At 60.1% G+C, this 56,370-nt stretch carries 56 protein-coding genes and 1 other RNA gene (2 of these 57 only partly in view); 29 read left to right on the top strand and 28 right to left on the bottom strand.

Annotation, left to right across the window (positions count from 1 at the left end):
* Nucleotides 1-143 carry the 3' end of a class I SAM-dependent DNA methyltransferase gene (locus AC1DM5_RS08880; protein WP_477818344.1) on the top strand. Its footprint begins 472 nt before the window's first position, so 143 of the gene's 615 nt are visible here — the last part of the coding sequence; the start codon falls outside the window, past its left edge; its stop codon occupies nucleotides 141-143.
* Nucleotides 144-200: 57 nt separating this feature from the next.
* Here AC1DM5_RS08880 and glmM read toward each other — a convergent pair whose 3' ends face one another.
* From glmM to ybgC, 11 genes are all read right to left on the bottom strand, one after another.
* Nucleotides 201-1,553, bottom strand: coding sequence for a phosphoglucosamine mutase (glmM, locus tag AC1DM5_RS08885; RefSeq protein ID WP_477818343.1), 1,353 nt, complete (start codon nucleotides 1,551-1,553; stop codon nucleotides 201-203).
* Nucleotides 1,554-1,796: 243 nt separating this feature from the next.
* Nucleotides 1,797-3,728 (bottom strand): ATP-dependent zinc metalloprotease FtsH, encoded by a 1,932-nt coding sequence (ftsH, locus tag AC1DM5_RS08890; RefSeq protein ID WP_007827042.1) that lies wholly within the window; start codon nucleotides 3,726-3,728, stop codon nucleotides 1,797-1,799.
* A gap of 97 nt (nucleotides 3,729-3,825) precedes the next feature.
* Nucleotides 3,826-5,229 carry a tRNA lysidine(34) synthetase TilS gene (gene tilS / locus AC1DM5_RS08895; RefSeq protein ID WP_477818342.1) on the bottom strand — a complete coding sequence of 468 codons (1,404 nt, stop codon included), beginning with the start codon at nucleotides 5,227-5,229 and terminating at the stop codon, nucleotides 3,826-3,828.
* 11 nt (nucleotides 5,230-5,240) lie between these two features.
* Entirely contained in the window at nucleotides 5,241-6,239 is a 999-nt protein-coding gene (ybgF, locus tag AC1DM5_RS08900; RefSeq protein ID WP_477818341.1) for a tol-pal system protein YbgF, read from the bottom strand.
* Nucleotides 6,240-6,397: 158 nt separating this feature from the next.
* Nucleotides 6,398-6,925, bottom strand: coding sequence for a peptidoglycan-associated lipoprotein Pal (pal, locus tag AC1DM5_RS08905; protein ID WP_477818340.1), 528 nt, complete (start codon nucleotides 6,923-6,925; stop codon nucleotides 6,398-6,400).
* 158 nt (nucleotides 6,926-7,083) lie between these two features.
* Nucleotides 7,084-8,391, bottom strand: a complete 1,308-nt coding sequence (tolB, locus tag AC1DM5_RS08910) for a Tol-Pal system beta propeller repeat protein TolB (protein ID WP_477818339.1) — start codon at nucleotides 8,389-8,391, stop codon at nucleotides 7,084-7,086.
* 22 nt (nucleotides 8,392-8,413) lie between these two features.
* The gene (locus tag AC1DM5_RS08915; RefSeq protein ID WP_477818338.1) at nucleotides 8,414-8,857 is read right to left on the bottom strand and encodes a cell envelope integrity TolA family protein; all 444 of its coding nucleotides are present in this window, start codon (nucleotides 8,855-8,857) and stop codon (nucleotides 8,414-8,416) included.
* Nucleotides 8,858-10,003, bottom strand: a complete 1,146-nt coding sequence (locus AC1DM5_RS08920; protein ID WP_113309289.1) for a hypothetical protein — start codon at nucleotides 10,001-10,003, stop codon at nucleotides 8,858-8,860.
* Nucleotides 10,004-10,011: 8 nt separating this feature from the next.
* Nucleotides 10,012-10,467 carry a protein TolR gene (gene tolR / locus AC1DM5_RS08925; RefSeq protein WP_113323797.1) on the bottom strand — a complete coding sequence of 152 codons (456 nt, stop codon included), beginning with the start codon at nucleotides 10,465-10,467 and terminating at the stop codon, nucleotides 10,012-10,014.
* A 14-nt stretch (nucleotides 10,468-10,481) separates the two neighbouring features.
* The gene (tolQ, locus tag AC1DM5_RS08930; RefSeq protein WP_113295393.1) at nucleotides 10,482-11,201 is read right to left on the bottom strand and encodes a protein TolQ; all 720 of its coding nucleotides are present in this window, start codon (nucleotides 11,199-11,201) and stop codon (nucleotides 10,482-10,484) included.
* A 402-nt stretch (nucleotides 11,202-11,603) separates the two neighbouring features.
* The gene (gene ybgC / locus AC1DM5_RS08935) at nucleotides 11,604-12,053 is read right to left on the bottom strand and encodes a tol-pal system-associated acyl-CoA thioesterase (protein ID WP_477818399.1); all 450 of its coding nucleotides are present in this window, start codon (nucleotides 12,051-12,053) and stop codon (nucleotides 11,604-11,606) included.
* A 118-nt stretch (nucleotides 12,054-12,171) separates the two neighbouring features.
* On the opposite strand from ybgC, the gene AC1DM5_RS08940 reads away from it, so the two are divergent.
* The 4 genes from AC1DM5_RS08940 (at nucleotide 12,172) to AC1DM5_RS08955 (ending at nucleotide 16,026) form a co-directional block, all read left to right on the top strand.
* A complete protein-coding gene (locus AC1DM5_RS08940; protein ID WP_477818337.1) occupies nucleotides 12,172-13,392 on the top strand; it encodes an NAD-dependent epimerase/dehydratase family protein in 1,221 nt (406 codons plus the stop codon).
* A 67-nt stretch (nucleotides 13,393-13,459) separates the two neighbouring features.
* Nucleotides 13,460-14,284 carry a glycosyltransferase gene (locus tag AC1DM5_RS08945; protein ID WP_477818336.1) on the top strand — a complete coding sequence of 275 codons (825 nt, stop codon included), beginning with the start codon at nucleotides 13,460-13,462 and terminating at the stop codon, nucleotides 14,282-14,284.
* A complete protein-coding gene (locus AC1DM5_RS08950; RefSeq protein ID WP_477818335.1) occupies nucleotides 14,281-15,195 on the top strand; it encodes an NAD-dependent epimerase/dehydratase family protein in 915 nt (304 codons plus the stop codon). The genes AC1DM5_RS08945 and AC1DM5_RS08950 overlap by 4 nt, the downstream gene beginning before the upstream one ends.
* A gap of 39 nt (nucleotides 15,196-15,234) precedes the next feature.
* Entirely contained in the window at nucleotides 15,235-16,026 is a 792-nt protein-coding gene (locus AC1DM5_RS08955) for a hypothetical protein (RefSeq protein WP_477818334.1), read from the top strand.
* Here AC1DM5_RS08955 and AC1DM5_RS08960 read toward each other — a convergent pair.
* A complete protein-coding gene (locus AC1DM5_RS08960; RefSeq protein ID WP_477818333.1) occupies nucleotides 16,023-17,090 on the bottom strand; it encodes an FUSC family protein in 1,068 nt (355 codons plus the stop codon). The two genes, AC1DM5_RS08955 and AC1DM5_RS08960, sit on opposite strands and share 4 nt — an antisense overlap.
* Nucleotides 17,091-17,148: 58 nt before the next feature.
* On the opposite strand from AC1DM5_RS08960, the gene AC1DM5_RS08965 reads away from it, so the two are divergent.
* The 4 genes from AC1DM5_RS08965 (at nucleotide 17,149) to AC1DM5_RS08980 (ending at nucleotide 20,034) form a co-directional block, all read left to right on the top strand.
* Nucleotides 17,149-17,610, top strand: a complete 462-nt coding sequence (locus AC1DM5_RS08965; protein ID WP_477818332.1) for a MarR family winged helix-turn-helix transcriptional regulator — start codon at nucleotides 17,149-17,151, stop codon at nucleotides 17,608-17,610.
* A 67-nt stretch (nucleotides 17,611-17,677) separates the two neighbouring features.
* Nucleotides 17,678-18,265, top strand: a complete 588-nt coding sequence (locus tag AC1DM5_RS08970) for a 5-formyltetrahydrofolate cyclo-ligase (RefSeq protein WP_477818331.1) — start codon at nucleotides 17,678-17,680, stop codon at nucleotides 18,263-18,265.
* Nucleotides 18,266-18,268: 3 nt separating this feature from the next.
* Entirely contained in the window at nucleotides 18,269-19,093 is an 825-nt protein-coding gene (locus AC1DM5_RS08975; RefSeq protein WP_007827096.1) for a TIGR00282 family metallophosphoesterase, read from the top strand.
* Nucleotides 19,094-19,188: 95 nt separating this feature from the next.
* Nucleotides 19,189-20,034, top strand: coding sequence for an MBL fold metallo-hydrolase (locus tag AC1DM5_RS08980; protein WP_477818330.1), 846 nt, complete (start codon nucleotides 19,189-19,191; stop codon nucleotides 20,032-20,034).
* A gap of 30 nt (nucleotides 20,035-20,064) precedes the next feature.
* On the opposite strand, the gene AC1DM5_RS08985 is transcribed toward AC1DM5_RS08980, so the two are convergent.
* On the bottom strand, nucleotides 20,065-20,568 hold the full coding sequence (locus AC1DM5_RS08985; RefSeq protein ID WP_477974877.1) for a pyridoxamine 5'-phosphate oxidase family protein: 504 nt from the start codon (nucleotides 20,566-20,568) through the stop codon (nucleotides 20,065-20,067).
* A 173-nt stretch (nucleotides 20,569-20,741) separates the two neighbouring features.
* On the opposite strand from AC1DM5_RS08985, the gene AC1DM5_RS08990 reads away from it, so the two are divergent.
* Nucleotides 20,742-21,488: a YebC/PmpR family DNA-binding transcriptional regulator gene (locus tag AC1DM5_RS08990; protein ID WP_477974879.1), complete on the top strand. Its 747-nt coding sequence runs from the start codon at nucleotides 20,742-20,744 to the stop codon at nucleotides 21,486-21,488.
* Nucleotides 21,489-21,560: 72 nt separating this feature from the next.
* Here AC1DM5_RS08990 and AC1DM5_RS08995 read toward each other — a convergent pair whose 3' ends face one another.
* The 3 genes from AC1DM5_RS08995 to AC1DM5_RS09005 form a co-directional block, all read right to left on the bottom strand.
* Entirely contained in the window at nucleotides 21,561-22,562 is a 1,002-nt protein-coding gene (locus tag AC1DM5_RS08995; RefSeq protein ID WP_477818327.1) for an LLM class flavin-dependent oxidoreductase, read from the bottom strand.
* A gap of 100 nt (nucleotides 22,563-22,662) precedes the next feature.
* Entirely contained in the window at nucleotides 22,663-23,157 is a 495-nt protein-coding gene (locus tag AC1DM5_RS09000) for a GNAT family N-acetyltransferase (RefSeq protein WP_477818326.1), read from the bottom strand.
* Between the two features lie 7 nt (nucleotides 23,158-23,164).
* On the bottom strand, nucleotides 23,165-25,480 hold the full coding sequence (locus AC1DM5_RS09005) for a methyl-accepting chemotaxis protein (RefSeq protein ID WP_477818325.1): 2,316 nt from the start codon (nucleotides 25,478-25,480) through the stop codon (nucleotides 23,165-23,167).
* A 248-nt stretch (nucleotides 25,481-25,728) separates the two neighbouring features.
* On the opposite strand from AC1DM5_RS09005, the gene ruvC reads away from it, so the two are divergent.
* From ruvC to AC1DM5_RS09035, 6 genes are all read left to right on the top strand, one after another.
* Nucleotides 25,729-26,256 carry a crossover junction endodeoxyribonuclease RuvC gene (gene ruvC, locus AC1DM5_RS09010; RefSeq protein WP_477818324.1) on the top strand — a complete coding sequence of 176 codons (528 nt, stop codon included), beginning with the start codon at nucleotides 25,729-25,731 and terminating at the stop codon, nucleotides 26,254-26,256.
* Between the two features lie 12 nt (nucleotides 26,257-26,268).
* Nucleotides 26,269-26,883 (top strand): Holliday junction branch migration protein RuvA, encoded by a 615-nt coding sequence (gene ruvA, locus AC1DM5_RS09015; RefSeq protein ID WP_037103812.1) that lies wholly within the window; start codon nucleotides 26,269-26,271, stop codon nucleotides 26,881-26,883.
* Between the two features lie 70 nt (nucleotides 26,884-26,953).
* A complete protein-coding gene (gene ruvB, locus AC1DM5_RS09020; RefSeq protein ID WP_477974881.1) occupies nucleotides 26,954-27,991 on the top strand; it encodes a Holliday junction branch migration DNA helicase RuvB in 1,038 nt (345 codons plus the stop codon).
* Nucleotides 27,992-28,894 carry a metallophosphoesterase gene (locus AC1DM5_RS09025; protein ID WP_477818323.1) on the top strand — a complete coding sequence of 301 codons (903 nt, stop codon included), beginning with the start codon at nucleotides 27,992-27,994 and terminating at the stop codon, nucleotides 28,892-28,894.
* Nucleotides 28,895-28,898: 4 nt separating this feature from the next.
* Nucleotides 28,899-29,411 (top strand): NUDIX hydrolase, encoded by a 513-nt coding sequence (locus tag AC1DM5_RS09030; protein WP_477818322.1) that lies wholly within the window; start codon nucleotides 28,899-28,901, stop codon nucleotides 29,409-29,411.
* A gap of 110 nt (nucleotides 29,412-29,521) precedes the next feature.
* Nucleotides 29,522-30,085, top strand: coding sequence for a DinB family protein (locus AC1DM5_RS09035; protein WP_477818321.1), 564 nt, complete (start codon nucleotides 29,522-29,524; stop codon nucleotides 30,083-30,085).
* A 61-nt stretch (nucleotides 30,086-30,146) separates the two neighbouring features.
* Here the strand turns inward: AC1DM5_RS09035 and AC1DM5_RS09040 are convergent, their stop codons facing one another.
* The 6 genes from AC1DM5_RS09040 to AC1DM5_RS09065 form a co-directional block, all read right to left on the bottom strand.
* On the bottom strand, nucleotides 30,147-31,529 hold the full coding sequence (locus AC1DM5_RS09040) for a virulence factor family protein (protein WP_477818320.1): 1,383 nt from the start codon (nucleotides 31,527-31,529) through the stop codon (nucleotides 30,147-30,149).
* Nucleotides 31,526-34,132: a bifunctional lysylphosphatidylglycerol flippase/synthetase MprF gene (gene mprF / locus AC1DM5_RS09045; protein WP_477818319.1), complete on the bottom strand. Its 2,607-nt coding sequence runs from the start codon at nucleotides 34,130-34,132 to the stop codon at nucleotides 31,526-31,528. Before mprF ends, AC1DM5_RS09040 begins: the two co-directional genes overlap by 4 nt.
* A 202-nt stretch (nucleotides 34,133-34,334) precedes the next feature.
* Nucleotides 34,335-36,410 carry a mechanosensitive ion channel family protein gene (locus AC1DM5_RS09050; RefSeq protein WP_477818318.1) on the bottom strand — a complete coding sequence of 692 codons (2,076 nt, stop codon included), beginning with the start codon at nucleotides 36,408-36,410 and terminating at the stop codon, nucleotides 34,335-34,337.
* A 147-nt stretch (nucleotides 36,411-36,557) separates the two neighbouring features.
* Nucleotides 36,558-37,583, bottom strand: a complete 1,026-nt coding sequence (gnd, locus tag AC1DM5_RS09055; RefSeq protein ID WP_477818317.1) for a phosphogluconate dehydrogenase (NAD(+)-dependent, decarboxylating) — start codon at nucleotides 37,581-37,583, stop codon at nucleotides 36,558-36,560.
* A 239-nt stretch (nucleotides 37,584-37,822) separates the two neighbouring features.
* On the bottom strand, nucleotides 37,823-38,179 hold the full coding sequence (locus AC1DM5_RS09060) for a VOC family protein (RefSeq protein WP_477818316.1): 357 nt from the start codon (nucleotides 38,177-38,179) through the stop codon (nucleotides 37,823-37,825).
* An 11-nt stretch (nucleotides 38,180-38,190) separates the two neighbouring features.
* Nucleotides 38,191-38,673 (bottom strand): SRPBCC domain-containing protein, encoded by a 483-nt coding sequence (locus AC1DM5_RS09065; RefSeq protein WP_477818315.1) that lies wholly within the window; start codon nucleotides 38,671-38,673, stop codon nucleotides 38,191-38,193.
* A 56-nt stretch (nucleotides 38,674-38,729) separates the two neighbouring features.
* Here AC1DM5_RS09065 and AC1DM5_RS09070 point away from each other — a divergent pair, with 56 nt between their 5' ends.
* The 3 genes from AC1DM5_RS09070 to AC1DM5_RS09080 all read left to right on the top strand — a co-directional run bounded on the left by AC1DM5_RS09070 (nucleotide 38,730) and on the right by AC1DM5_RS09080 (nucleotide 40,730).
* A complete protein-coding gene (locus AC1DM5_RS09070; protein ID WP_477818314.1) occupies nucleotides 38,730-39,062 on the top strand; it encodes an ArsR/SmtB family transcription factor in 333 nt (110 codons plus the stop codon).
* 48 nt (nucleotides 39,063-39,110) lie between these two features.
* Entirely contained in the window at nucleotides 39,111-39,644 is a 534-nt protein-coding gene (locus AC1DM5_RS09075) for a helix-turn-helix domain-containing protein (protein ID WP_477974883.1), read from the top strand.
* 96 nt (nucleotides 39,645-39,740) lie between these two features.
* Complete coding sequence (locus AC1DM5_RS09080; RefSeq protein WP_477818312.1) at nucleotides 39,741-40,730, top strand: NAD-dependent epimerase/dehydratase family protein; 990 nt, start codon at nucleotides 39,741-39,743, stop codon at nucleotides 40,728-40,730.
* Nucleotides 40,731-40,843: 113 nt separating this feature from the next.
* Here the strand turns inward: AC1DM5_RS09080 and AC1DM5_RS09085 are convergent, their stop codons facing one another.
* Complete coding sequence (locus AC1DM5_RS09085; RefSeq protein WP_477818311.1) at nucleotides 40,844-41,674, bottom strand: aldo/keto reductase; 831 nt, start codon at nucleotides 41,672-41,674, stop codon at nucleotides 40,844-40,846.
* A 26-nt stretch (nucleotides 41,675-41,700) separates the two neighbouring features.
* Complete coding sequence (locus AC1DM5_RS09090; RefSeq protein WP_477818310.1) at nucleotides 41,701-42,894, bottom strand: MFS transporter; 1,194 nt, start codon at nucleotides 42,892-42,894, stop codon at nucleotides 41,701-41,703.
* Between the two features lie 116 nt (nucleotides 42,895-43,010).
* On the opposite strand from AC1DM5_RS09090, the gene AC1DM5_RS09095 reads away from it, so the two are divergent.
* Together AC1DM5_RS09095 and AC1DM5_RS09100 are read left to right on the top strand one after the other, a co-directional pair.
* Nucleotides 43,011-43,907, top strand: a complete 897-nt coding sequence (locus AC1DM5_RS09095) for a LysR family transcriptional regulator (RefSeq protein ID WP_477818309.1) — start codon at nucleotides 43,011-43,013, stop codon at nucleotides 43,905-43,907.
* A 115-nt stretch (nucleotides 43,908-44,022) separates the two neighbouring features.
* A complete protein-coding gene (locus tag AC1DM5_RS09100; protein WP_477974975.1) occupies nucleotides 44,023-44,511 on the top strand; it encodes a GrpB family protein in 489 nt (162 codons plus the stop codon).
* Nucleotides 44,512-44,571: 60 nt separating this feature from the next.
* Here AC1DM5_RS09100 and ssrS read toward each other — a convergent pair.
* From ssrS to AC1DM5_RS09115, 3 genes are all read right to left on the bottom strand, one after another.
* Nucleotides 44,572-44,730: non-coding RNA, 6S RNA (gene ssrS, locus AC1DM5_RS09105), on the bottom strand.
* A 59-nt stretch (nucleotides 44,731-44,789) separates the two neighbouring features.
* Nucleotides 44,790-45,167 carry a cell division protein ZapA gene (locus AC1DM5_RS09110; protein ID WP_477818308.1) on the bottom strand — a complete coding sequence of 126 codons (378 nt, stop codon included), beginning with the start codon at nucleotides 45,165-45,167 and terminating at the stop codon, nucleotides 44,790-44,792.
* Nucleotides 45,168-45,181: 14 nt separating this feature from the next.
* Nucleotides 45,182-45,457 (bottom strand): DUF4164 domain-containing protein, encoded by a 276-nt coding sequence (locus AC1DM5_RS09115; RefSeq protein WP_007826550.1) that lies wholly within the window; start codon nucleotides 45,455-45,457, stop codon nucleotides 45,182-45,184.
* A 333-nt stretch (nucleotides 45,458-45,790) separates the two neighbouring features.
* On the opposite strand from AC1DM5_RS09115, the gene tkt reads away from it, so the two are divergent.
* From tkt to AC1DM5_RS09150, 7 genes are all read left to right on the top strand, one after another.
* Entirely contained in the window at nucleotides 45,791-47,764 is a 1,974-nt protein-coding gene (gene tkt, locus AC1DM5_RS09120) for a transketolase (RefSeq protein WP_477818307.1), read from the top strand.
* Nucleotides 47,765-47,846: 82 nt separating this feature from the next.
* Entirely contained in the window at nucleotides 47,847-48,857 is a 1,011-nt protein-coding gene (gap, locus tag AC1DM5_RS09125; protein WP_113320869.1) for a type I glyceraldehyde-3-phosphate dehydrogenase, read from the top strand.
* Between the two features lie 81 nt (nucleotides 48,858-48,938).
* The gene (locus tag AC1DM5_RS09130; protein WP_477818306.1) at nucleotides 48,939-49,463 is read left to right on the top strand and encodes an N-acetyltransferase family protein; all 525 of its coding nucleotides are present in this window, start codon (nucleotides 48,939-48,941) and stop codon (nucleotides 49,461-49,463) included.
* A gap of 267 nt (nucleotides 49,464-49,730) precedes the next feature.
* Nucleotides 49,731-51,581, top strand: coding sequence for a potassium/proton antiporter (locus AC1DM5_RS09135; protein WP_477818305.1), 1,851 nt, complete (start codon nucleotides 49,731-49,733; stop codon nucleotides 51,579-51,581).
* An 81-nt stretch (nucleotides 51,582-51,662) separates the two neighbouring features.
* Nucleotides 51,663-52,865: a phosphoglycerate kinase gene (locus AC1DM5_RS09140; RefSeq protein WP_477818304.1), complete on the top strand. Its 1,203-nt coding sequence runs from the start codon at nucleotides 51,663-51,665 to the stop codon at nucleotides 52,863-52,865.
* Nucleotides 52,866-53,078: 213 nt separating this feature from the next.
* Entirely contained in the window at nucleotides 53,079-54,104 is a 1,026-nt protein-coding gene (locus AC1DM5_RS09145; protein WP_477818303.1) for a class I fructose-bisphosphate aldolase, read from the top strand.
* 160 nt (nucleotides 54,105-54,264) lie between these two features.
* On the top strand, nucleotides 54,265-55,185 hold the full coding sequence (locus AC1DM5_RS09150) for a PhzF family phenazine biosynthesis protein (RefSeq protein ID WP_477818302.1): 921 nt from the start codon (nucleotides 54,265-54,267) through the stop codon (nucleotides 55,183-55,185).
* Nucleotides 55,186-55,191: 6 nt separating this feature from the next.
* On the opposite strand, the gene AC1DM5_RS09155 is transcribed toward AC1DM5_RS09150, so the two are convergent.
* On the bottom strand, nucleotides 55,192-55,359 hold the full coding sequence (locus tag AC1DM5_RS09155) for a hypothetical protein (RefSeq protein ID WP_007826534.1): 168 nt from the start codon (nucleotides 55,357-55,359) through the stop codon (nucleotides 55,192-55,194).
* A gap of 175 nt (nucleotides 55,360-55,534) precedes the next feature.
* Between AC1DM5_RS09155 and AC1DM5_RS09160 the strand changes: the two genes are divergently transcribed.
* On the top strand, nucleotides 55,535-56,370 hold the 5' portion of the coding sequence (locus AC1DM5_RS09160) for an MFS transporter (RefSeq protein ID WP_477818301.1). Its footprint extends 445 nt past the window's final position; the window shows 836 of its 1,281 coding nt (coding positions 1-836); it begins with the start codon at nucleotides 55,535-55,537; the stop codon falls past the right edge of the window.

Raw genomic sequence — 56,370 nt, forward strand, 5'->3', positions numbered from 1 at the left:
TCGGTGAACCGCTTTTTCACAGCAGCCTCAGCCCGGATGAATATCGCGCCCTGCTCACCGAACACGGCTTTACAGTCGTCGCCCACAAGGCCGAAGACCCGGCCTGCGGCAATCACACCGTCTGGCTCGCGCAACGCCAATAAAAGTGCCAACAAAAAAGCCGGCACGAAGGCCGGCTTTCAATCCTTTTTGCGGCGCTTTCAGGCGGCGCTGCGTACGCTCGAAATCGTGCCGATGAGATCGTTGACGATACGCTCGATCTGCGCCCGGTCGTCGCCTTCCGCCATGACGCGGATCAGCGGCTCGGTGCCGGACGGCCGGATGACGAGACGGCCATTCTTGGAAAGCTCGGCTTCCGCATCGGCAATCGCCTTGACCACCCGCAGATCTTCCAGCGGCTTGCCGCCGGTAATGCGGACATTGCGCAGAAGCTGCGGCACCGGCTCGAAGCGACGGCAGATTTCGCTGACCGTTTTACCGGTACGCTTGACGGCCGCCAGAATCTGCAGGGCGGCAACGAGACCGTCGCCTGTTGTGCCGTAATCCGAAAGCACGATATGGCCGGACTGCTCGCCACCGACATTGTAATTGTGCTGGCGCATATGCTCGACGACGTAACGGTCGCCGACCTTCGTACGGGCAAGGCCGAGGCCCTTGTCCTCAAGGAAACGCTCGAGGCCAAGATTGGACATGACGGTCGCAACGATACCGTTGCCGCGCAGCTGCTGGCTCTCGGCCCAGCTTTCAGCGATAACGGCCATCAGCTGATCGCCATCGACGATCGAGCCGTTTTCATCGACGATGATGACGCGGTCCGCATCGCCATCGAGCGCAATGCCGATATCGGCGCGCACCTCGTCGACCTTCTTCTGCAGGGCGACCGGGCTGGTGGAGCCGCAATTCAGGTTGATGTTCGTGCCGTTCGGATCGTTGCCGATCGTCACCACGTCGGCGCCGAGCTCCCACAGAACGGCAGGCGCCACCTTGTAGGCCGCACCGTTGGCGCAGTCGACCGCGACGCGCAGGCCCTGCAAGGTCACGTCGCGCGGCAAGGTGCGTTTGACGTGCTCGAGATAGCGGTAGATATCGCCATCGACGCGCTTGGCTCGGCCGATTTCCTCAGCCTTGGCAAGCTGTCCCGATAAATCCTTGTCCAGCAGGTCCTCGATCTGCGCTTCGATGTCATCGGAGAGCTTGTAACCATCAGGACCGAAAAGCTTGATACCGTTATCTTGGTACGGATTGTGCGAGGCCGAAATCATCACGCCGATATCGCATCGCAGCGAACGCGTCAGCATGGCAACGGCAGGTGTCGGAATAGGACCGAGCAGGAACACGTCCAGTCCCGCCGCGGTAAAGCCGGCCACGAGGGCATTCTCCAGCATGTATCCCGACAGGCGCGTGTCCTTGCCGATCACCACACGATGACGGTGGGCGCCGTTACGGAAAATCGTCCCTGCGGCGATGCCGACCCGCATCGCAAGATCCGGCGTCATAGGGAAGATGTTGGCCTGACCTCGGATGCCGTCCGTCCCAAAATAGCGTCTTTTCATATGCACTCCTGCGCTTTCCGCGCGCCGTAGAAGCTTGCGCATTCCTCAAGCAAGAATCCGGCTTCAAAGATTGGCGCTGCGCCCGAAACCTTGATTCAGACTTGTCTTTAGTCAGCGGAATGCCACAAAACCGCGTAACCGGCACGTAAATTACCAAGAAAACTGATTATATCCTGTTACTAATATTAAAAGGGCCGGATTCCCTGTGGAAATCCGGCCCTTTAGGCAAATTCCTGTTCAATTTCAGTGAGGCTGCGGTTCCAGCCCACCCTCGGGTTCATCACCCTTGGAAGCAGGGCGCGCACCGGCCTTCGGCACGGCCGAGCCGCGGCTCGGAGGCGAATCATCGCCAAGATCGCGCGCAGGCTTTTCGCCACGGATCAGAGCCTTGATCTCTTCGCCGGTCAGCGTCTCGTATTCGAGCAGCCCTTCGGCGAGAGCGACGAACTCGTCATGCTTTTCCGTCAGGATCGTGCGAGCCTGCGTATAGGCCTCGTCGATCAGGCGGCGCACTTCGTTGTCGATCTTCTGCGCGGTCGCTTCGGAGACGTTCTTCGACTGCGAAACCGAATGACCGAGGAAGACCTCCTGCTGGTTCTCGCCATAGGCAACCTGGCCGAGCTCGTCGGAGAAGCCCCACTGGGTGACCATCGCACGGGCAAGCTTGGTCGCCTGCTCGATGTCGGAGGAAGCACCCGAAGTGATGTTCTCCTTGCCGAAGGTCAGTTCTTCGGCAACGCGGCCGCCCATCATGATGCAGAGGCGCGAGATCATCCACTTGTAGCTCATCGAGTAGCGGTCGCCCTCGGGAAGCTGCATGACCATGCCGAGCGCACGGCCACGCGGAATGATCGTTGCCTTGTGCAGCGGATCGGCGACGGCGACGTTCAGCGCGGTGATGGCGTGACCGGCCTCGTGATAGGCGGTGAGCTTCTTTTCCGCTTCGGTCATGGCCGAAGAGCGGCGCTCCGCACCCATCATGATCTTGTCCTTGGCGTCTTCGAATTCCTGCATGGTCACGACACGCTTGTTGCGGCGTGCGGCCATGAGGGCAGCTTCGTTGACGAGGTTCATCAGGTCCGCACCGGAGAAACCGGGCGTACCGCGAGCCAGAACCTTGAGATCGACATTCGGTGCCAGCGGAACGTTGCGGGCATGTACCTTGAGGATGCGCTCACGGCCAACGATGTCAGGGTTCGGAACAACGACCTGGCGGTCGAAACGGCCCGGACGCAGCAGCGCCGGATCGAGAACGTCGGGACGGTTGGTCGCGGCGATCAGGATGATGCCTTCATTGGCTTCGAAACCGTCCATCTCGACGAGGAGCTGGTTCAGCGTCTGTTCGCGTTCATCGTTACCGCCGCCGAGACCGGCGCCACGATGGCGACCAACGGCGTCGATTTCGTCGATGAAGATGATGCAAGGCGCATTCTTCTTCGCCTGCTCGAACATGTCGCGGACACGGCTTGCACCGACACCGACGAACATTTCAACAAAGTCCGAACCGGAAATGGTGAAGAACGGCACGTTGGCTTCGCCGGCAACCGAGCGGGCGAGCAGCGTCTTACCGGTACCCGGAGGGCCGACAAGCAGCACGCCGCGCGGGATCTTGCCGCCGAGGCGCTGGAATTTCTGAGGGTCGCGCAGGAATTCAACGATCTCTTCCAGGTCCTGCTTGGCTTCATCAACGCCGGCAACGTCATCGAAGGTCACGCGGCCATGCGCCTCGGTCAGAAGCTTGGCCTTGGACTTGCCAAAGCCCATCGCGCCGCGCGAACCGCCCTGCATCTGCCGCATGAAGAACAGCCAGACGCCAAGGATCAAGAGCATCGGCAGCAACGTTCCGAGATAGCTCAGGAAGCCGGAGGAACCATCGGTTTCCGGGCGCGCGGTGACAGCGACATTCTTGGATTGCAGGCGATCGAGCAGATTGTCGTCGATCACAGGCGAATAGGTCTGGAAGGTATTGTTATTCTCCAGATATGTTCCGGTCAGCCTGTTACCGGTGACCACGACATCCTTCACGCGGCCCGCATCGACCTCACGCAGGAACTGCGAATAAGGAACTTCACGCGAACCCGTCTGAGCCGGAGCCGTCTGGAACATACTGAAGAGGGCGATCAGCAGAAGCGCGATGATCGCCCACAAGGCGAAATTACGTAAGTTAGGGTTCATTGAACTCCCCAGCACTGGACAGTCGCCTCATGGCGGCCGTCATATTTGGTCTCTAACATAGGGTTGCGCCAGGCCATTGCCAAGGCGATCCGCTCTGTCAGATCGTTTTTCCGTCAATACTTCTTAAAGGCGGCTCCGCATAGGGCGCCCTTGAGAAAACTGCCGAAAGCCTCTCGGCAAAGGTGAAATCAAATCGTGTCAAAAAGCGGTCGAAGGCTGCAAAATGGGGCGTCAAATCGACGGATCGGCCGAATTCCGGCAATAAAAGCCCTTGCCCTGCGGATATGGCCGGCCCAGAAGCAGCAGCCCGTTTCCACGCCGCCTTGGGAAGACCCTGACTCCCATCCCTTTTGTCCTGCTTGTTAGCGGAATCCGGCGAGCCCAGGTCGGGCGCGGAAGACCCTCTACGCATTGTTGCCTCATTCACCGAGCCGGCGCGTGTCGTAATTTCTATGGTCTCTGACGACCTGTTTCTCGCTTCAAATCTTCCATCCCAAACCCCGGCCTCTCCCGACCGAAGCACCAGAGGCAGGATTCCGCGGCTCTCACGTGCCAGATAAAGCCCGTCACGCCGCAAATCGAATACCACACGGCCGACAGTCATTCGTCCCGGCTTACCACCTGTGGCGAATGCAAGAAGCCGCTCCATCTGTTTCCTTCCCGGCACAAACGGCTGCCCACCAAAAACGGCCGTCAGACGACCGAGCGCATAATCAAGAACTCTGCGATCCTGTTCTAACCCGCCAGGCATCACCTGCCCGAGTAAACCGCCATGAAGCCTGAAATGGCGATGCAGCCATTCGGCTCCATCAGAAGAAAGAGCCAGCCGCTCTTCCCAAGCACGACAGATATCCGTCTCGGCAGCGCCTTCAGCGGAAAGGTGCCGGCGCGTCCGCACACGCTCGTATTTCAGATCTTCGTTGCTGGGGTCGTCGATCCACGCCACGCTGCGCACGGTCAGAAAGCGACGGATATCTACCCGGGTGGAGAAGAGGAGCGGCCGCAGGATCCAGAAATGCCGGTCGAACAGCACCGCATCCGCGATGCCGGTCGAAATCTGCTCCGTCCGCATTCCACGCATGTGCAGCGTTTCGCGCTGATCGTCCAGCGTATGTCCTGTCACGATGAGATCAGCATCGAAGGCTTCCGCCGCCTCGGCAAGAAGACCGTAACGCGCCTCGCGTGCCGCCGCCAAGATACCGGTTTTCGGCTTTTCCCCCTGCCAGACCATCGTCCGGTGCGGAATGTCCATTGATGCGCAGAGAGTTGCGACCCAGCAGGCCTCATCCGCGGATTCGTCGCGCAGCGCATGGTCGACTGTCGCAGCACAAAGGGAAATGGAAAGATCGGGTGCGGCCTTCAGCGCTTCATGGAGCAGCAGGAGCAGGCCACTGGAATCGCTTCCGCCTGAGATCGCGACAAGAATGCGCACGGGTGTCTTCAGCGAAGCGAGGAAACGGTCGATTGCCGCCTCGGGAGAAATCGGATCTTCCGGAAACAAACCGGAAGACCCTAGCAGGCGAGACGCTTCTGTTCGCTCGCGACCTTGTTTATGACGGCACGGGAGGCTTTCGGATACCGCTTGCTGACCTCGCGCAGGGTCGCGCAGGCAGTATCGGTATTGTCCAGTGCGGCAAGCGACATGCCGAGCTTCAGCAGCATCTCGGGTGCCTTTTCGGACGTGCCGTATTTTTGATGGGCATTCAGGAAAGTCTTGGCCGATTCGTTGAACTTGCCCTGCGAATAAAGCGCTTCGCCAAGCCAGAAATTGGCATCCGGAGCACGCGAGCTGTTCGGATAACGGGAGATGTACTGCGTGAATTCCTGCTCCGCAGTAGCGTAGTCGCCGGAAAGCACGTGGCCATAGGCCGCCTTGTACTGGTCGGACTCGCTGCCGAGCGAAGCGGTCTGCTGCGGCGCGGCCGCATCCGGCAGCGGTGCGGAACCGACCGTCGCATTCTGGTTCATGGAATTGCCGACAGGATTGCCGTTCTGGTCGAAATCCATGGAGCCCAACTCGCGCGGCGGCTGGCCGAGGCCTTCATTGGCCGGCACGCCGGTGGAGGGAGCCGTTTCGGCTCCCCGCGGGGCTTGAATGACCTTGGCGATATCATCGCCACCGCCTGATGCCGGTGGAGCGACGTCGGCTTCACTCTTCTTCACCGGCGTCTTGGCAGCACCACCGCCTCCTGCGCCGCCCCCGGTTTTTTCGAGCTGCTGGAAGCGGAATTCGTTGTCTTCCTGCTGCTTGCGGATCGTCTCCTGCATCTGGAGAAGCTGATAGCTCATCTCCTCGATACGGCCATTCAACTGCCGCATCTGGTCTTCCATCTGCTGGATGCGGATTTCCGCGTCGCTGCCCTGCACCTTGACAACAGGCGCTGCCGGCTGGCTTTGTTGCGCGGATTGGCCGCCGATGTGCAAGCCGAAGAACGAAGCGGAATATGCCGCTCGCTCGCTCCCGGTCACGGCCGCAAGGCACAGCATGCCTGCCACGACTAGTTTCTTCATTTGTATCGTCCTGTCCCAGTGATTCTTCGCGCCCCGATGGCACGACAGGAGATTTTTCCAATTGCTCTCAAAAAGCAACGGAGTCTGGCCAAAGTGTGGTCAAAAAGAAAGGCGGCCCGCAAGGAGCCGCCTCGTCAAATTCCGGCTTTTGCCGTGAATTACATGCCTGCGCCACCGAGAACGGTGACGGCACGGCGGTTCTGCGACCAGCAGGAAATGTCGTCGCAGACAGCGACCGGACGTTCCTTGCCGTAGGAGATCGTCTTCATGCGCTGAGCCGGAACGCCGCGCGAAGCGAGATAATCCTTGGCGGCTGCGGCGCGGCGAGCGCCGAGAGCGAGGTTATATTCGCGCGTACCGCGCTCGTCGGCATGGCCTTCGACKGTGACCTGGTAGTTCGGGTAGCGGCCGAGCCACTGTGCCTGACGGTCGAGCGTCTGGGCAGCATCGGCGCGGATCGAAGTGGAGTCGGTATCAAAGAAGATGCGGTCGCCGACATTGACCGTGAAGTCCTGGGTGGAGCCCGGTGTTGCCGCACCTGCACCGAGGCCGAGCTCGCCGGCGCTATTCGGCACGTTCTTCTTGGCGCAGCTTGCGAGAGCAAGGCCGGCGACAAGCGCGATCATGACGGGGTTACGGGCGAAATTCTGCATGCGGCTCATTGCCGGGGTGTGAATTCGGCTCATGGCCGGGTCTCCTTGCGACTTCAATCAGGGTTTCCGGACAGTAACCGCACTCGGTTAACCGGCCATCAAAGATTATGGTTAACAATTCGTTGATTTGTCCCTGCATCGCCCATTTTCAGGACTTTGCGGCGACATGAAGGCGATATTCTTCCCCTCCACTACTCCAGAAGCGGCGACCAGGCCGGGTCCGAGCCGTAGGCAGGCGTCTTGATGGCCTGTTCATTGTAGCCTGTCAGGTCGATCGAATAGAGCTGCGGACCGCCCGCACCCGCGGCCTGGCGGAAGAACATGATGACGCGGCCATTCGGCGCCCAGGTCGGGCCTTCATTGTGGAAACCGGTCGTCAAAATGCGCTCACCCGAGCCATCAGGCTTCATGACGCCGATCGAGAACTTGCCGCCCGACTGCTTGGTGAAAGCGATCAGATCGCCGCGCGGCGACCAGACCGGCGTGGAGTAGCGGCCATCGCCGAAGGAAATACGGGTCTGGCCCGAACCGTCGGCATTCATCACGTAGATCTGCGACTGTCCGCCGCGGTCGCTTTCGAAGGCGATGCGGTTACCATCGGGCGAATAGGAGGGCGACGTATCGATCGCGGCCGTGGATGTCAGACGGGTCGTCGTGCGCGAACGTAGGTCCATCGTGTAGATATTCGAATTGCCTTCCTGCTGAAGGCTCATGATGACCTTCTGGCCATCGGGAGAAAAGCGCGGCGAAAAGGTCATGCCCGGAAAGTTACCGACGACTTCACGCTGTCCGGTCTCAAGCTGCAGCAGATAAACGCGCGGCTGCTGGTTGGCAAAGGACATGTAGGTCACTTCCTGCCGGCTCGGCGAGAAGCGCGGCGTCAGCACGAGATCGCTGCCGTCGGTCAGCATGCGAACGTTGAAGCCGTCCTGATCCATGATCGCCAGCTGGCGCTTGCGCTGCTGCTTGGGACCGGATTCGGAAACGAAGACGACGCGGGTATCGAAATATCCCTCTTCGCCGGTGATCTGCTTGTAGATCGCGTCGGCGATGATGTGAGCGACACGCCGCCAGTTCTCCGGCTGCGTATAGAACTGCTGACCGGTCATCTGCTGCCCGGCAAAAGTATCCCACAGGCGGAATTCGGCGCGAAGGCGGCCATCCGCTTCCTTGGTAACTCGGCCAGTGACCAACGCCTGGGCATTGATAACCTTCCAGTCCTCGAAGCGCGGCGCAGCATCCGGATTGGAGATCTTTTCGATAAAGGCCGTCTTGTTGATCGGGGCAAACAGGCCGGAACGCTGCAGGTCGGCGGCGATGACCTGCGAGACCTGCGCGCCCATGTCGCCCTGGAAGTCAGTCACCGCAATCGGCATCGGCTGGACATTGCCTTTTCGAAGATCGAGGGTGACCAACGCGTTCGCCGGCGTCGTAAAGGCTGCGGCCCCAATCAGGCCTGCAATGACCATCAGAGCGCGGATGAGGGAACACTTGACCATATCAAACAAGCCTTTCAGCATCTTATTGGGTAAGAGCGCTGGTGTCGAAATTGAAAACAATTTCCTTCCAGACGTCGTATTTATCTTTCGGAAGCACCGTAAAAGGAGCTGCGCGACGAACTGCGCGAAGGCCGGCATCGCTAAGACTTTTCTGCGCACGCTCACTGCCACCGGTGACCTGCACATCAGGGTTGCCGACGATCTGCTCGTCTCTCGCTAGCTTTATGTGGATCGTCAAACGCACGCTGCCGATATCTTTCAGGCGATTATCGACGATGAATTGACGTTCGATCGAGTGCACAACCGCCGTGATTTCAGCCTTGCTGAGGATCGGGGCGTTTGCGCTGTTTCGGCGATCAGCCGTCTCCGCATTTGCATCGAAAGGAAATGCGAGGCCAAGGATCAACCCGATCAGCACCGCGTATATCCCGAAAGATTTCGCGAAATGGATCGAATTCCTCGGCATTCAAATCCCCATATCGCTGGGATGAAAATTAAGGACAACCTCGTTCCACACGTCATACTTGTCCATCGGAAGCGTCGTGCGGAACGACGGAGCAGATTTCATCACGGCACGGTAAGCGCCACTTTCCAGCGCACGACGCGTTGAATCGGTGCTGCTTCCGCCGGAAGACTCGATGTCAGGCTGGCCGATAATGTTTCCATCTTTATCGAGTTTGAAATGCACCGTGATGACCATGCCGGAAAGGCCTTCCATTCCCGGAGTAATAAGCCAGTTACCCTGGATCAAACCCTGTAGCGCATCTTGTTCGCTTTGGCTGAGCTTGGAACCGCCATTGCTCTTCTTCGCCCCCAGCGATGCCTCCTGCGTCGAACGCTTGGCGCCGCCGGCGGAAGGATCGGTCTTGTTCAGCAACGCCGAAATCTCGTCCGCGTTGAAGTCGCTCTTCATTGAAGAAGCCGATTTCGCCACTTCCTGTTTCTTGTCGGCTTTCTTCTTGTCGGTCGGTTTTTCTGCAGCCTTCGGCTCGTCCGGCGTTTTTTCCGGCGGCTTTTCAGCAGCCTTCTGTGGTTCCGGCGGCTTTACCTGTGGCTTGACGACCGGCGTCGGTACCTTGTCCGGCAATGCTTCGGCATCCGGCTTCGGCGGCTCCTCAGGCTTGGCCTGTTCTTCCGGCGGCTTTTCCTCGGGCTTCGGCGGTGTCACTTCGACAGGCTTTGGCGGCGGAATGGAAGCAACCTCCTTCGGTTGCTCGACCTCGGTCTCTTCCTTGTTGACTTCCTTGACGTCGTTCGGCTTGGGATCGATTGTCGGCAGCGGCTTCTCGCTCGAATTCGCCGCCGCAGCTTCGCTGTTGCTGGGCTTGGCGTTCGGGACCGGCGGCGTCTTCAGGTCGACATTGTTGTCACCGGCATTCTCCGCCGGCTGCGCGATAGGCGGCCGGGTCGTCGGCACCGGTGCTGATGTCTCCTTCTTCGGAGCCTTCTTGTCGCCTTGCTGCATCTGGGTGATGGATTCCACCGGCACGAGATCGACCGGCATCGCCTCGAAATCCTCCACCTTGAAGGATTCCGGCGCGCTGAGCGAAACCAGCGCCCAGGTAAGCACCAGCCCGTGCAGAACCGCAGATGTGACGACGCTGGTCTTCATCTTGAGCGTTACTGGTCCTTCTTCTGCTGTGTGACGAGGCCGATATTCTTGAAGCCTGCACCCTGGATGCGGGCCATCACGTCGGCAATCACGCCGTACGGAGCAGTCGCATCACCGCGCACGAAGATGCGTTCGTTGTAACCCGTGGTGGCGATCGCCTCGAGCTTTGCAGCAATCTCTTCAGCCGGGATCGGCGTTTCCTGCAGATAGACTTCGCCGCTGTTCTTGACCGAGATCGTGATCGGCTGCGTCTCGGAATTCAGCGCCTTGGCCTGTGTTTCCGGCAGATCGATCGGAACACCGACTGTCATCATCGGCGCTGCCACCATGAAGATGATGAGCAGCACCAGCATGACGTCGACGAGCGGCGTCACGTTGATTTCGGAGATCACACCCTTGTTGCGGCTACCACGGCGGCGGCGTCCGCCGCCCCCTCCGCTATTGCCGCCTACAGCCATACCCATGATCGTCTACTCCGTTACTGCGCAGCCTGGCGCGGCTGCAGCTTCTCGTCGATCTGGCGCGAAAGGATGGCGGAGAATTCATCCGCAAAGCCTTCCATGCGACCCGAGAGCTTGCCGGCGTCAGCGGAGAACTTGTTGTAGGCGATAACCGCCGGGATAGCGGCGACGAGACCGATGGCGGTAGCGAGAAGCGCTTCCGCGATACCGGGCGCCACGACCGCAAGGTTGGTCGACTTCGAACCGGCAATTGCCTGGAAGGAGGTCATGATACCGACAACCGTACCGAAGAGGCCGATGAACGGACCGGCCGAGCCGATCGTCGCCAGCGACCCGAGGCGGGCCGAGAGAAATTCGGATTCACGGGCGAGCGTCACGTCCATGGCCCTGTCGATACGCATCTGCAGGCCGATCGGCGAACGAGCACCCCGCTCGAAGGATTTCTTCCACTCGCGCATCGCCGCGACGAAGATTGCCGCAAGACCGGTATTGGTGCGCTCGGACAGCGTCCGGTAGAGTTCTTCCAGCGACTGGCCCGACCAGAACACCTGCTCGAACTTGTCGAACTGGCGACGGGCGCGTCCGTAGGCCAGATATTTGTCAATAACGATAGCCCAGGTCCACACCGAAGCGGCGATAAGGCCGAGCATGACCAGCTTGACGACAATGCCGGCCTGCATGAAAAGCGACCAGAGGCTGACGTCGGTCGTGGCTGCTGCCAATCCTACTTGTTCCATAGATCCAAAATCCCCGAATCCAAACGCCCGGCGCTTGACCGGGCGGCACGAAGTGATCACGCAAGAATGTCTGGCGGCCGCCGCCCAAAGCCCTGGTCAAGCTTCCAAGCTCTTCTTCCGCCTTCTTGCCGTCAAATTTGGTCAAAGGAAGGCGTGCGTCGCACAAACTCCGACTCCGCAAGTAAGACACCATTATGGTTAATAGATCGTTAGTGCCAGACTATGACAGCGGGAATGTCGCGGGAGATTTTGTTCCTGGATAACTTGACCGGAACATTGTCCGGTTGCTGAACACAGCGCTCATCTTGCAGCGCGGCAATTCCTTCACATAAAATTCAAGTTTTTACAACCCCTCGATTCCGGCAGTTTGACGCAGGAAACGCAGACATATCCGGGCTGTTTTCAGCTTTCGGGAATGAGCATTTGCCTCGCCAGCGCCTCGGGCAACCGGCGCGGCCTGCCCTTGGCATTGATCACGGCGATGATCACCTTTGCGGCGATCAGCAGTGTATCGTCGCGGCGGATTTCCTGGTTGAGCACCATCTTCGCGCCGCCGGCCTTTTCGGTATGTGTGATCACGGTCAAAATGTTGTCCATGCGGGCCGGGCTTTTGAAGTCGATCTCCATGCGATGGACGACGAAAACGAGTCCTTCCTCGTCCGCATTCACGAGCTCTCGCTGCTCGACACCGAGACAGCGCAGGTAGTCGGTGCGGCCCCGTTCGAGGAAATGCAGATAGCGTGCGTGATAGACCAGACCGGAGAAATCCGTATCTTCATAATAGACCCGCTGGACGAGTCGATGGCCCGCCTCGGTGAGCTCGCCGGAAATAGAAAAACCGTGTTCCGCCATAATTTTCTCCAAACTTTCCGGCCCTCTTTGACGCAACACTTCTCGACAGGCAAGCATTGAACAATTGTCATATTTCCTAACTATCCCGATGGGAAACAACCGATGAGGAGCCAGTGGCATGAAGATTGCGGTGATGGGCGGAGACGGTTTCATCGGTTGGCCAACCTCGCTGCATCTCTCCGATGCCGGGCATGACATCCACATCCTCGACAATCTCTCCCGCCGCTGGATCGATACCGAGCTCGGCGTCCAGTCGCTGACGCCGATGGACTCCATTCAGGAGCGCACTCGTATCTGGCATGCCGAAACCGGCCGCCGCATCCATTTCAATCTGATCGACCTCGCTCGGGACTACGAGCTCCTGAAGAAGTGGCTCGCGGAAAACCGTCCGGATGCGATCATCCATTTCGCCGAGCAGCGCGCTGCGCCCTATTCGATGAAGAGCGACCGGCACAAGAATTACACGGTCAACAACAATGTCAGCGCCACACATAATCTCTTGAATGCGTTGGTCGAGTTGCAGCTCGATGCCCATCTGGTCCACCTCGGCACCATGGGCGTCTATGGCTATTCGACGGTCGGTGCCGCCATTCCGGAAGGTTATCTGCCTGTCGGCATCGAGACGATGGATGGCGAAACTGCCTCCCAGGAGATTCTCTATCCATCCAATCCCGGCTCGATCTACCACATGACCAAGTGCCTGGATCAGTTGCTCTTCCAGTTCTACGCCAAGAATGACAGCCTCAGGATCACTGATCTGCATCAAGGCATCGTGTGGGGCACGCATACGGAGCAGACGCGCCGCCATCCGCAGCTCATCAACCGCTTCGATTATGATGGCGACTACGGCACGGTGCTGAACCGGTTCCTCATTCAGGCCGCCATCGGCTATCCGCTGACCGTTCACGGCACCGGTGGCCAGACGCGCGCCTTCATCCATATCCAGGATTCCGTCCGCTGCATCGAACTGGCGCTCAAGAATCCCCCCGCCCGCGGCTCACGCGTCGAAATCTTCAACCAGATGACGGAGACCCATCGTGTGCGCGATCTCGCCGAGATGATCGCCAAGATGGCCGGTTCCGAAGTCGTCTGGCTGCCCAATCCGCGCAAGGAAGCTGCCGAAAACGATCTGGTCGTCAGGAACGACAAGTTCCTCGGCCTCGGCCTCGATCCGATTACCCTGAAGGCCGGCCTGCTCGACGAAATCGTTGAAGTCGCAAGGAAATTCGCCTACCGCGTCGACCGCTCCCGCGTCCCGGCCGTCTCCGCCTGGACGAAGGATATCGCCGCGACAATTAATCACGACCCGGAAGGCAAGCGGCTGAAGTCCGTATCATGAGTGGTGCTATCTTCTCGAAGCAACGGCCTTGCCGGAGCGAGGCCGTTCAGGAAGGTACCCTGCATCCATGACCCCTGCCCCGCACTTCGCCTACGTCACTCTCGTCACCAACGCCGATTACGCCATGGGCGCGACGGCACTGGCAAACTCGCTGCGTCGTACTGGTACGGACGCCGCCATCGTCATCCTGCATACCGGCAGTGTCGACGCGGCCACCCTCGCCCCACTGGACGCTCTCGGCTGCCGGCTGATCGAAGTCGAGCATCTGCCGTTGTCGGATGCTTTCAACGAGCGGCATGCGCGCGGCAATCTCCACTCCGCAGCACCTTTCACCAAGGGCCGCAAGCCGGCCTTTCATTCGCCGCTCGACAATTTCTGCAAGCTCCGCCTCTGGCAGCTTGTCGAATATGAGCGCTGCGTTTTCATCGATGCCGATGCGATCGTCTTGAAGAATGTCGACAAGCTCTTCGCCTACCCGGAATTCTCCGCGGCGCCGAATGTCTATGAAAGCCTTGCCGACTTCCACCGCATGAACTCCGGCGTCTTCGTTGCCCGCCCTTCGCAAGAGACCTTCCGGCAGATGATTGCAGTTCTGGATCAGCCCGACATCTTCTGGCGGCGCACGGACCAGACCTTCCTCGAGACGTTCTTCCCCGATTGGCACGGCCTGCCGGTCTATTTCAACATGCTGCAATATGTCTGGTTCACCATGCCGGCCCTGTGGGATTGGAAGAGCATTTCTATCCTGCACTATCAGTATGAAAAACCTTGGGAAAAAGATCATCCTAAAGCAGAGAGGCTACAACCTTTGATCGATTTGTGGCATTGTTTCCATATTGGCGGCCACGTGCCGGAGATTGCATCTCTGGCCAATCCGGATGAGGCGGCATGAAAGTACTGGTATCAGGCGGAACGGGTATCGTCGGACGTTATATCGTCGAAGAGCTGCTTTCTGCCGGATATCAGGTGATTATCGGCGGACGGCGTGCGCCACTTCCCCGGTTCTTCTCTCGTCCCGTCGATTTCGCCCCGCTTTCGCTCGATCCGGACGAGGACGATATCGGCGCCTTCGATGATGCCTATTTTTTCGTGCACGCCGCCTTCAGCCACATCGAAGGAAAATACCGCGGCGGCGAAGGCGATGATCCAAAGGCGTTTCACCGCTTGAATCTCGATGGCACAGTGAAACTCTTCGAGGAGGCAAAGCGCGCAGGCACCCGCCGTTGCATCTTCATGTCCAGTCGCGCCGCCTATGGCGAGCATGCACCGGGCACCGAGCTTTTCGAAACCATGTCCGCCACGCCGGAAACCCTCTACGGGCAGGTCAAACTCGATGCGGAGCGGGCGCTCGCCCATCTTTCCGGCCCAGGCTTTGCAGGAGCAAGCCTACGGGCAACAGGCGTTTACAGTGGCCGTTCTCCAAACAAATGGGATCGACTGATCGATGACTATCTGAGCGGCCAGCCTGTTTCCCCACGCGCGGGAACCGAGGTCCATGGACGCGATCTCGGTCGTGTCGTGCGGCTGATGCTGGAAACAGAAAGTGCCCGAATCGCCGGCGAGGTCTTCAACGTTTCGGATATCGCCGTCGATACGAGGGATATCCTTTCGCCGATCCGGCACCACGCCGACTGTCCCTTCCCGCTGCCCGAAGCAGCGGACAAGGCAGAGCTTTGCGCCATGAACACGGGTAAGATCCGCGCGCTCGGCTGGAAGCCCGGCGGCATGCCCCTTTTCGAACAAACGATGCAGCAATTGGCCAGGAAACAAGGGGTTCCGCGCCCCAGTTCCACGCAAGTCTGATCTGGCAGAGTACGCCCCAAATGTAATCGGGGGTATATTATGCAGCTCGCAACCGTTTCGGCGTCCACCCTTCTGCGCGGCACTCAGTCGGCACAATCCGGCGTTTCGTCCACGAGCAACGAGCCCGATACCGGCGTATTGAAGATCCAGCGGCAGTCGCTCGCGCTGGAGCAGGTGCGTAATTCGCTGGCCAGCTCCGCCGACGATGCGAAGAGTCGTGCCCAGCGCAAGCTCGAGGAAGCCAAACAGGAGCTGCAGGCGCTGAAGACAGCGGGCTTCCCGCCTGAAGTGATTGCGCGTCTCGCCGCCGAACTCGCACGCAAGGTTGGCGCCGCGGCCTCCGAATTCGCCTCGGCCGTTGCAACCGGCGGCTCTTCCGACGCAAGTGCTGCGACCAGCACAGCAGCCATATCAGCTTCCACCGCCGCGACGACCGATGCCACCACCAATGCAACGGCCGACGTCGTCGCAAGCGATGCGACGGCTTCCACCGAGGCAACGCAGGGTACCGAAACGACAACGGAAGCAGTGGAAGACGGCACGGACACTGCGGAAACAGATGGCGCGGCTCATGCCCGCAAAGCCTATCAGGAAATCGTCGAAGACGGTCCGAAGTCGTCGACAATTTCCGCCGATGACCGCAAGACGATGGAAGAGTTCAAGTCTGTCGTCCGCGAGCTGAAGCAGATCCTCGAAAAGGCCATGCGCGATCTGCGCGAGAAGAACCGCGACGCCACCGCCGAAGGTGCAATCGGAGCAGCACAATCAGCCGTGACCGGCCTGTCGGCTGCCGTGCCGACGGCGACCATTCCCTCGAGCATCGTCGTCTAAGCCTTAGGCGCTGCCGTCTGCGGCAGAAAATGGATCGTTGCCTGGTTGACGAGCAGCACAAGGCAGGCGGCAAAGACAGTCGCAAATAGCCTATCCAGCAGCGCGGAAGCCGGCAGGGCATGATCGGCGGTTCCCATGGCCATCATCATCAGCGGCGTCATCACGATCGAATAGGCGAGATAATTCCTGGCCCGCAGGAAGGGCCTGCTACCGCCGAGCACGGCGACAACAAGCACGTCTGCCCAGGCTGGCAAGGTAAGAAACGACAGCAATCCCGCACAACAGACACCGAAGAGAACGCCGATCACTCTTTGCGTCGTCTTGAGTGGCAAACGTTCCGGCCGCCGCTCGATCAGCAGCACCAGCGCCAGTGCCGCCCAGTGAACATCATGATCGGGAAAGAACAGGTGGATAAGCGAGACGGCACCCAGGCAGGAAACCAGTCGGACTGGATATTGCCAGCCTGCCGGCTCCGCCAGGGAGCGCCACAGCCTGTTGAATTTCTGTCTGACGGTCGGCTTGCGTTCATCCTCGACCGGCTCTGCCGCATGACGGCGGATATGCGCGACGACCGCAGCCATCACCATGTGGAGAACGACAGCGAAAAGTGCGCCGCCGATGACAATGGCAAAGATGAGCAGCGGATCTGCCGTGGTGGTGGAGACGATGCCGCCGACCATGACGAGATAGAAGACGAAGCGCATGGAGGCGGCGACCATCGCGCGGTCAAAACCGCCGACGATACCGGCAATGCCGGCAATCACCAACAGGCCCATCAGCCAAACGCCGCCAAGCCGCCCGAGTGCACAGGCAAGCCCCGCCGCAAACACCAGGACCAGCAATGCGGCCCCTGCGCTCGCAGCTTGCGTCCTCAGTCTGCCATGCGCTACCGTCCCGCTCATCGCCATGCCGCCGATCAGGCCAAGCCCCGTATGATGGCCCCTCGCCGCAAGCAGTGCCGGAACGGCCATGGCAAGCGCCGATACGGCGATTTCGATCGCCGTCACTTCCTTTTCAGTCGACCAGCGAAAGGCTCCGGCTACGTGATTGAGTGTCTTTTCCATCAACCGTCTCTCAGACCCGGAATTGGGCATCCACGAAATAATACGCACTGCGTACGATATGTCCAGTAACCACGACGCACCTGCGACACTCATCCTGCGCTCCGTCCTGCTGCTCGGCCGCCGCTTGCGGGCTGCGCGCCCGGAAGGTCCGCACAGCTTGTCGACCATCGCGATCCTCGCCACGCTTCATCGCTTGGGGCCGATGCCCGCCTGGAGGCTTGCCCTGGAGGAACATCTGCAGCCTCAATCGGTCACCCGCATCATCGCGGCCCTTGAGCGCGACGGGCTGATCAGCCGCACGCGTAGCGAGACCGACCGCCGCGAGATCGAACTGTCGATCACCCCTCATGGCCGCACGGTGTTGTCCGAGGACATAGGCGCTCGCCGCGCCTGGCTCGAAAAAACGATGGACGACCGCCTGACGCCGGAAGAGCGCAGAACATTGATGGAAGCGTCAGAAATCATGCTGAAACTCGCCTATGCCCATATCGAGGACGGGGCGCAATCAGGCGAGGAATAGACCCTTTTCACCTGTTGCAATCAACCACAAGCGGTTATGTTCGCCGGACAACAATACTGGATTTGAGATGACGCCCAAGGAATTGAAGGCTCAATTGCGCGCTGAGCGTCTGGCACTCCGGGATGCCATCCCGACGGATCTGCGCGCAGCCAAAAGCCTCGACATGGCAGCCCATGCCGGCGATGCGATTGTTTTTACACCCGGCACCATCATCTCCGGTTTTCTACCGATCCGTTCGGAAGCCGATCTGCAGCCGCTGATGGCGCGGTGGCGCGGACGCGGCGCCCGCCTTTGCGTGCCCGCAATCATCGACAAGCAGACCATCGTCTTCCGAGAACTCGTCCACGGCGCGGCACTGATCGGCACCGGCTTCGGCACGGTCGGCCCAAGCGAAGACGCTGCTATCCTCGACCCCGAAATCATGCTCGTGCCGCTGTCGGCTTTCGATTCCCGCGGCCACCGCATCGGCTACGGCGCCGGCCATTATGACCGTGCAATCGGCCGCCTCCTGCAAAAAGGCCTGTCGCCAAAGCTGATCGGCATTGCATTTGACTGCCAGGAAGTGGCAGAGGTACCGGCTGAGCCGCATGACATAAGCCTGGATGCCATCCTGACGGAAAGCGGCCTGCGCCATTTTACCTCACGGATTGGATAGGGAATGCGACTGCTATTTCTGGGTGACATGGTCGGCAAGACGGGACGCACGGCGGTCTGGGACCGCCTGCCCGGTCTGGTTTCCGACCTGAAGCTCGACTTCGTCATCGTCAATGGCGAAAACGCCGCCGGCGGCTTCGGCATCACCGAAGACATCTTTCTGGAAACGATCAACGCCGGCGCCGATGTGGTGACAACCGGCAATCACGTCTGGGACCAGAAAGATGCTGTCGCCTTCGCGGGTCGCCATGACCAGTTCCTGCGTCCGGCAAACTATCCGCAGGGAACACCCGGTCGCGGCTCGGGTCTCTTCTATGCGCGTAACGGCGCGCGTGTGCTCGTCGCCAACATCATGGGCCGCGTCTTCATGCATCCCGAGCTCGACGACCCCTTCAAGGCGGCCGAGACGATCCTTGCCGCCTGCCCGCTGAAGGAACAGGCCGATGCCATCATCTTCGATTTTCATGCGGAAGCGACGAGCGAAAAGCAGTGCTTCGGCCATTTTGTCGATGGCCGCGCCAGCTTCGTCGTCGGCACCCACACGCACGTGCCGACCGCCGATGCACAGATCCTGAATGGCGGCACCGCCTATATGTCGGATGCCGGCATGTGCGGCGATTACGATTCCTCGCTCGGCATGGACAAGGAAGAACCGCTGAACCGCTTCATCTCCAAGATGCCGAAGGGCCGTATGGAAGCGGCCACCGGCCCCGCCACCATCTGCGGCGTCGGCGTGGAAATTTCGGACGCGACGGGTCTGGCCGAAAAGATCGCTCCGCTGCGCCTTGGCCCGCGGCTTGCCGAAACGATCCCGGAGTTCTGGCGCTAGAGCACTGCAACACGCAATTGTGAGCATGCTCCGGCTGGACCGCTGCGACCGCATGCCGCATCCTCGCGGCTTCGTGAAAGCGCCGGAGGGGTGGCATGAAGCCGCATTGTCTTGTCCTCGCTATCGCATGCCTTGCGGTTTTCGCCGCGCCGCACCTTGCCGCAGCCCAGGAAAACCGCAGGCCTGTCAGCGAGTGCCAGGCCATCGCGCAGACTATCCCCAAGGCGACCTTCGCCAGCTTCTCTGGTACGGCGCCGGTAATCCCGGCGGTGTCCGAGGACGAAGATGTCAAATTCACCTACCTCGGCCATTCTACCTTCGAGATCGACACACCCGGCGGCATCGTCATCGCCACCGATTATAACGGCTGGTACAAACCGGCGGTGACACCCGATGTCGTGACCATGAACAAGGCGCATCAGACGCATTACACGCTGACGCCGGACCCTGGCATCAAGCATGTTCTGCACGGCTGGAGCGATATTCCCGGCGACAAGGCGAAGATCAATCTCGTCGTCGGCGATGCCTATATCCGCAATGTGACGACGGATATCCGCTTCAGCTACGGGCTCGGCGGATCGCAACAGGACGGCAATTCCATTTTCATCTTCGAGATCGCCGGCCTCTGCATCGGCCATCTCGGCCACCTGCATTATGAACTGACCGACACACACTACACGGAAATCGGCAGGCTGGACGTGGTCATGGTGCCGGTCGATGGCGGCCTGACGATGGGTGCCGACAGCATGAGCCGCGTCATCAAGCGTCTGCGCTCGTCGCTGATCCTGCCGATGCATCGCCGCGGCCCGCCGGTTAACGCCTTCATCTCGATGTTCGGCAATGGTTTCGACGTTAATTATGCGCCCGACAACATCATCACCGTTTCGCTGCGCACGCTGCCAAAAAAACCTCTGATCTATGTGATGAAGGACGTGCAGTAAAAAGGCCCGGACCATGCCGGGCCTGTTTGCTCACGCAAATTGCAGATGCCGTTTGATGCCGACGTCAGGCATCTTCTCCTCATCGAAATTGGCCTTGGCAATTTCCCAGCCGAATTTCAGCTTGCTGCCGGTTGAGACCCAGATATCCGCGTCATCGACATGCATGGAAAGCATCGTCAGCTTCGGATCCTTCTTGCCACCTTCGTACCAGGCGGCAACAACTGAGTTCCAAAACTCCTCGATTTTCGAGGGATCGGGGCGCACTTCGATAACCCCGGAAAGGCAGGCATGATAATCGTGGTTCTTGCCGATGACGCAAAAATGCGCACGGCTGCCTGGCTTGATCATCTGCACGAGTTCGGCATCCGTCTTGGTATAGAACCAGATCGTATTGGTGGTCGGATCAACATTGGGTGCCATCGGCTGCATATGCATGTCGACGCCTGAAAGGCCGAGCATGCCGGCATTGATATCGTTGATCTGGTCCCAGAGCTGACGTGCCGGTCGTTCAYGGGCCTCGCTGAAGCTTGCCATAGCCGTTCCTTTCCTGCTGGTGTTGTCGGTTGAAAACGTCATCTCCTCGGCTTTGTTCCGCCCACCACCACGCCGCCAGGGAAGGATCGAAAAGCTGCTTTTTCCTTGAATATCGCCCTTTCCGATCTTATAAGGCGGCCCATTCCGAACAATGAGACGTGAACAGGGGTGCCATGGCTGGCCATTCACAGTTTAAAAACATCATGCACCGCAAGGGCCGTCAGGATTCCGTGCGGTCGAAAATGTTCTCCAAGCTCGCGCGCGAAATCACCGTTGCCGCCAAGGCCGGCCTGCCCGACCCGACAATGAATGCCCGCCTGCGCCTGGCGATCCAGAACGCCAAGRCCCAGTCGATGCCGAAGGACAATATCGACCGCGCCATCAAGAAGGCTTCCGGCGCCGATACGGAGAACTATGACGAGGTCCGTTACGAAGGCTACGGCCCAGGCGGCACGGCGATCATCGTCGAGGCCCTGACCGACAACCGCAACCGCACCGCCTCCAACGTCCGCTCGATCTTCACCAAGGCCGGCGGCGCACTCGGCGAAACCGGCTCGGTTTCCTTCTCCTTCGACCACGTCGGCGAAATCACCTACAAGCTGTCCGCCGGCGATGCCGACAAGGTCATGGAAGCCGCGATCGAAGCCGGCGCCGATGATGTGGAGACCGACGAGGAAGGCCACTACATCACCACCGCTTTCGAAGCCCTCGGCGAAGTCGCCAAGGCGCTCGAATCCACCCTCGGCGAAGCCGATACTGTAAAGGCCGTCTGGCGCGCCCAGAACAACGTGCCGGTCGATGAAGAACGAGCACAGTCACTGCTGAGGCTCATCGACTCGCTCGAAGACGATGACGACGTCCAGAACGTCTACTCGAACTTCGAAGTCTCGGAAGAAGTTCTGGCCAAGCTCTCGGCTTAAAGCCATCCAGGATATTGAATCGAAAAACCCGGCCATTCCGCCGGGTTTTTTGTTTGCTGGGATGATTAGCGGCTAGGCTGCAGCCCGCATGAAATTGCCGAGTCCGGCAAAGAGCTCCACCGATTTCAACCGCGCCTCGATATCATGGATCGGCATGGAGATGATGACCTCATCGGCCTGCGTCTCCTTGAGGAATTCATTGAGCTGGGCTTCGGCCGTGGCCGGCGAACCGACGACGGCGTAGCGCAGCGTGTGCTCGACATTCATCTTTTCCATCGGTGACCAGAAGACATCCATATCCCCCACCGGCCGTGGGAAAGGCCCGCGCACATTGCGCCGCAGATTGACGAACTGCTGCTGAGCCGAGGTGAAGTGATACTGCGCTTCCTCATCTGTCTCCGAAACCGCACCCATGACGCCGACCATCACATAGGGCTTGTCGAGCTCTTCTGAAGGCTGAAAACGGTCGCGATAGATTGCAATAGCATCGAGCAGCATGTCGGGCGCAAAATGCGAGGCGAAGGCAAAGGGAAGGCCAAGCATCGCCGCGAGCTGGGCGCTATAGAGGCTGGAACCGAGCAGCCAGACCGGGATGTGTGATTCGTTGCCGGGCACGGCCAGGATCGCCTGGTTTTCGATCGGCGTGCCAAGAAGCTGCTGCAGTTCTACCACATCATTGGGGAAACTGTTTGCACCGGCGTCGAGGTTGCGCCTGAGCGCCTGCGCCGTGCGCATGTCCGTTCCCGGCGCGCGGCCGAGACCGAGATCGACGCGACCGGGAAACAAGGCTTCGAGCGTGCCGAACTGTTCGGCGATGACGAGCGGCGCATGGTTCGGCAGCATGACGCCACCCGAGCCGATGCGGATGGTCTTCGTCACCGCCCCGATCTGGCCGAGAATGACCGAGGTTGCAGCGCTTGCAACGCCGGGCATGCCATGATGCTCCGCCATCCAGAAACGCGTATAGCCGAACTCCTCCGCCTTCTGTGCCATGCGCTTCGACGCTGCAAAGGATTGGCTGATGGTCGTGCCTTCGGCCACAGGGGATAGATCGAGAATGGAAAAGGGAACCATGGAAACCTGCCGCTCAAGAATGGGAGTGCGGTCTATGTAGGTTCGCTGTGGCGCTATTCCAAATCGCGGCACCAACAAAAGCTGCCCCGGAAAATAACTGTTATTCGTCGAAGGCCGGAGGGAATTTCAATGCGCCTGATGGCGGCGATCCCTTGAAGATGATCCTCTGGACATATCGCGTATCGAGATCGCGATAGGTCAGCTTCCCATCGCTCTCGAAGCCGACACCGCGATAGACCGAGGGATTGCCGATCAGCGCGCAGCCGGTCGCATCACGCTCTCCTAGCAGATCGAGCCCTTTCAGGATCAGCTCTCTGCCGATCCCCTGCCGCTGCCGCTCCGGCTTTACCGAAATCGGCCCGAGCCCATACCATCCATCCTCGATGTTGCCGATTGTGATCGGCGAGAAAGCGACATGGCCGATGATCTCACCACCCTCTTCCGCGACGAGAGATAGTGTCAAATCACCCGACGCGCGAAGATCCCTGACAATCCGCGCTTCGGTATTGTTGCTGTAAGGCATCGGCTCGAACGCCACCCGCGTCAGCTCATGAATGGCATCCGCATCCTCGGGCTTTTCGAACCGGATCAGCATGATGCTATCACGCCCGTTTGCGCAGCAGATGCACGTCGGCGCTCTGCTGCTGATATCCTTCGGCAAGGGTGAAGTTGCCGAGCTGGCGGTCCATCTCCACAGCTTCGGTTGCCAGACGGTGGATTGCAGCCGTCGTCTCCTCAACCATCGCCGCATTCTGCTGCGTCATGGAATCGAGCTCGGCGACCGAGCTGTTGATCTGCCGCAGGGTGTCTGCCTCTTCACGGGTGGATTCCATGATCTCGTTGATCTGGCCGTTGATGGCTTCAACATGACCCCCGATGCCGGTCAGCGCAACGCCGGCCCTTTCAACGAGCGCCACGCCGCTTTCCACCTCATGCGTGGATTTTTGCAACAGGCTGGAGATTTCCTTGGCAGCGCTCGAAGACCGCTGCGCCAGTTCGCGTACTTCCATGGCGACGACCGCAAAGCCCTTGCCGCTTTCGCCGGCGCGTGCCGCCTCGACGCCGGCATTCAGTGCCAGCAGGTTGGTCTGGAAGGCGATATCGTCGATGACGGAAATGATGGTGTTGATCTGCCGTGAAGACGCCTGGATCGCTTCCATCGCCGCGATTGTCTCGCGCATGATCTGGCTGGAGCCGACAGTCTCCTTCTTGGCGTCGCGGGCGATGCGTGCGGCCTGTTCGGCGCGCTCGATCTGCACGCGCACCGACTGGGTGATGGCGCTGATCGCATTGGCCGTTTCGGTGATCGAGCTTGCCTGCCGCTCGGTGCGGCCGGCCAGTTCATCGGCACCGGTGCGCATCTCCTCGGAGCCTGCACGCACGGCCATGGAGTTGCCGCCGATCGCCGTCATCGTTTCGTTAAGCGTGGCCAGTGCCTCGTTGAAGTTCACACGCAGGCTTTCGAGCTCGCTCGGGAAGCGGGTTTCGATCTGGTAGGCCAGATCGCCGCTCGCCAGATGATGAAGCCCCTCGTCGAGCGCCGTGACCACATCCTGCAGGCTGCGGGCCTCCGCCTCGCGCTGAGCCAGATTCTGCTGGCGCTCGCTTTCGGCCCGCGTGCGCGTTTGCTCGCTCGCAGCTTCGAGCTCGCGGCCTTCGATCAGCGACTGCTTGAAGCGAGCAAGCGCTTTCGCCATCGTGCCGATCTCGTCCTTGCGGTTCTGGCTGCCGATCTCAACTTCGAGCTTGCCTTCTGCGACTTCGCGGGTCACGCCGGCAAGACGGGCAAGCGGCGAGAACAGGAAGTTGGTGATAAGACCTGTGGCAATCGCCATGACGACGAGAACGCCGATGCCGATCGAGGTCAGCAATGTGGCGACCTCGATGGAGCCGGCATTCAATTCGCTGCGCAGCACGCTTTCAACGACGAGGAAACGATCGCCGCGATAATCGATGCCGCGCACATAGGCGCGTGCAGCACCGTCGGCGCGATCGAAATCTGAAACCGTCATCGCCGAACTCGCAAGCGCATCCTTGATGAAGGTGAACGGCGCGGTATCGAGCGTCGCAAGCTGGCCGGATGCATTGAGACCAACGGCCGACCCGTCTGCCGAAATGATGGCCGCCTTTGCCGTGCTGCCGGACACGATACCCTTTGCCAGAATGCTGGTGACGACATCGTCACGCACCTTGAACAGCATCAGCCCTTTCGCCTGACCGAGCTTGACGATCGGCACGGCATAGAAGATCGCCGACTTGCCGCTTCCGGTATCGACACGCAGGCCGGAGAAGGCCGTCGGCGCGGAATCGTCGGTCGCCTTGGCGGTATTTTCGATCGCCTTGGCATAGGCGATGCCCGCGCCGGTCGATTTCCAGGCATCCGACTTCAGGTTCTCGGCGAAGTCGTCATTCTTCTTGTAGGAATAGAGCACGGTGCCGTCGAGATCGACGATCAGGAGGTCGCTGAAGGCGGTATCGGCGAGATCGCGCGCCACTTCGCCCTGCGTCTTCTCATGGCTCGAATAATAGAAACCGCTCGGACCCTCCGGCTTTGCGAGCTTCTCGCGCTGGTCGGCCGGGTTCGGATTGTTCGTGATGAAGACCTTCTTCAGCTCCCCACGTGCATCGCCGGAGCTCTTCTCCATCGTCTTCCAACCGCTCTTCAGGTTGGTGATCGACATCTGCAGCGCTTCTATACGCGCAATCGAGGTTGCCTGGTTCTCAAGCTGAACAAGCTGATCCTGCAACATGTCGCCGCGGAAGATCAGCACGCTCTCCTTGGCCTTCAGCGCCTGCTCGTCGGAAACGCGGCTGCTGGCAAAATAGGCGAGGATATTGATCACCGCGACCGAAAGCGTGGTCAGCAGGATGAAGGTGGCTATCACCTTGAAGGACAGGGACTGAAATCTCTGAGCCATGAAAACGAACCCTTCCAGAACGGCGCCGCCGGCGAGCGGAATCATGGAGACATCACCCACCGGTTGAACTGCAAACAGAGCATCGGAAGCCTTAAGCTTTGCGAAAGCCGGCTTCTCTCACATTTGATGGATTAGAATTCAGGCATTCGGTTTAATTCGCGGTAAATGCGGCGCCGCAAAAACAACGCATGTTTTTGTTTTGTTCACATATCGATGGCACTTATTTCACCATCGCTATAGGGTGAGCCATGCAAAACACGATTCGCATTATCGGTATCGATCCCGGCCTTCGCCGCACGGGATGGGGCATCGTCGATACGCTCGGCAATTCGCTGCGCTTCGTTGCCTCGGGAACCGTCACCTCGGATGGCGACATGGATCTCGCCTCGCGCCTCTGCCAGCTGCATGACGGTCTTGCTGATGTGGTCCATTCCTACAAACCGGAGGAAGCCGCCGTCGAACAGACCTTCGTCAACAAGGACGCGGTCGCTACGTTGAAGCTCGGCCAAGCCCGTGGCATCGCCATGCTCGTGCCGGCCCGTGCGGGTTTGCCGGTATCGGAATATGCGCCAAACGCCGTGAAGAAGACCGTCATCGGCGTCGGCCACGGCGAAAAGAAGCAGATCCACATGATGCTGAAGATCCTGATGCCGAAGGCGGAGTTCAAAGGCGACGACGCCGCCGACGCATTGGCGATCGCCATCTGCCATGCTCATCACCGTGGCGCAAACCGCATGCGGCAGGCAATCGCCGGCGCGCACCAAACCCACCCCTGACGGAACAAGATCATGATCGGCAAGCTGAAAGGCACAATTGATGAGATCGGCGATGACTACGTGCTCGTGGATGTGCACGGCGTCTGCTACGTCGCTTTTTGCTCGGCGCGCACGCTTTCGAAGCTAGGTTCCGTCGGAGAGGCCTGCGTGCTCTTTATCGAGACCTATGTGCGTGAGGACCAGCTGAAGCTCTTCGGCTTCCAGACGCAGCTCGAACGCGAATGGTTCAACCTGCTGCAGAGCGTGCAGGGCGTCGGCGCGAAAGTGGCGCTCGCCGTGCTTTCGACGCTCACTCCGCCAGAGCTTGCCAATGCCATCGCCCTGCAGGACAAGACCGCCGTTTCGCGCGCTCAGGGCGTCGGTCCCAAGGTAGCGATCCGTATCGTCACCGAGCTCAAGAACAAGGCGCCTGCCTTTGCCGGCGAGGCGATCAATATCGGCCTCAAGCAGGAGATCGGCGAAGGCGTGGCCGCAGCCCCCGTTGCCGACGCCGTTTCGGCCTTGACCAATCTCGGCTATTCGCGTGATCAGGCGGCCAATGCGGTTGCCGCCGCCATGAAGACGGCTGGCGAAGATGCGGATAGCGCCAAGCTGATCCGCCTCGGCCTGCGGGAACTCTCACGCTGATGGCCCCGCGGGGTGTCAATGCAGGCAGCTTGGTGTATGGACTTGAGCAAGCTTCTAACGGAAATACCCAATGACTGATGCCCGCCTGATAACGCCGGAAAAGCGTGGCGAAGACTTTGACACCACGCTGCGCCCGCAGTCTCTGGACGAATTCACCGGCCAGGCGGAGGCGCGCGCCAATCTCAAGATCTTCATCGAAGCGGCCAAAAACCGCGGCGAGGCGCTGGACCACGTTCTCTTCGTCGGCCCGCCCGGCCTTGGCAAGACGACATTGGCGCAGATCATGGCGAAGGAACTCGGCGTCAATTTCCGCTCGACCTCCGGCCCTGTCATCGCGAAGGCCGGCGATCTGGCCGCTCTGCTGACCAATCTCGAAGAGCGCGACGTTCTCTTCATCGACGAAATCCATCGCCTCAACCCGGCCGTCGAGGAAATCCTCTATCCCGCCATGGAAGATTTCCAGCTCGACCTCATCATCGGCGAAGGCCCTGCTGCCCGCTCGGTGAAGATCGACCTGTCGAAATTCACGCTTGTTGCCGCCACCACCCGCCTCGGCCTGCTGACGACACCGTTGCGCGACCGTTTCGGCATTCCGGTGCGCCTCTCCTTCTATACGGTGGAGGAGCTGGAACTGATCGTCCGCCGCGGCGCCCGCCTGATGGGCCTTGGCATGACCGATGACGGCGCCCGCGAGATCGCGCGGCGCGCCCGCGGCACGCCGCGCATCGCCGGCCGCCTGTTGCGCCGCGTGCGCGACTTCGCCGAAGTAGCAAGAGCCGAAGCAGTCACCCGCGAGATCGCCGACGAGGCGCTGACCCGCCTTCTGGTCGACAATATGGGCCTCGACCAGCTCGACAAGCGCTACCTCAACATGATCGCCRTCAATTTCGGCGGCGGCCCGGTCGGCATCGAAACCATCGCCGCCGGCCTCTCCGAGCCGCGCGATGCGATCGAAGACATTATCGAGCCCTATATGATCCAGCAGGGTTTTATCCAGCGCACGCCGCGTGGCCGCGTTCTGACCGCAATCGCATGGAAACATCTCGGCATGCAGCCGCCGAAGGATATGGAGGCTGCTCAGTTCGGGTTGTTCCGGGAGGACGATTGATTGATCAGCCGGCGCAGCTTTTTCAAACTCATGGGCGGCAGCTTTGCCGGCCTCATGGCACTCGGCGGATATGCCTTCGCCTATGAACCACTCGCCCGGCCAGCGATTTCCCGTTACGCGCTGACCCCGCCAGGGTGGACACCCGGCCTGAAGCTGCGGCTTGTCGCACTTGCTGATCTCCACGCCTGCGAACCCTGGATGTCCGCAGCCCGCATCGCCTCGATCTGCGCCCACGCCAACGAACTGGGGGGCGATATCACGCTCCTGCTTGGCGATTACGCGGCCGGCATGAACATGGTGACGCGTTATGTCCATTCCAGTGAATGGTCGAAGGCGCTGGCTACGCTCAAGGCCCCGCTCGGCGTCCATGCGATCATGGGTAACCATGATTGGTGGGAGGACAGGACCGCGCAGAAGAATGGCGGAGGCGATACTTTCGGGCACAGAGCCTTGGCCGAAGCGGGCATCCCCGTTTACAGCAACCGTGCCACCCGGTTGGAAAAGGACGGGAACGGCTTTTGGCTGGCAGGTCTGGAGGACCAGCTGGCGCTCCTGCCGGGCAGGAAATGGGGCCGCAGCCGGATGCAAGGCCTCGACGATCTCGGCGGAACGCTTGCGCAGGTTTCCGACGACGCGCCCGTTATCCTGCTTGCCCACGAGCCCGATATATTTCCGCGCGTGCCCGAACGAGTATCGCTGACCCTGTCCGGCCATACGCATGGAGGACAGATCCGCCTTTTCGGCTATTCGCCAGTCGTGCCCTCGCGCTATGGCGACCGTTATGCCTATGGCCATATCGTCGAAAACGGCCGTAATATTATCGTCTCCGGCGGGCTCGGCTGCTCCATGGCCCCTATCCGCTTCGGCGTTCCGCCGGAAATTGTCGTCATCGATCTCGGATAACGTCATGCCCAAGCGAACCGTCGTTCGCCTCAATGCAGGCAGTCAGCGCTTCAATTACCGCATCGCCGGGCTCGGCTTTCGTGACGGGCACCTGCTTGTCCATCGCGCGGTTCACGAACCTTTCTGGACCATCCCCGGCGGTCGGGCCGAGATTGGCGAGACCTCGGAGGAAACATTGAAGCGGGAGATGATGGAGGAGCTCGGTGTCGAGGTGACCGTCGGTCGCCTGCTCTGGATCGTCGAGAACTTCTTCCACTATGAAGGTCGCGAGTGGCACGAACTCGGCTTCTACTATCTGATGGAAATACCCGAGAATTTCCCGTTCCGCACGCACGAGATCATTCATCGGGTGGAGGATGGCGACAACCATCTCGAATTCAAATGGGTACCCGCAACATTCCAGGCCCTGACCGCGCTCGACATTCCGCCCTATTTCCTTGCCGGCGAGATTGAAAACCTGCCTGCCGCACCCCGTCATCTCGTGTGGCGCGACGGCGATCTCGACGACAAGGACTAATTCCATCAAGAGTGTGAAATCGGTTTTGCGCTCAGAGTTGCGTGAAAACAAAGAGATAAAGCATTTTCGTCTTTCGGCGAAAAACGGAAATGCTCTGAGGAGGAGACGCGATGCCGAGTTTCGACCCCTGCCGCATGTTCCGAAAGCTCGCCTACAACAATGCCCTGGCGAACAACCGGCTTCTTGCCGCCTGCGCAACCCTCAAGTCCGGTGAGTTCGAGGCCACGCGCACAAGCTTTTTCCCGTCGATCAAATCGACGCTGAACCACATCCTCACAGTCGACTGGTTCTATGTCGATGGGCTGGAAGGCGGTACGCTCGGCCTTGGCGCTTTCGACATCGAAGAACCCTTTGATGATATCCGATCGCTCTTCGCAGAACAGGCGAAGGTCGACCAGCGCCTTGTTGCACTCTGCGAAGGGCTGACACCCGAGAAGCTTGCTTCGACCGTGGAGCTTCAGCGCGATGGTCGCATCCAGCGAGAACGTATGGAGGATGTACTAAGCCACCTTTTCCAGCATCAGACGCATCACCGCGGACAGGTGCATGCCATGCTGGCCGGCAGCAGCGTCGCTCCGCCACAACTCGACGAATTCATCGTCGACGACGATGCGAGGTTTCGGGGCGGCGAGATCGCCGCCCTTGGCTGGAGTGAACAGATGCTGATGCGTTAAAGCAATTCCAGCAAAAAGTGCGCAGCGGTTTTGCGTTCGGAATTGCGTGAGCCAGAAATACTCAGCCTTTGAGGCGCGCCTTCAGGCCATTAATGATCGTCTTCGTCAGAAGATCGTAATTTTCGTCAAAGTGATGATCGCCCGGCAGCTCGATGACCTCGCCGCCAACATCCTTGACGGCGGGGCAAGCCACGTCGTCATCATCATCCTTGCCGTAAACGCATTGGACGAGCTTCGGATCAGCGCCCTTGAGATCCTTGATGGGATCGCCGCCTGCCCCATCCGTCTTCTGGCCGAGCCAGCCCATGACGGAAATGACGTAATCGACCTGGTGCGACATCGACAGAAGCGAAATCTGCGCTACTGCCGCCTTTTCCGCAGGTTTCAGAAGCTGATAGGTAGCGGGCAGGATATCCGCGCCGAACGAATAGCCGATCAGCAGGACGTGCTTCACCTTCCACTGTTTGCGGTAGAATTCGATGATACGGGAGAGATCGTCGGCCGTTTCCTGCGGCTTCCGCTCCGTCCAGAAATAGCGCAGCGAGTCGATGCCGACGACGGGAATGCCTTCCTTCTGCAGCATGCCACCTACTTCCTTGTCGATATCCCGCCAGCCGCCGTCGCCGGAATAGATCACGGCCATCGTATCGAGGTTCGGCTTGGCGTCGAGAATGGCAAGCGGCAGGCCGAGCGGATTGTCGAAGGCGCCCGAAGCCGTCACCAGATCGTCGAGCGTATCGGCAAACACAGTCTGTGCATCATCGGACGAATCACGGATATCGATCGCCTCATGCGCCTTCTTCAGATCCTCCACGTGAATGCGACCGTCCTTGTCTGCCGCAGGTGTAAAGGTGGCGATAACAGGATCCGGCAGAGCGCCATCGGTGAGCCCATAAACACTGCGGTCGCCGACCACCTTCCTCGTGGCCGGGGTGCAGAGCTCCTTGCTCAACGGAATGCCGGCATGCGGATCGACGGCAAATGTCTGACCGATCGTCGCATCGGGTGTCTGTGCGGCAATGGCAAGCGCCAGCGCGCCGCCTTCGCCGATGCCGGCAACGATCGGCAGGTGATAGGGGCTGTTGCCGGCGGCGCGCTGCACCTGCTGGCTGAGCGACTCAATATCGGAAACCGTGTAGATGCAGCCATCGTTGAGACTGACGTCATAGCGATTCAGCGCTTCCATATAGGACGGAAAATCAACGCCGATAACGACGGAACCCTGCGAAACCAGACGGTCTGTTTCGGCCTTTTCATTGTCTCCCCAGCCGGCTGCATCCGAAATCAGAAAGACAGCGCCCTTGACCTCGCCCTGAGGCAGGAAGATATGCGGCGAAGGGATAAGGCCAGTCTCGAAGCTATGGGTGGTTTCATCCGCAGCATAAGACGGCGCGGCCGCGAGCATGCTGACGCACGCAGCAGCAAACAGTAACTTTTTCATCATTTTCTCACTACCCCTTTCAATCCGCCCCCGATCAGAAATGTCGCATCCATCAATGCGATCATCGGATTGCCCCCTCCTGAAACCGCAAGATAGCGCGGTTGCCAGTGCGGATGAAACTTGGATTTGAAGGCGCGAAGCCCCTTGAAGTTGTAGAAGCGCTCGCCGTGTTCGAAGACGGTACCGCCGATACGGTCCCAAACGGGCGCCACCTCGCGTTTCGACATGCCGGAGAGGGGCGCCATGCCGAGGTTGAAATGCGTAAAACCCTGGGCGCGCAGATATTCCATGATCTGCACGAACAGGAAGTCCATGGACCCCTTCGGCGCATCAGGCGAGAAGCGCATCAGGTCGATCGTCCCCTCCTCTTTCGCCGCAGTGACAAGGATATTGGCAAAAGCAACGATCCGGCCGTCCTTCTTGAGAACGCCCACTGGCTGCGACGTCACATAGTCCGGGTCGAAGGCGCCGAGCGAGAAGCCCTTCTCCTTGGCATTGTGATGCTCGAGCCACGCGTTGGAAACGGCCGAGAGATCGTCGATGATTCCGGGGATATCGACGGGTTCGACAACGCTGAATTCCAGACCGTCGCGCTGGGCGCGGCTTGCGGTCTGGCGCAAGTTCGCCCATTTGCCGCCCTTCATCTCGAAGGTATGCAGATCAGCCACTGCAAGCTCGCCGAGCTTGAAGGCGCGCAGGCCCGCATCCGCACAGTGCGAGAGCAGCGCCGGCGAAATCTGGTAGAAGACGGCGCGGCAGCCGGCCGCGCGCGCCGCTTCCACGAAGCGCCAGACCAGTTCCTGCACGGCATGATGATCGCCGATCGGATCGAACAGCGCGATCCACGAGCGGCCCTGCCGGCCATACATGATGAAGGCATCGCCCATTTCCGAGAACATGATGGACTTGTCGCCCATGCGCACCAGATTGGCGTCCGCACTGTCCTGTTTCTCGACGATCTCGACAGCGCGGCGAACCGCCTCCTCATCCGCCGGCTCCGGCTTGAAGGTCGCTGGCCGCAACAGGCTGAAAATGGCGATCGCCGAGGAAATGATGCTGATGCCGAGTACGGCACGCAAGCCGCGCGGCGCTTCCGCCGCGAATTCAAACTGCCACCAGAGTTGGTTGCTGTATTCCACATCGCGATAGACGAAGAGCAGGATGACAACTGCGCCGACGATGATCACGGCAATCGCCATCAGCCAGGATGCCGTCATCGCCTGGTTGAGAAGCGAAGCATGGCGGGTAAAGAGCCGGCGGCTGACGAACAAGCCGAAGACCAGAAAGGCGAGGAAGGCCGCCTCGACAAGGGCAATCGCCTTCAGCAGAGAGAGCGTCAGAGCGGCAACGGCAGAAAACACCGCTACCCACCAGGCACCATCGAGCCGCTGGCCGAGTCCACGGGCGGCAACGACAAGTGCAAGGCCGAGCAGACTGGAGAGGAAATGCGCGCCCTCCACCATCGGCAGCGGCAGATAGTTGGAGAGGAATTCGAGGTTCTGATCGGGCGTCGGCGTCACGCTCGAAAAGATCAGCATGACGCCCAGGAGCAGCGCCAGCGCCGAAAGAAGCTGCGGCATCAGCCGCCCGCCGATGCGCCGCACGCTGGAAGCGGCCGGATGATCCACGAAGCGGCGGAGCTCGGTCGCCGAAACCGCGAGGATGGCGATCAGCAGCGGCAAGACGTGATAGATTAGGCGATAGAGCACCAATGAGCCGAGAACGGCATCGATATTCACCGCGCTGCCGAGCGAGGCGATGATGACAGTCTCGAAGACACCGAGCCCAGCCGGAACATGGCTCAGCACGCCAAGCCCGACGGCAATTGCATAAACCGCCAGGAACACCGGCCAGCCGATCGCCGTCTGTGGAAGGAGCACGTAAAGCACCGTGGCGGAGGCTGCGATATCGAAGGCGGTAACCAGGAACTGACGGGACCAGGTGCGCGAATCCGGCAGGCGAAGTGCGATCGAACCGATTTCGATCACCCGGCCCTCGCGGCCGATGATCATGAGAGAGCCGAGAATCGCCAGGATGACAGCCGCGATGATACGAAGCCACAGGCTGCTGACACTGATCAGCGGCGCGATCTCATCGGCGATGATGAGAAGCGCGATCGCCGACACGGCAGCAAGACCGAGGCCGAAGGACAGCGTCACGAAGGCGATGACGCGGCCGATATCTTCGGGCGAAAGCCCAAGCCGCGTATAGGCGCGGTAACGGATCGCTCCACCCGAAAGCGCGCCGAAACCAGCGGTGTTACCGACCGCATAGGCACTGAAGGCCGTGAGCGCGACATGCGGAAAAGGCAGCCGCTTGCCGATATACTCGATTGCGTTGAGATCGTAGAAGACGAGTGCCATAAAGCTCAGCGCGGTAAAGAACAGGGCGAGCAGGATCGAACTCAGCCGGGTTTCCGCCAGGGCCTCGACGACGTCGTCATAGCGCACTTCATCTGTCAGCTGCATGATCGCGTAGCCGACAAGGCAAAAAATGAGGAGCGTGGCAAGAGCCGTCAGCGGCGTGCGATAGCGCCGGAAAACTGCGCCAAAGGAAAAGCCCTCATCAGTCTCTGAATTCTCTTCCAACTTGCCGTGACCCGACATCTCGTACCTGCTGCAATTGCCAATCTGGCGGGAATCTCTTTTGAGAGACGTAACATAAGCAACATGCAAGCTCTATGAACCATGTTGCGGCTACCCACACCCGCGCACTTGCCGCCTCCTTCATCCTCAATTGGGGCAAATTTGCGCAGTGCACAGGCTTGATCGCATTGCAATTTCGTAAGCTTCGCCTTGCATTTGAAGATCAGGCCGCCGGCTCACCCCCGCCACGGGCTTGAGCCGCGTAACGCGCTGCGGCAACGTTCGCCTCAATCTCGCGCTCGCCAGAAACCTGCACTGTCGGAACGGCGAATTCGATGCCGTTCTCCTTGAAGGCATTGCGGATCATCGCCAGTGCATTGCGGCGGATGACGAACTGCTCGCCGGGTTTGGTCATCATAGAAAGGCGGAGCTCGATTGCGAATTCACCGAACTGCTCCACACCCTTCATCTTCAGCGTTTCGATGATATTCGGACCCCACTCGGGGTTTTCGAGAAGCTGCTGGCCGATCTGCTTGATGATCTTCTTCGTCTTCACGAGGTCGGTGTCGTAGGTCACGTTCAGGCTTATCTTGTCGATCGTCCAATCGCGGTTGAGGTTCTTGACGGCCCCAAGCTCCCCGAAAGGCACCGTCGTCAGCGGCCCGCGGTGATGGCGGAGTTTAACGGAACGCAGGCTGAAGGCTTCGACCACGCCCTTGTGGCTGCCGCTTTCGATATATTCGCCGACGCGGAAGGCATCGTCCCACAAATAGAACATGCCGCTGATGACATCCTTGACGATGGTCTGCGCGCCGAAGCCAACCGCAACGCCGACGACACCGGCGCCGGCAATCAGCGGCCCGATTTCGATACCGACGCCCGAGAGCACCATAAGGGCCGCGATCAGGGCGATAACGACCGCGATGATGTTGCGGAAGATCGGCAGCAACGTCTGCAGACGGGCGCGCTTGACTTTCTCCTCGTCGCCGATTGGGCCATCGACAGGAGAATCCAGTAGCTTGCCGTCGATATAGGCCTTGACGAGATGCCAGAGCAGGTCTGCCGCAAGCAGGATGACGATGCCGCCGATGATGCCGCGCACCACCCGGTCGATCATCGTTTCGTTCGACGTCATCATCATAGCAGTTTCGACGCCGAGCATGCGCCCAAGCCAGATCGCCGCAAAGGCGATGATCAGAGCCCGCACACCGCGATCAAGCAACACGGTCGCAATGCGCCGCTGGGCAAGGAAGCCCGCTTCGGCATGGTGGAAGGATTTGACGGCGAGCGTCGATACGGCCAGCACTCGCGGCAGCAGCAGGAGATAGATCAATACCCAGAGGAGCCAATCGAAGCTCAAGACCCAGATGCCCCAGAGCAGTACGAAATAAAGGGTCAGCAGCCAGGTGACGGCATGGCTGCGCCGCGTTTCATTTCCCGGTCGTGACCAGACTGCTTCGGTCGCGATCAGGAAAAGACCGATGCCCAGCACATAGCCGACCAGATATCGGGTGGCCATCGAATAGCCCAGCGGCTCCATCGCTTGGAGAACGACCCAGCCGAAAACGAAATAGATGACGAATAACGTGCAGCGCCGAAACCAGAATTGCGCGACGGCGGGGTCAACTGCAACGGTCTCGCCCTCGCCGCGCGGCAGGGTGACGAGATCGACGATGACACCACCGATGGAAACGGCGAAACGCTGCACGACGACAGCGATGGCGATCGCGATCGCTATATTCTGGCTGACCGGTGGCCAGTTGAAGCTGACCAACGCAAGCCCCGTTGCGAGACCGAAGACGATGGCGGGAATAACGCGCGCGGCCAGCCGCGTGCCGGTCATCTGCGCTGCTCGCTCCCGCCTTTCACGCACGGCCCTGCGCACCAGGATTTCGACGATGAATCCGGTAACGAGGATAGCGAGAAATTGCGCCGCCATGCGAAGTGGGCCGGCTGCTCTCAATTCGCCAAGAAAAAGCGATGAAGCCCGCGCGATTTCGGATGGCAGCGTCATGGCCGCACCAGACACCATGGCGATGTGTCGGCGGGCATGCTGAAGGCGGTCGGACAGTATCGACATTTCCTGGTCATTGCCGTCAGAAGCTGCCGGCGCCGCCATCTGCGTCGCCATCCATTGCTTGACCTCCGGCGTCTGCATCAGCTCCATCATCTGCCGCACCTGGGCAGGCGGTGGCGCAACGTCAGCGGAAGCTGCCGGCGTCGTCTGTGCGGAAACGGCGCTGAAAAGAGAAAGCAGCATCATGATGCTGCAGATGCCGATCGCAGAAATTCGCCCCATGCCCGCCTCCGGTTTTACACGTCAGGCATTTATGCAAGTGCTGCAGCGGAAAAGCCAGACGAACAAACGGTCTAGGCTGCAGTGACGACCAAAAGAAAACCGCCGGACCTCGCGGACCGGCGGCTGGCATAAATCAATGCGCTTAGATTACTTGTGCGACTTCTCGGCATGGCCGCCGAAGCCGGCACGCATGGCCGAAAGCACCTTGTTGGCGAACTCGTCCTGGTCGCGCGAGGAGAAACGGCCGTGCAGTGCAGCGCTGAGCACCGGAGTCGGCACGCTTTCGTCGATGGCAGCCATGATCGTCCAGCGGCCTTCGCCGGAGTCCGAAACACGACCCGCATATTGGGTAAGGGCCGGGTCCTTGTGTAACGCATCGGCCGTCAGGTCGAGCAGCCAGGAGGTGATGACGCTTCCGCGGCGCCAGACTTCGGAAATTTCCGGCAGGTTGAAATCGTACTGGTAATATTCCGGATGGGAGAGCGGCGCCGTCTCGGCATCGGCCTCGTGCGTCAGGGCGCCGACATTGGCGTGCTTCAGGATATTGAGGCCTTCGGCATAGGCGGCCATCAGACCATATTCGATGCCGTTATGAACCATTTTCACGAAGTGGCCGGCGCCATGCGGGCCGCAATGCAGGAAACCCTGCTCGGCGGTGCTGAGAGCTGCAGCTTCCGGCGTGCGGTTCGGCGAGGCTTCCGCGGTGCCGTTGCCCGGCGCCAGCGTTGCGAAGATCGGCGACAGATGCTGCACGATACCCTTCTCGCCGCCTATCATCAGGCAATAGCCGCGTTCGAGACCGAACACGCCGCCGCTGGTGCCGACGTCGACATAGTGGATGCCCTTGGTGATGAGTTCCGCGCCACGGCGGATGTCATCATGATAATAGGAGTTGCCGCCGTCGATCAGGATATCGCCGTCATGCAGCAGTGGAACGATCGAGGCGATCACCTTGTCGGTGATCGCAGCCGGCAGCATCAGCCAGACGGCGCGCGGACGCGCGAGCTTCGAGACGAATTCTTCGAGCGAGCCACTGCCGTCTGCGCCGAGACCAACGAGCTCGGCGACGCTTTCCGGCTTGGCGTCATAGACCACGCATTCGTGGCCGCCCCGCATCAAGCGCTGGACCATGTAATTGCCCATACGGCCCAAACCTACCATGCCAAGCTGCATCTGAAATCTCCTGGGATTTAATCGATATGATTCCGGAAACTAACACCCGCATCGTGACAGGCAAGCGAAGTCTCTGTCACGAAAGCGAGTGCGTCTATTGCACCTTGCGCAGGGCTATGCCTTCCGCACCTAGCAATCTGCCGTCTTTAGGGCGTAATTCCAAGCCTCCAACAGACATATAGCCGCCTCATCGGCGGCTATATGATCTTCTGCCCGCTCGGCACCGGTTCAGCTCGCCGCTAATTGCGGCTGGTCTCCCGTACCAGATGTACGATGCCAGTTGGGTTGAGGATCCAGCCACCGCGAAGATTGGGTGGCAGTGGCTCGATGGGATCGCAGCGCGGAACACCGGCCTTCTCCAGGTACTCCGCCGCACGGTCGAAATCCGGCGTCATGAATTCCAGCCAGAGCTCGGCCTGGCTCATGGTCTCGACACGGTCGATCCAAAGCCGGATCGGCCCAAGCTCGAAGGAAATATCGTCCCCTTCGATTTCTTTCAGCTTCACGATGTTGCGATAGAAGGAAACGGTGGCTTCATACTGATGCGGCGGAACCTTCATCGCGATGTCGACGCCGCCATAGATCAGATCGTTCATGACGCTTCCCCTCAACCTTCCTGCGCTTTGGCCTGCTCACCCCGCATCTCGCTGAGGAACATGCCTTCGCGCAGATTGATGCCGTATTCGACGAAGGCCTTCATGCAGCAGAACATCTGCGTCCAGCCTTCGAGATTCTGGTAGGTTCCGCGGCGCCCCGGCTCATCCTCACGCCAGCCATCCTCGGCGATGGTCACCATGGTGCCACCGTCATCAAGCGGTTTGAAATTCATCTCTACGAGCGTTTTGTAAGGCTTCTTCTCCTCGTCCGTTGCGCCGTCCCAGCGCAGCACGATCTTGCTGTCAGGCACGAGCTCGACCACTTCGACCGGCACATCTTTCCACCAGGTCACCGTCGTGCCCTGCACCAGCGGCGCGCTGGCACCGCCCACCGTGGTGAAATAGCTCGACAGTTTCTTCGGATTGACGACTGCATCGAAGACATCGGCCACCGGGCGGCCGATGCGGCCCGAGACGCGAATATTGAGGGACATGCGACTTCCTCCTCTTCTCCGTTGTATCTGGCTCAATTATGTTATAAAAACATAACATGTCAAGCGAATCGGATGACGACCCCATTTTCAAGGCGCTGGCGCATCGCCGCCGCCGCGATATTCTCGACCTTCTGAAGGATGAGCCGCGCACGACCGGCGCGCTCTGCGAAGCATTCCCGGAGTTGGATCGCTGCACTGTCATGCAGCATTTGAAGGTGCTGGAGGAAGCCGATCTGGTGATTGCCAGGAAGGAAGGAAGGGAGCGCTGGAACCATCTGAACAGCCTGCCGATCAAGCAGATTCACGACCGCTGGATCAGCGCCTATGCCGGCCACGCATTGTCCATTCTTGATCGGCTGAAGAGCGACCTCGACAACCCTTCCCGCTAACTTGCGGCGGCAATCGTCGCGGCTCTATGATAAAGAGGGAGAGGAACCATGCCGATATCGGGATCTGCCATCCGTCGCATGCGCCGGCTGCGCAATATGAAGCAGGAGCATCTGGCGGAATTGCTCGCCGTCAACCAGGCGACCGTCTCCCGCTGGGAGCGCGGCATCCTGCCAGTCACCGTCGATCAGGCAAGGCGGCTGGAAAGCATCCTCACTTCCCCATCATCCTCCGCCGATGCCGCATTGAAACGGCTGGTCGAACATTCCCGGAGCAAGGTTCATCTCATCTGCGACCGCACCCACCGGCTTCTTGCCGCTTCCCGTGCACGGCAAAGCGAATGGCGCCTGCCGCTCTCCGATTTTCTGGACAGGCCTCTGTTCTCATACGCGTCGCAGGAGATCGTGAAGACGGAGGGCGAACTCGTCGGCCTCGGCTGGCATGAGGGCCAAATGAATTCGCTGACACTGGAGACAGGCGCTAACGGAAATCCGCACCTGCCTATTGCCGCCGGGCGTGTGCTCTGGGAGCGCATCTTCCTGGCCGATGGCAGCGCCGCAAGGCTGGTTACAACGATCGGCTGAGCCTGCAGAATTCCTGTATCCTGCTGCATAAATTATGCGTTGTCGCACCGAAGCGGCCTTTGTTAGCGTCCGTCGCCAACTGTCTGGAGACGCAGAATGACGATACTGGTGACGGGAAGCGCCGGCCATCTGGGCGAAGCGCTGATGCGGACGTTGAGGGACCAGGGCCGTCGGGTGCGCGGCATCGATATCAAACCCTCGCTTTTTACTGATCTGACCGGATCGATCACCGATCCCGATTTCATCCGCCGCGCGATGACAGGCATCACCGCCGTTATCCACGCCGCCACGCTGCACAAGCCGCATGTCGGAACGCACGCCAACAAGGATTTCGTCGATACCAACGTCACGGGCACGATGAACCTTCTCGAACAGGCAGTCGCTGTTGGCGTAACAAGCTTCGTCTTCACCAGCACCACCAGCGCTTTCGGAGCGGCCCTGCGCCCAGCCGCAGGCGAACCGGCCGCCTGGGTCACCGAGGATGTTCTGCCCGTTGCCCGCGATATCTACGGCGTTACGAAGATCGCTGCCGAAGGCATCTGCGAACTCTTCGCGCGCAACATGTCGCTGCCCGTCGTCATTCTAAGGACTTCGCGATTCTTCCCGGAAAATGATGACGACCCCGATATCCGCAACCGCTATTCCGCTGAAAATGCCCAAGCCAACGAGTTGCTGTATCGGCGCGTAGATATCGAGGATGTGGTCGACGCCCATTTGCTGGCGCTGGAAAGAGCTCCGTCCATCGGCTTCGGCCGCTACATCGTCTCGGCAACGGCACCCTTCACCGAAGCCGATCTCGCCGACCTGCGCCGTGATGCGCGCGCGACGGTGGAGGGCCTTTTCCCCGGCATGGCCGCACTTTACGCGGCACGCGGCTGGACGATGTTTCCGCACTTCGACCGTGTCTATGTCAATGCGCTGGCCCGGCAGGAACTCGGCTGGCACCCGAAGTATGATTTTCGGCACGTGCTCGATTGCCTGCGCGACGGCAGGGAATGGAGAAGTCCGCTCGCTCTTGTCGTCGGCGCAAAGGGTTATCACGACCAGATTTTCGAGGATGGGCCTTACCCGCTCCAGCGTCGCTGATAAGGACCGCGAGGCCGGCCGTCTGCGGCGGGGCGAACCGGTGATCATTGCAGATATCGCCGAACTTGCCTGAGCTATAGCAAATAGGGAAACGGGCGCCGAAGCGCCCGTTCTCAAGCTGCCTTGTCCCAGGCCGGCGCTAACCCTTCCGGGCTGACGATACGGCCATCGGGTTTCGCCAACCCATGGATCGCCGCCATCTCTTCCGACGTCAGCTCGAAATCGAAGATCGCCGCATTCTCCTGTGCGCGTTGTTCTGAGACGGTCTTGGAAAGCGCGATCAGATCCTGCTGAACGATCCAGCGGAGCACGATCTGGGCAATCGACTTGCCATGCTTGGTGGCAATCGCCTTCAACACCGCATCCTCAAGCACCTTGCCGTCAGCCATGGCGTAGTAGGCCGTCACCGACATATCGAGCGGCTTTGCAGCGCGCAGCACCGGCGTTTGATCGATATAGGGATGGTACTCCACCTGGTTCGTCACGATCGGCAGGCTGCTCAGCGCAACGGCCTGGCGCATCAGATCCGTGTTGAAGTTCGACACGCCGATATGGCGCACCTTGCCTGCCTTCGCGACTTCATTCAGCGCGCCGATCTGCTCGGCAAGTGGCACGGCCTCGTTGGGCCAGTGGAGCAGCAGCAGGTCCACATAATCTGTCTTCAGTTTCTTCAGGCTTTCATCGACCGAAGCGATGAAGGCGTCGCGCTTATAGTTCTCGACCCAGACCTTGGTGGTCAGGAAGATATCGCCACGGGCCGCGTCGGAGCGGTGGATACCCTCGCCGACCTCGGCCTCGTTGCCGTAGATCTGCGCGGTATCGATATGGCGATAACCGTTGGCGAGCACATGTGAGACCATGCGTTCGGCATCCGGGCCCGGCACGCGGAACGTGCCGAAGCCGAGGGCGGGAATGGAGGCGCCGTTGGCACTGACGAATTTCATGCTGTTTCCTTTCGAGTGAGGAGAGATCAGGCGGCGCTGCAGGCAACGGCTGCAGCCGGGCTGGAGCGGCGGTCGAGGGCACCACTGCGGATGGTAAGGCCAAGGGCAACAGTGACGAGGCCTGCCGCAACGAATGGCGTGGCGCCCAGTCCGAAACGAGACTCGACCACCAGACCGCCGATCCAGGCGCCCATGGCAATGCCGAGATTAAAGGCGGCAATATTCAGCGCTGAGGCGACATCGACGGCATTCGGCTGCAGCTGACGTGCAAGCTGCACGACATAGAGCTGCAGACCCGGCACATTGGCGAAGGACAGGAACCCGAGGATCGCAAGCGTCGGGATGGTCAACCAGGGCGAGACGGCCGTGAAACCGAAGAGAACCAGCACGAGCGCTTGGGCGATGAACAGGAAGGTCAGCGCCTTGACGGGATCGCGGTTGGAGATGCGCCCGCCGACGACGTTGCCGACGGCAATCGCCACGCCATAGAGCATCAGGATTAGGCCGACGGCCGAGGAGGCAAAGCCGGTGATCTGCTCCAGGATCGGCGCAAGGAAGGTAAAGGCGACGAAGGTGCCGCCGTACCCCAGCGCCGTCATCGCATAGACGAGCAACAGCCGGCCCGTGGCAAGCACGCGGATCTGTTCACCGATACTGGCCGGCGGCGCCTTCTTGAGGTTCGACGGAAGCAGGAAGGCGATGCCTGCGAAAGCGATCACACCGAGGCCGGCAACGGCAGCGAAGGTGGTGCGCCAACCGAAGGTCTGGCCGATAAAGGTGCCGAGCGGCACGCCGGTGACGATCGCGACCGTCAGGCCCATGAACATCATCGCGATGGCCGATGCGCGGCGGTTTTCCGGCACCAGATCGGCAGCGATCGTGGAACCTACGGAGAAGAATACCCCGTGCGCGAAGGCCGAGACGACGCGGGCAATCAGCAGCACTTCATAACCGGGGCTGAGCGCCGCGATAATATGGCCGATAATAAAGAGCGCCATCAGCCCAAGCATGAGCGGCTTGCGCTCGATCCGTCCGGTCAGCGCCGTCAGGATGGGTGCGCCGAAGGTGACACCCAGCGCATAGACGCTGACGATGAGGCCGGCGAGCGGCAGGGTGATGCGAAGGTCGCTGGCAACCGTCGGCAGCAGGCCGACGATGACGAATTCCGTGGTCCCGATAGCATAGGCCGCGATCGTCAACGCAAAGAGAGCAAGTGGCATGAGAGTGACCCGATGGTTTGGTTCTTGTTCGGGTCGGAATATGGGCGTGGCGCACTTGTTCGATAATCGCCTATAATGGCTCAACAGTTGTGAATTGAATTCAAGATAGGAAGCGGATGGACAACCGCATCGGCGAGATGGATGTCTTTGTACAGGTGGCCGAGCTACAGAGCTTCTCCGCGGCCGGTCGCAAGCTCAGGCTTTCGCCCTCTGCCGTCAGCAAGCTCGTCACGCGGCTGGAGGATCGCCTCGGCACACGTCTTCTTGTGCGCACTACCCGCGCCCTGCAGCTGACGCCGGAGGGTGAAATCTATCTCGAACGCTCCCGCCGCATCCTCTTGGACATCGAGGAGACGGAACGCGCCGTCTCAGCCGGCGGCACGACGGTCGCGCGCGGCCGCCTGCGCGTCAGCACTTCGGTCGCCTTTGGCGTTCGCTACATCGTCCCGCTGGTGCCCGACTTCCTCAAACTCTATCCCGAGGTCGATCTCGACCTCGCACTCAGCGATGGCATCATCGATATCGTCGGCGAGCGCGCCGACATCGCCATTCGCTCGGGCGCCTTACGCGATTCCTCGCTGAAGGCGCGCAAGCTGCTAGAAAGCCGCCGCGTCATCGTCGCCTCACCTGCCTATCTGAAACGGGAAGGCATGCCGGAAAGCCCCGACGATCTCGACCGCCACAATTGCCTGACCTTCAGCTTCCGCTCGACCTCAGAGGAATGGCCGTTCCGCGATCTCAGGAACGGCGACCGCTTTTCAAGACCCGTCTTCGGCAACCTCGAAACCAATAACGGACCGACCGCGCGCAGCCTTTGCCTCGCCGGTCTCGGCCTCGCCCGCGTCGGTCAGTTCCATGTGCAGCCGGATATCGATGACGGAACGCTGGTGCCTGTGCTGGAAGCCTATAACCCCGAGGATATCGAGCTCATTCATGCCGTCTATCCCGGTCATGAGCATCTCGCGGCACGCATCCGCGCCTTCATTGATTTTCTGGTGAAGAACATCCAATAGGCCGACCATAGCTGAAGATCACCGTCATCGCCCTGTCACAGGGCAACGATAGCGAGCGCTCCATGCGCCACGACAAAGCTGGATCGACGACTTCAAAAGCCTGAAGCAGGCTCTCCTGCGTGCGGCACCATCAGGTGCAGCGATCCATCATATCGGCTCTACCGCTGTACCGGACCTTCCGGCGAAGGACATCATCGACATTCAGGTGAGCGTCGATGCTCTCGATCTGGTCAATGATGCCGCATTCGAGAAGGAAGGTTTCAAGCGTCGCGCGTTCGCGACTGACCACTGCCCGCCGGGTCTCGATTTGGCGGAAGGCGAGTTGCGAAAGCTGTTCTTCAAAAGCACGAACCGGCTTGCGAATATCCATATCCGTGAAAAAGGCCGCTTCAACCAGCGTTATCCGCTTCTCTGCCGGGATTTCCTGCGCGCCCATCCGACGGCCGCTGCCGCCTATGGGCTGATCAAGCAACGCCTCGCAGGCTATTTCCCCGACAATGCCGATGCCTATTACGACATCAAGGATCCGGTCTTCGATATCATCGTGGAAGGCGCCTACGACTGGGCGAAGCTCATCGGCTGGAGCGAGCCACCAGGCGATTAAAAACTGGACTTGTCGGAAGATATCGGCGCGGCTCAGGAAGAAGCCGCCGAAAAGAGAACAGCGCGATCCACACAACCGGTGGAAACTATCGATCCTGGGCGCCTACGAAAGTAGGTGGGCGCCGTATGTCCAGACCCACGAGCCCGGACAGGGACAGCTCCCTAAGGATCGGGTATGGCCCCGAGGATTCATTGTTCCTGTCGAGAAGCACAGACCGCGTGAGGGAATATAGGGACATTTGCAGCACCGCACCAGTGGGTCAGCGCCGCTCTCCCAAATTAATTAAGCTCGGCTGGCGCACGGCCGTTCAGCTTGTCGGTAATGCCCTGAATACGGCTCGTGACCTCCGAAAGCGCCACTGCAATACCTTCTTCGGTGCGAGCGGTGGCGGCAATTACCGTGTCCCGATTGCTGCGAAGCGTCTCCAGCTCGGATTCCAGCCCGGCAACACGTCGCGTCAGCTCCGAGATCTCGTCCATGACCATGATTCCGGCCATGACGGTAATCCTGAGATCGCCGATTTCGCCGAACTGCCCCTTGAGATGGCCGACATAACGGTCGAAACGCACCGCGAGGTCAGTCAGATGATCTTCCTGCCCCTCTTCGCAGGCCATCCGATAGGCCTTGCCGTCGATCGTTACCGTTACCTGCGCCATGTTCTCAAGTCCTCTTAGCGGTCAAGAACCGCGCGGATCGTTTCCATCGCCGTCACCAGACGCCGCGAAACCTCGCGATTGACCTCTTCCAGCCGGTTCGCACGGAATTCGGCCTGGTCCAGCTCCTGGGCAAGACGCGAGCGATCGGCATGCACGCGGCGAACCTCGCCCTCGATTTCGCCCTGCTCGCGCTGGCGCTCGATACGCATGTCGACGGCATTCTCGAGGCCCGAGATTGCCTGTTTCAGCTCCGTAAGCGCAGCTTCGATGGTTTTGCCGTTAGGCGTCATGTCTTTTCCGGTTCCCCGCACAAGACCCGCGAATCGGCCTGTGCGGCCGACCCTGTATTTTCAAGAGGATATGCAGCTAGGTTGGAGCGCGTCAATAAAGCCCCTCGGCTACCCCCTGCCCTATTCTGTGGATGAGCGATTTACATAAGCCTGTCACACAAGATTTGTCTTTTGTAAAACTTGACGGTCAAATGTCAAAAATCGTCGCACCCGGCCTCCAAACGGCTTCCATTTTGTTGACTTGGCCGTTCCAACTGCTATGTCTCGACCGCTCTCATTGATGGTCTTGGCAGGCTCGAGGCCATCCTCAAACCCGGAACTAGCGGAAAAGCCATGACCTCACGCGAACAAAACGACCGGATGGCGAATGCGATCCGTTTCCTCTCCATGGACGCCGTCGAAAAGGCGAATTCCGGCCACCCGGGCATGCCGATGGGTATGGCGGATGTGGCAACGGTCCTCTTCACCAAATATCTCCGCTTCGATCCCCAGAAGCCGCACTGGCCGAACCGCGACCGCTTTGTTCTCTCTGCCGGCCACGGCTCGATGCTGCTCTACTCGCTGCTCTATTTGACCGGCTATCCGGACATGTCGGTCGAGGACCTGAAGCAGTTCCGTCAGCTCGGCTCGAAGACCGCCGGCCATCCGGAATATGGTCATGCCACCGGCATCGAAACGACCACTGGCCCGCTCGGCCAGGGCATTGCCAATGCCGTCGGCATGGCGATCGCCGAACGCAAGCTGCGCGAGGAATTCGGTCCGGACCTGCAGGACCACTACACCTACGTCATCAACGGCGACGGCTGCCTGATGGAAGGCATCAGCCATGAGGCGATCGCGCTTGCCGGCCACCTGAAGCTCAATAAGCTGATCCTCTTCTGGGACAACAACTCGATCACCATCGACGGCGCCGTATCGCTGTCTGACTCGACCGACCAGGTTGCCCGCTTCAAGGCCGTTCACTGGAACACGATCGAGATCGACGGTCATGACCAGGCCGCCATCGCAGACGCGATCGAAGCCGCCCACAAGTCCGACCGCCCGACCTTCATCGCCTGCAAGACGGTCATCGGCTTCGGCGCTCCGAACAAGCAGGGCACTCACAAGGTGCACGGCAATCCGCTCGGCGCTGATGAAATCGCCGCTACCCGCAAGGCGCTGAACTGGGATTACGAGCCCTTCGTCATCCCCTCCGACATCCTCGACGCATGGCGCGCTGCCGGCACCCGCTCCGACAATATCGTCAAGGCATGGGAGGAGACGCTTTCCAAGTCGCCGTCTAAGGCCGAGTTCACCCGCCGTTTTGCCGGAGACCTGCCCGAAGGATTCGACAAGGCCATCGACGACTACAAGAAGAAGCTTGCCGAAACCAAGCCGACGATCGCCTCCCGCAAGGCATCCGAAGATGCGCTTGAAGTCATCAACGGCTTCGTGCCGGAAACGCTTGGCGGCTCTGCTGACCTGACGCCATCGAACAATACCAAGACCAGCCAGATGCATTCGATCACGCCGACGGATTTTGCCGGACGCTACATGCACTGGGGCATTCGCGAGCACGGCATGGCATCTGCCATGAACGGCATCTCGTTGCACGGTGGTCTTATTCCGTACGGCGGCGGCTTCATGATCTTCTCGGATTATTGCCGCCCGCCGATCCGCCTCGCCGCTCTCATGGGCATTCGTGTCATCCACGTGCTGACGCATGACTCGATCGGCGTCGGCGAAGACGGCCCGACCCATCAGCCGGTCGAACAGATTGCCAGCCTGCGCGCCGTTCCGAACCTGATGGTCTTCCGTCCGGCCGATGCCGTCGAAACGGCTGAATGCTGGCAGATTGCCATGAAGACGAAGAATCGTCCGTCCGGTCTGGCCCTTACCCGCCAGAACCTGACGACGGTCCGCACCGAGTATAATGAGAAGAACCTCTGCGAACTCGGCGCTTATACGCTCGCCGGCAATGCCGACGCCAAGGTCACGATCTTCGCTTCGGGGTCCGAAGTGGAACTCGCCGTTGCCGCCCGCGCAACGCTGGAAGGCAAGGGTGTCAGCACCCGCGTCGTATCCGTTCCCTGCACGGAACTCTTCTTCGAGCAGCCGGAGGCCTACCGCAAGGAAGTCATCGGCAACTCGCCGGTCAAGATCGCCGTCGAAGCTGCCGTGCGCGAGGGCTGGGATGCCTTTATCGGTCCGGAAGGCTCGTTCATCGGCATGAAGGGCTTCGGCGCATCCGGTCCGGCCAAGAAGGTGTTCGAGCACTTCGGCATCACGGCTGACGCCGTCGTCGCCGCTGCGGAAGCCAAGCTTTAACGGGCCAGATTTAAATCGGAAGTGCCTTCCGGCACTTCCTCATCTACTATCAGCAAGCCCCACCTCTAGGGAGTGAATGCACATGACAGTCAAGGTTGCCATCAACGGTTTCGGACGTATCGGCCGCAACGTTCTTCGCGCTATCGTCGAATCTGGCCGCACCGATATCGAAGTCGTCGCCATCAACGACCTCGGCCCGGTCGAGACCAACGCCCACCTGCTTCGTTACGACTCCATCCATGGCCGCTTCCCGGCGACCGTGACGGTCGAAGGCGACACGATCACCGTCGGCAACGGCAAGCCGATCAAGGTCACCGCCATCAAGGATCCGGCTACCCTTCCCCATGGGGAATTGGGCGTCGACATCGCGATGGAATGCACGGGCATCTTCACCGCCCGCGACAAGGCTGCCGCTCACCTGACGGCTGGCGCCAAGCGCGTCATCGTTTCGGCTCCTGCCGATGGCGCTGACCTCACGGTCGTCTTCGGCGTCAACCATGACCAGCTCACCAAGGAGCACCTGGTCATCTCCAACGCTTCCTGCACCACCAACTGCCTCGTGCCGGTCGTCAAGGTTCTCGATGACGCCGTCGGCATCGACCACGGCTTCATGACGACCATCCACTCCTACACCGGCGACCAGCCGACGCTCGACACGATGCACAAGGATCTGTATCGCGCCCGCGCTGCTGCCCTCTCCATGATCCCGACCTCGACGGGCGCCGCAAAGGCCGTTGGCCTCGTGCTGCCGCACCTCAAGGGCAAGCTCGACGGCACCTCGATCCGCGTTCCGACCCCGAACGTTTCCGTCGTCGACTTCAAGTTCGTTGCCAAGAAGGCCACCTCCGTCGGCGAAATCAACGAAGCGATCAAGGCTGCCGCAAACGGCAAGCTGAAGGGTATCCTCGGCTACACCGATGAGCCGCTCGTCTCCCGCGACTTCAACCACGACAGCCACTCCTCGATCTTCGCAACCGATCAGACGAAGGTCATGGAAGGCAACTTCGTGCGCGTCCTGTCCTGGTACGACAACGAGTGGGGCTTCTCCAGCCGCATGTCCGACACGGCTGTCGCTTTCGCCAAGCTTATCTAAGCTTCAGGCAGAGAGATCAGGAAACGGCTCGGGAAACCGGGCCGTTTTCATTTCGGGTGATCGATCGGAAGATGGAAGAATATGGCGCAACTGACTATTCGCAAGGCGACTGTTGATGACGCGGAGGAGCTAAGCGAACTTATCAATGAAATCATCGAAGCCGGCGGCACGACTGCCCTTGAGGATCTCTTTTCGCCCGAACTGTTGGCCGACTGGTTCATATCAGGCGAATTCCCCCTCGCATGCCATGTGGCGCAAGCGGAAGCCGGGCTTGCCGGCTTTCAGTTCCTCAGCAGTTACGGCGACCTGCCCAAGGGTTGGGCCGATATCGGAACCTTCGCGCGCCTGAACCCGAAGATACCGGGCGTGGGCACCGCGTTGTTTGCGACAACGCTTTCTGCCGCCGAAGAGCGCAATATCGAAGTCATTCGTGCGACCATCCGCGCCGATAATACTGGCGGGCTGGCCTATTACGAGAAGATGGGCTTTCGCACCTATAATATGCTGGAGAAAGTGCCGCTGAACGACGGTACGCCGGTGGATCGAATTCAGAAGCAATATCAGGTGGCAAAGATAAAAGCGGCCTCTGACGGTCCAGCTCAATAAAAAGTGCCTCACTCGGCCTATTCGCCCTCCTCTCGCCTGAATTGCTTCTACATTCTTTATACAGACTTTTTCCCGTAGCATTCCTCACTGGCCCTCACCCCAAGGGCTGTCCAGCAGCATGATGCAGCGATGCAGTAGAGGTTAAGCCGCAAGGCCTACCCTTCTGCTGTATTTTGCCGTTTACTAAAAGATCGCACTGGGCGCGGAGGGGCAAGGGACAGGTCGGGGGCGGCTTGGGGATGGCGTGATGAGGCGAAAGGGGTAGGCATGGAAGCGTTTTACATTGTGGTGCTCGTTGCGACGGCGCTTGTGCTTCTTGCTGCCTTTTCGAGCCTTCTTGCCTTCCGCTTCGGCGCTCCCCTCCTTCTGCTATTCCTGATGATCGGGCTTGCCGCCGGTGTCGATGGTCTCGGCATCGAATTCAGCAATAACTACCTCGCCTATGTTCTGGGCTCGATTGCCCTTGCGATCATCCTCTTCGATTCCGGCTTCGGCACGCCGATGCAGGCCTTCCGCATCGCCGCGGTGCCGTCGCTGACGCTGGCCTCGATCGGCGTGCTTCTGACAGCAGCACTCTTCGCCTTCGCCGCCCGCTGGCTGCTCAACTTCACCTGGCTTGAAGGCATGCTGCTCGGCTCGATCGTTGCCTCCACCGATGCCGCCGCCGTCTTCTTCCTGCTGCGCATCGGCGGCATCAATATCAGGGACAAGGTGCGTTCCACGCTGGAAGTCGAATCCGGCACCAATGATCCGATGGCGATCTTCCTGACCATCGCACTGGTCGAGGTTCTCGCCAGCGGCGAACGTTACGCAGGCATCAACATTGGCATGCTCGCCATGTTCATCCAGCAGATGGGCCTTGGCGTCATCCTCGGCCTGCTCGGCGGCATGATGATCGTGCTGATCGCTGGCCGGCTGGAAACGGATCGCGGCCTGACGCCGATCTTCGTGCTGGCGCTCGCTCTGCTCGTCTTCTCCTTCACCGGTGCGGTCGGCGGTAGCGGCTTCCTTGCGGTCTATGTCGCCGGCATCTATGCCGGAAACCGTAAGATGCAGGCGATTGGTACCATCAGGCGCTTTCAGGACGGTATGACCTGGCTAGCCCAGATCATCATGTTCCTCGTGCTCGGCCTGCTCGCAACACCTTCGCAGTTTCCTGTCATCATCGTACCGGCGATCCTGTTGGCACTGTTCCTGATCTTCGTCGCCCGCCCGCTCGCCGTCTGGCTGTCTCTGCTGCCCTTCGATTATACGCAGCAGGAAATAGGCTTCGTCGCCTGGGTCGGCCTGCGCGGCGCCGTCTCAATCCTGCTTGCCATCATGCCGATCCTTGGCGGGCTGCAGCATAGCCAGATCTATTTCAATACCGCCTTCATCATCGTGCTCGTCTCGCTGCTCGTACAAGGCTGGACGATCAAACCGGTTGCCAAGCGCCTCGGCCTTATCATCCCGCCGCGCATCGGCGCGGTCGATAAGGTGGAGGTCGACCTGCCGGGCGCCGCCAATCACGAGCTGCTTTCCTATCGCGTCATCAAGGATAGCCCGGTTCTGCGCGGCGAGCGCATTCCGCGCTGGGCAGCACCCTCGCTCGTGATCCGCGATGGCAAGTCGATGCGTTATCAATATGCCGGCCGGCTCAGGGAAAACGATCTCGTCTACCTCTTCATCGCACCCAGCTATTCACGCCTGCTCGACCGGCTCTTCGCCAGCCGCGCACCAGTTGATGAGGACGACGCGGAATTCTTCGGCGCCTTCGCGCTGTCGCCGGCCCGCCCCGCAGCCGATCTCGATGCCGCCTATGGTCCAGGTCTGCTCAACGAATCCGAGAAGGGTCTGACGATCGCCGAACTGATGAAACAGCGCCTCGGCGGCAAGGCGGACTATGCCGATCGCGTCCGTCTCGGCTCACTCATCCTCATCGTCCGTGATCTCGACGACCAGGATCACATCACCTCCGTCGGCATGTCGCTGGAGGCCGTGGAGCCTGCCATTACGCTGCCGATCTTCATCAATCTGCACGAGATTATCCAGCGCACCCGCGAGCGTATGAAGGGCCGCAAAAAGCATGAGGCGACGGCTGCGGAAAGCGCTGCCGGACGTGACGAAAGCCCGCGCTAAAACGGCCGCCGACTGCCTTGCGTCTCCCCCGATCCTTGCTATGGTCGGCGCAATTTACGCCAACCACGAACGGATCCTCCCATGGCAGCTTTCAAGACCCTCGACGACCTCAACGATATCGCCGGCAAGCGCGTTCTCGTCCGCGTCGACCTCAACGTCCCGGTCAAGGATGGCAAGGTTACGGACACGACCCGCATCGAACGCGTCGCGCCGACGATCCTTGAACTGTCGAAAAAGGGCGCCAAGGTCATCCTGCTCGCCCATTTCGGCCGCCCGAAGGATGGCCCCTCTGCAGAATTCTCGCTTTCGCTGGTTGCCCCCGCCGTCGAGCAGGTGCTTGACCATGCCGTGCTAACGGCATCCGACTGCATCGGCGAGGCAGCCGCTTCCGCCGTCGCAAAGATGAACAATGGCGATATCCTGCTCCTGGAAAACACCCGCTTCCACAAGGGCGAGGAAAAGAACGATCCAGATTTCACCAAGGCGCTCGCCGCAAACGGCGATATCTATGTGAACGACGCCTTCTCGGCCGCGCACCGCGCCCACTCCTCCACCGAAGGTCTTGCCCATCACCTGCCGGCTTATGCCGGTCGCACCATGCAGGCCGAACTCGAGGCGCTGGAAAAGGGCCTCGGCAACCCGATCCGTCCGGTCGTCGCAATCGTCGGCGGCGCCAAGGTCTCCTCCAAGATCGACCTCCTGATGAATCTCGTGAAGAAGGTCGACGCGCTCGTTATCGGCGGCGGCATGGCCAACACCTTCATCGCCGCCCGCGGCACCAATGTCGGCAAGTCGCTTTGCGAGCATGATCTCGCCGATACCGCCAAGCAGATCATGATCGAAGCTGCCACCGCCGGCTGCGCAATCGTTCTGCCGGAAGACGGCGTCGTCGCCCGAGAGTTCAAGGCAGGTGCTGCCAATGAGGTCGTCTCCATCGAAGCCATTCCTCATGATGCCATGGTCCTCGATGTCGGCCCGAAGTCGGTCGATGCCGTCAAGGCTTGGATCGAACGCGCCACTACGCTCGTCTGGAACGGTCCGCTCGGCGCCTTTGAAATCGAGCCCTTCGACGCAGCGACCGTCGCCGCCGCGAAATATGCCGCCGAGCGCACCAAAGCCGGCAAGCTCACGTCAGTCGCAGGCGGTGGTGATACGGTCTCGGCGCTGAACCATGCCGGCGTTGCCGAAGAGTTTAGCTATGTTTCGACCGCAGGCGGCGCCTTCCTTGAATGGATGGAAGGCAAGGAGTTGCCGGGCGTGGCCGTTCTCTCCGCTAACCGATAAGCCGATTCGGCAGATATTCCAGCAGGATAGACCGCGGAGCGTATGCTTCCGCGGTCTTTTGCTCAAGAAGAGAAAAAATTCCCGAACTTTCAAACGATTGAAATCATTTCAATCGTTTCAATGACTTAGCGCTCCCATTTTTCTCCCTATAAACTTCTGTTATCCGAGTTCTATATTATCAATTCTGCTGGGTTTCATTGTGGAGAGAACGAGATGAGCGAACGACTGGAAGACATTGCAGTAAAGATGGTTGCTGGCGGTCGGGGCCTGCTTGCCGCCGATGAATCGACCTCCACCATCAAGAAGCGTTTCGATGCGATCAATCTTGAATCGACCGAAACCAGCCGACGCGATTATCGCGAGATGCTCTTCCGGTCGGAAGACGCAATGAAGAAGTACATTTCCGGCGTCATCCTCTACGAGGAAACCCTTTATCAGAAGGCGGCCGACGGCACGCCCTTCGTCGACATCATCAAGGCTGCCGACAGCATTCCGGGCATTAAGGTCGATATCGGCGCCAAGCCGATGGCAAAATATCCGGGTGAAACCGTCACCGAAGGCCTCGACGGCCTCGCAGACCGCCTTGCCAGATATTATGAGGCCGGCGCCCGCTTCGCCAAGTGGCGCGGCGTCATCGCCATCTCGCAGACGCTGCCGAGCCGCGGCTCCGTCCGCGCCAATGCCCAGGCGCTTGCCCGTTATGCTGCGCTTTGCCAGGAAGCAAAGATCGTACCGATCGTCGAGCCGGAATGCCTGATGGACGGCAAGCCGGGCGACCACAATATCGACCGTTGCGCCGAAGTGACTGAGGCCACGCTGCGCATCGTGTTCGAGGAACTGGCTGATGCCCGTGTCAGCCTCGAGGGCATGATCCTGAAGCCGAACATGGTCATCGACGGCAAGAATGCCCGCAAGGCCTCCGTCGCCGAAGTTGCAGAACGTACCGTCCAGGTCCTGAAGCGCACGGTCCCGTCATCCGTTCCGGGCATTGCCTTCCTCTCCGGCGGCCAGACCACAGAAGAGGCCACCGCCCATCTCTCCGCAATCAACTCCGGTTACGAGCTGCCCTGGTTTGTCACCTTCTCCTATGGCCGCGCCCTGCAGGACAGCGCGCTCAAGGCCTGGAACGGCAAGCAGGAAAACGTCGCCGCCGGCCAGCGCGAATTCTCTCATCGCGCCGAAATGAACAGTCTCGCCGCCAAGGGCAACTGGAAGGCCGAACTCGAAAAGGCTGCATGAGCCTTTTGATATTTGAGAAAATGAGACAGGCGGCGACATCTTCGCCGCCTGTTTTATTTGTGCCTGCCTGTCGCGAAGGCGATTTGTCATGGCGACAAGATAATCCTTCGCCGCAATCGCCGGCCTCGCTAATCATGGCACCTCAACCATTGGAGCCGCCATGAACAGCCTGCCCTACATCACCGTCAACGTCTTCACCTCCACCCGCTTCGAGGGCAATCCGCTCGCGGTCATGAGCGACGCCAGGGGCATCAGCGACGCGGCAATGCAGAAGATCGCCGCCGAATTCGGCTATTCAGAAGTCACCTTCGTGCTTCCTCCGGAAAACCCTCAAAACACAGCCAAGGTGCGCATCTTCACGCCGACGATGGAGATACCCTTTGCCGGTCATCCCAATGTCGGCACCGCCTATGTACTCGGTCAGCAGAGCGAAATCTTCGGCCGCCCCATCGGCGATACGCTGCGGTTCGAGGAGAAGGCCGGCCTCGTCGAGGTTGCCCTGCAGCGCAGCGAAGGTCGTGTCGCCGCAGCGACGATCCGCGCTCCACGACCGCTTGAAATAGAAAACACGATACCCGATGCGGTTATCGCCGGCTGCGTCTCCATCGATCCAGCGTCAATCCACAAGGACACACATGTCCCGGTTTTCGTCTCCGTCGGCCTGAAATTTGCCGTTGCCGAACTCGAAAGCCTCGAGGCTCTGGCCGCGGCAAGCCCTAATATCAACGGCTTCCAGGCTGCGGCCAAGTCTGTAACCGGCAGCCATGATTTCTCCCTGTTTCTCTACGTTCGTCCCGCCGCTACGCCATGGAAGATCCGCGCCCGCATGTTCGCGCCCCTGGACAACGTCATCGAAGATCCAGCGACCGGCAGCGCTTCGGCAGCCCTTTCTGCCTATCTCGTCTCACTCCTGCCGGAGGCAGACATCAGCCAGCACGTGACGATCGAACAGGGCGTGGAAATGGGCCGGCGCAGCATCATCGAACTTGATGTGGTCAAGAAGGCCGCCACAGTCACCGACGTGACGATCTCGGGAACCTGCGTGCCGGTCATGAAAGGCGAAATCATCCTGCAGGACTGAGCCAGCCTATTGCACCAGGAAATCGCGCGCCAGCAGCGCCACCGCCCAGATGGCAAAGGCAATCAGCGCGATTCTCCAGAAATCCATCCGGCGGCGCAGCCCCGGATAACCGAGCGGCTTGATGATCTGGATTGCCATGGCAAGGATGAGTAGCAACGCTATCAGCTTTGTCATGGCTTTATTTTTTCCATCTATCAGAATGTCACAGGACGGACATTTTTTCACGCGAACAGAGAATATCTACTCGCCGTAAAGGCATTCCGGGACACAATCAACATTCTTATGGACTGGGCAGATACAGGTCTCGCCTTATGTCCTTTTTCAAAGCGAACACGCCGAGTCTGGGGATATGACAAGAAATCTGCTGTCCGTCGCTGCGCTGCTCTTTGGCACGCTCTTCCTTTTCATGGGCAACGGACTGCAGGGTATTCTGCTTCCCGTACGCGGAAACCTCGAAGGTTATGCAACGACCACGCTTGGCCTGCTCGGCACGTCCTGGGCGGCGGGCTTCGTCATCGGCTGCCTTGTCGCCCCGAAGATGGTGCGCCGCGTCGGCCATGTACGCGCCTTCTCCGGCTTCATTGCCATTATCGCCATCATCGCGCTGGTCAGCGGCATCATTATCGACCCGGTCTGGTGGGTCATCCTGCGCGCTGTCACCGGCTTCTCAACCGCTGGCACCTCGATGATCATCGAAAGCTGGCTGAACGAGCGGGCGAACAATGAAAGCCGCGGCGCGATCTTCTCGCTCTATATCGGCATCACCCTTCTGGGCGTCGTGGGCGGACAGTTGATGATCCCGCTGGAAGACGTGCGCGCACCAGTGCTCTTCATGATCTGCGGTATCTTCTACTGCATCGCCATGCTGCCGACGACACTCTCGACCGCCGCTTCGCCGCAGCCGCTGAAGGCGGTGAAACTCGACCTGCCGGCGCTCTATCGCAATTCGCCCGTCTCCTGCCTTGGCATCCTGCTCGTCGGGATCGCCAACGGCGCCTATGGTACGCTCGGCGCCGTCTTCGGGGCTGGTGCCGGCCTCTCCGACACCTCGATTGCGGTGATGATGAGTGCCACCATCTTTGCCGGTGCCATCATGCAGCTTCCGGCTGGGCGCCTCTCCGACCGCATCGACCGCCGTTATGTGCTGGCGGCCATGTCAGCCATCGCAGCGCTCGCCGGCCTCCT

This window comes from Rhizobium sp. 01T437 (genome assembly GCF_056398505.1).

Bases quoted from the DNA above. Each gene is read 5' to 3' on its own strand.
- glmM (WP_477818343.1), bottom strand. From the start codon at position 1,553: ATGAAAAGACGCTATTTTGGGACGGACGGCATCCGAGGTCAGGCCAAC.
- ftsH (WP_007827042.1), bottom strand. From the start codon at position 3,728: ATGAACCCTAACTTACGTAATTTCGCCTTGTGGGCGATCATCGCGCTT.
- ybgF (WP_477818341.1), bottom strand. From the start codon at position 6,239: ATGAAGAAACTAGTCGTGGCAGGCATGCTGTGCCTTGCGGCCGTGACC.
- tolB (WP_477818339.1), bottom strand. From the start codon at position 8,391: ATGGTCAAGTGTTCCCTCATCCGCGCTCTGATGGTCATTGCAGGCCTG.
- AC1DM5_RS08915 (WP_477818338.1), bottom strand. From the start codon at position 8,857: ATGCCGAGGAATTCGATCCATTTCGCGAAATCTTTCGGGATATACGCG.
- AC1DM5_RS08920 (WP_113309289.1), bottom strand. From the start codon at position 10,003: ATGAAGACCAGCGTCGTCACATCTGCGGTTCTGCACGGGCTGGTGCTT.
- tolR (WP_113323797.1), bottom strand. From the start codon at position 10,467: ATGGGTATGGCTGTAGGCGGCAATAGCGGAGGGGGCGGCGGACGCCGC.
- tolQ (WP_113295393.1), bottom strand. From the start codon at position 11,201: ATGGAACAAGTAGGATTGGCAGCAGCCACGACCGACGTCAGCCTCTGG.
- ybgC (WP_477818399.1), bottom strand. From the start codon at position 12,053: ATGGCGGAACACGGTTTTTCTATTTCCGGCGAGCTCACCGAGGCGGGC.
- AC1DM5_RS08940 (WP_477818337.1), top strand. From the start codon at position 12,172: ATGAAGATTGCGGTGATGGGCGGAGACGGTTTCATCGGTTGGCCAACC.
- AC1DM5_RS08945 (WP_477818336.1), top strand. From the start codon at position 13,460: ATGACCCCTGCCCCGCACTTCGCCTACGTCACTCTCGTCACCAACGCC.
- AC1DM5_RS08950 (WP_477818335.1), top strand. From the start codon at position 14,281: ATGAAAGTACTGGTATCAGGCGGAACGGGTATCGTCGGACGTTATATC.
- AC1DM5_RS08955 (WP_477818334.1), top strand. From the start codon at position 15,235: ATGCAGCTCGCAACCGTTTCGGCGTCCACCCTTCTGCGCGGCACTCAG.
- AC1DM5_RS08960 (WP_477818333.1), bottom strand. From the start codon at position 17,090: ATGGAAAAGACACTCAATCACGTAGCCGGAGCCTTTCGCTGGTCGACT.
- AC1DM5_RS08965 (WP_477818332.1), top strand. From the start codon at position 17,149: ATGTCCAGTAACCACGACGCACCTGCGACACTCATCCTGCGCTCCGTC.
- AC1DM5_RS08970 (WP_477818331.1), top strand. From the start codon at position 17,678: ATGACGCCCAAGGAATTGAAGGCTCAATTGCGCGCTGAGCGTCTGGCA.
- AC1DM5_RS08975 (WP_007827096.1), top strand. From the start codon at position 18,269: ATGCGACTGCTATTTCTGGGTGACATGGTCGGCAAGACGGGACGCACG.
- AC1DM5_RS08980 (WP_477818330.1), top strand. From the start codon at position 19,189: ATGAAGCCGCATTGTCTTGTCCTCGCTATCGCATGCCTTGCGGTTTTC.
- AC1DM5_RS08995 (WP_477818327.1), bottom strand. From the start codon at position 22,562: ATGGTTCCCTTTTCCATTCTCGATCTATCCCCTGTGGCCGAAGGCACG.
- AC1DM5_RS09000 (WP_477818326.1), bottom strand. From the start codon at position 23,157: ATGCTGATCCGGTTCGAAAAGCCCGAGGATGCGGATGCCATTCATGAG.
- AC1DM5_RS09005 (WP_477818325.1), bottom strand. From the start codon at position 25,480: ATGGCTCAGAGATTTCAGTCCCTGTCCTTCAAGGTGATAGCCACCTTC.
- ruvC (WP_477818324.1), top strand. From the start codon at position 25,729: ATGCAAAACACGATTCGCATTATCGGTATCGATCCCGGCCTTCGCCGC.
- ruvA (WP_037103812.1), top strand. From the start codon at position 26,269: ATGATCGGCAAGCTGAAAGGCACAATTGATGAGATCGGCGATGACTAC.
- AC1DM5_RS09030 (WP_477818322.1), top strand. From the start codon at position 28,899: ATGCCCAAGCGAACCGTCGTTCGCCTCAATGCAGGCAGTCAGCGCTTC.
- AC1DM5_RS09035 (WP_477818321.1), top strand. From the start codon at position 29,522: ATGCCGAGTTTCGACCCCTGCCGCATGTTCCGAAAGCTCGCCTACAAC.
- AC1DM5_RS09040 (WP_477818320.1), bottom strand. From the start codon at position 31,529: ATGATGAAAAAGTTACTGTTTGCTGCTGCGTGCGTCAGCATGCTCGCG.
- mprF (WP_477818319.1), bottom strand. From the start codon at position 34,132: ATGTCGGGTCACGGCAAGTTGGAAGAGAATTCAGAGACTGATGAGGGC.
- AC1DM5_RS09050 (WP_477818318.1), bottom strand. From the start codon at position 36,410: ATGGGGCGAATTTCTGCGATCGGCATCTGCAGCATCATGATGCTGCTT.
- gnd (WP_477818317.1), bottom strand. From the start codon at position 37,583: ATGCAGCTTGGCATGGTAGGTTTGGGCCGTATGGGCAATTACATGGTC.
- AC1DM5_RS09060 (WP_477818316.1), bottom strand. From the start codon at position 38,179: ATGAACGATCTGATCTATGGCGGCGTCGACATCGCGATGAAGGTTCCG.
- AC1DM5_RS09065 (WP_477818315.1), bottom strand. From the start codon at position 38,673: ATGTCCCTCAATATTCGCGTCTCGGGCCGCATCGGCCGCCCGGTGGCC.
- AC1DM5_RS09070 (WP_477818314.1), top strand. From the start codon at position 38,730: ATGTCAAGCGAATCGGATGACGACCCCATTTTCAAGGCGCTGGCGCAT.
- AC1DM5_RS09075 (WP_477974883.1), top strand. From the start codon at position 39,111: ATGCCGATATCGGGATCTGCCATCCGTCGCATGCGCCGGCTGCGCAAT.
- AC1DM5_RS09080 (WP_477818312.1), top strand. From the start codon at position 39,741: ATGACGATACTGGTGACGGGAAGCGCCGGCCATCTGGGCGAAGCGCTG.
- AC1DM5_RS09085 (WP_477818311.1), bottom strand. From the start codon at position 41,674: ATGAAATTCGTCAGTGCCAACGGCGCCTCCATTCCCGCCCTCGGCTTC.
- AC1DM5_RS09090 (WP_477818310.1), bottom strand. From the start codon at position 42,894: ATGCCACTTGCTCTCTTTGCGTTGACGATCGCGGCCTATGCTATCGGG.
- AC1DM5_RS09095 (WP_477818309.1), top strand. From the start codon at position 43,011: ATGGACAACCGCATCGGCGAGATGGATGTCTTTGTACAGGTGGCCGAG.
- AC1DM5_RS09110 (WP_477818308.1), bottom strand. From the start codon at position 45,167: ATGGCGCAGGTAACGGTAACGATCGACGGCAAGGCCTATCGGATGGCC.
- AC1DM5_RS09115 (WP_007826550.1), bottom strand. From the start codon at position 45,457: ATGACGCCTAACGGCAAAACCATCGAAGCTGCGCTTACGGAGCTGAAA.
- tkt (WP_477818307.1), top strand. From the start codon at position 45,791: ATGACCTCACGCGAACAAAACGACCGGATGGCGAATGCGATCCGTTTC.
- gap (WP_113320869.1), top strand. From the start codon at position 47,847: ATGACAGTCAAGGTTGCCATCAACGGTTTCGGACGTATCGGCCGCAAC.
- AC1DM5_RS09130 (WP_477818306.1), top strand. From the start codon at position 48,939: ATGGCGCAACTGACTATTCGCAAGGCGACTGTTGATGACGCGGAGGAG.
- AC1DM5_RS09135 (WP_477818305.1), top strand. From the start codon at position 49,731: ATGGAAGCGTTTTACATTGTGGTGCTCGTTGCGACGGCGCTTGTGCTT.
- AC1DM5_RS09140 (WP_477818304.1), top strand. From the start codon at position 51,663: ATGGCAGCTTTCAAGACCCTCGACGACCTCAACGATATCGCCGGCAAG.
- AC1DM5_RS09145 (WP_477818303.1), top strand. From the start codon at position 53,079: ATGAGCGAACGACTGGAAGACATTGCAGTAAAGATGGTTGCTGGCGGT.
- AC1DM5_RS09150 (WP_477818302.1), top strand. From the start codon at position 54,265: ATGAACAGCCTGCCCTACATCACCGTCAACGTCTTCACCTCCACCCGC.
- AC1DM5_RS09155 (WP_007826534.1), bottom strand. From the start codon at position 55,359: ATGACAAAGCTGATAGCGTTGCTACTCATCCTTGCCATGGCAATCCAG.